This window comes from Actinokineospora auranticolor (assembly GCF_002934265.1).
GTDB lineage: Bacteria > Actinomycetota > Actinomycetes > Mycobacteriales > Pseudonocardiaceae > Actinokineospora > Actinokineospora auranticolor.
In genome coordinates this window covers 171,558-228,783 of record NZ_PTIX01000010.1, presented here as the reverse complement: position 1 = coordinate 228,783, position 57,226 = coordinate 171,558, and the positions used below count along the sequence as shown (strand labels likewise).

Sequence of the window (57,226 nt, the reverse complement as noted above, 5' to 3'; positions counted from 1 at the left end):
CGGCCACCGGCCGCCAACGCCGCTGGGACACCCCGGTGCCGACCGACCTGCTGGTCGCCCTGCCCGGCAAGGTGATCGTGGTCGCCGGGCCGCTGGAGCAGGCCGCCGTCGCCGCCGAGTGGATCTGCGCCAAGCTGCGCCTCGGCCCGGGCGCGGTCATGGCGGCGGGCCCGGACGTGGTCGGCCGCGGCCGGGTGCTGGGCCCGGAGCACGCCGCCGACCTGGCGGAGGACCTGCGCCGCAAGCCGGTCCCGTCCGTGGTGGCCATCGACGCGGCCGTGGAGGACCCGGAAGGCGGCCGGTGGGCGGGGTCGGTGGCCGCGGCCCTGGGCGCCAAGCACATCGTCGCCGCCGTCGACGCGACCCGGAAGACGGCCGACCTGCGCAGGCACCTGGCGGCCCTCGGCGGCGTCGACGCCCTGGCCGTGTACGGCACCGCCGCCAGCGTCGACCCGGACTCGGTCCGCGAACTCGGCCTGCCGATCCTCACGATCGACGGTTACCCGCCCGAGGGACCCAACCGCCGCCCCGGCTACTGAAAACCCCTCAGCTGCGGCAGGCGAGTGCCGAACACAGGGGAAAGCGTCCCTCCACCAGCGTGCCACTCCCGCCGGTGGGGCCATGACACGTCGCCCCTCGGGAGGCCCCGTTGTTCCGCTTCTCCACCCTGGCCGCCGCGCTGGTCATGAGTTCCCCCGCCCTCTACGGCGCCTTCGTCTCGGGCAGCCTGGACCCGGTGGACGCCGTCATCCGCTTCCTGATCGCCGTCCCGCTCGCGGCGATCCTGCTGGCCATCCCCAGGGCCATCTTCAACCGCTACAACGCCGGTCAGCCCGACCACGAACTCCAGTCCCTGCTCGTCCAGGCGGGTGCCGTCCGCACCGACCGCCCCCACGACTGACCCCGCGCGCACCCGACGGGCCCGCACTCCACAGTGGAGTGCGGGCCCGTTCGGCGTTAACCCGCTTGCGCGCCGTTGCGCCCGGGTGGTCGACTTCCGCCCGCGAGCGGGGAGGGGCGATGGCGGGGGAGCGGTTCCGGGATCCGATGACCAGCCTCTACTCGTTGGCGGGGGAGGCCATCGACGTCGTCTGCCCCCGTTGCGGGAAGCGGGCGGTGGATGTGCCCCGGCCCGTCGACGGCGAGTTCGTCTTCCGGTGGCCCCGGACGCTCACCTGCGTCCACTGCGCCTACGGCAAGACCTGGGAGCCCGGGGTCAGCCGCTGGGGCGGGCCGTGCGACCCCTTCTTCGACACGCCGCTGTGGCTGCGGTCGCCCTGGCGCGGTCACACCCTGTGGGCCCTCAACCGCACCCACCTCGACCTGCTCGAACACCACATCGCCGCGCGGCTGCGGGAGCACCCCGGGGGCGGGTTGAGCATGCTCGCGCGGCTCCCGGCCTGGATGACCGCCGCCAAGAACCGCGACGGGATGGTGCGGGTGCTCCGCGAGCTCCGGGCCACCCTCGACTGAACCGGGGGTGGTTGGTTCTCGGGGAAGCCGGGTACGTCCGGGGCAACGAAGTCGACCAAGGGAGAGGTTGATGGCCGGCCTGTTGAACCGGATCAAGACGTTCCTGCGGAGCCCGCGCGGTCGGGAGCTGTCGGCCAAGGCGCGGGCGCTGGCCAGAGACCCGCGCAACCGCGAGCGGGCTCGTCAGGCCGCGCGCAGGTTCCGGCGGCGGTGATTCCCCGCCGGGGCGGTGGCGGGGCAGGCCACCGCCCGAGGCGCGCGGAAAGGGGCGGAGCACCGAGTGCTCCGCCCCTTCCGACGTCCACGGACTACGCCGCCGCCTTCGCCGACTCGGGCATGGTGTGGGTGCCCGCCGCGCTGCCGCGGGAGCGGAGGCGGTGCAGGAACGCCAGCACGTGGGCCACCGGGGCGAACAGGTCGACCGGGATCTCCTGCCCCACCTCGCACCCCGCGTACAGGGCCCGGGCCAGGGGCACGTCCCGCACGATCGGCACGCGGTGCTCGGTGGCCTTCTCGCGGATCTTCGCCGCGATGACGCCCGCGCCCTTGGCCACCACGCGGGGGGCGCCGCGGGCGGGGTCGTAGCGCAGGGCCACGGCCACGTGGGTCGGGTTGGCCATCACGACGTCCGCGGTGGCGATGTCGGCCATCATCCGGTTGCGGCTCATGGCCATCTGCCTGGCCCGGATCTGGCCCTTGATCTGCGGGTCGCCCTCGACGTTCTTGTGCTCGTCCTTGACCTGCTGCTTGGTCATCCGCAGTTCCTTGCCGACCCGGCGCTTGGCGACGATGTAGTCGGCGACCGCCATGACCAGACCCGCGGCCGCGGCCAGGCGCAGCAGCTTGAGCACCGTGCTGCCCAGGGTGTCCACCAGGGACTGCAACGGGAGCGAGCCGGAACCCATGATGACCGGCACCAGGTCCTTCACCGCCGTGTACAGCACCGCGGCCAGGATGCCCGTCTTGAGCAGGGTCTTGACCAGCTCCCACAGCGACTGCGGGCCGAACATCCGCTTGATGCCCTTGAGCGGGTTCAGCTTGCTGAACTTCGGTTTGAGCAGCTTCATCGCGGGCCGCAGGCCGCCCTGGGCGCCCGCCGCCGCGAGGACCGCGAGCAGGGTGGCGCCCAGCAGCGGCGCGACCGCCAGCGCGCCACCCTGGAAGGCCTCGCCGAGCAGCCGCAGGGCGTCGGCCTGGTCCGGGGCCGCGATGAACTTCGCGATCTTGTGCAGCACTCCCGAGCTGCTGTCGAACAGGTCGGTCAGGGTCATCGGGATGACCCACGTCGCGACCAGCACCGAGGCCCAGGCACCCAGGTCCTGGGTGCGCGCGGTCTGGCCTTCCGACCGCGCCTCCTTGAGCCGCTTCGGTGTCGGCTTCTCCGTTGCGTCCTTGTTACCGCTCATCGCCCGATCACCTTGAGCACGGCGTTCGTGGCCTCCTCCGCGATGCTGTGCACTGCCTGGGGGAGCAGGGTGACGGCCATGCCGACCATCACCAGGGTCAACGCAACCTTGGCAGGGAAACCGATCTGGAACGGGTTCAGCGCGGGTGCGATCCGGTTGAGCAGGCCCAGGCCGATGTCCACGCAGAACAGCACCACGATCATCGGCCCGGCGATCAGCACCGCGGCCAGGAACAACCGGCCAAGACCGGTCACCAGGCCGTCGCCCAGCCGCTCGAAGGAGAAGGCACCGGTGAGGGGGACCGCCTCATACGAAAGGGTGAAGCCGCGGATGACGAGCTGGTGCGCGTCGGTGGCGAACATCAGCGCCGTGGCGGTCAGGCCGTAGAAGCGGCCCAGCACCGCGTTGTTGCCGGAGAACGACAGCGGGTCGAACGCGAACGCCAGGGAGAAGCCGCCGAACACGTCGAGTAGGTCGCCCGCGGCCTGGACCCCGGCGAAGATCACGGCGGTCAGGAAGCCCAGCCCGGCGCCGATCACGACCTGCTCCAGCGCCGCGTACATCAGGGTCCAGTCCCCGGTGGACGGGACCTTGGTCGACAGCTTCGGCACCACCGGCAGCACCATGGCCACCGCCAGCATCCCCTTCACCGCCACCGGGATGGCCCGGCCGTTGAACGGCGGGCAGACCAGCAGCCACGCCGCGGCCCTGGTCACCGCCAACAGCATGGCGACCAGGGTGCTGGAGGAGAGCAGCGTCCCCACGACGGCTGGTGCGGCGCGCTCAGCCGTGCAGCAGCGCCGGGATGCGCTCGTACAGGGTGCCGGTGAAGTTCACGATCTCCCGCAGCATCCAGCTGCCGCACAGCAGCAGCGCCAGGGCGCAGCCGATGGCCTTGGGCACGAACGACAGCGTCACCTCCTGGATCTGGGTGACCGACTGGAACAGCGAGATGGCGAAGCCGACCACGAGCGCGGTCAGCAGCATCGGCGCGGCCAGCTTGGCGGTCACCAGCATGGCCTGCATGCCCAGTTCGATGATCGTGGTGTCGTTCACGGCGGTTCCTCAATCCGGGAGGGTCTGGCCGGGACTACTGGTAGGTGCCGACGAGGGCCGTGATGAGCAGGCCCCAGCCGTTGGCGAGCACGAAGAGCAAGAGCTTGAACGGCAGCGCCACGGTCACCGGGGGCAGCATCATCATGCCCAGCGACATCAGCGAAGCCGAGACGACCATGTCGATGACCAGGAAGGGGATGAAGAGCACGAACCCGATCAGCATCGCCGCCCGCAGCTCGGAGAGCACGAACGCGGGGATCAGCGTGGTGTTGGGCACGTCCTGGGCGTTCGCGGGCTTGTCCGCGCCCGCCACCTTGGTGAACAGCGCGATCTCCTCGGGCCGCGTCTGCTTGAGCATGAACTCCCGCAGCGGCTTGATCCCGTCGTTGAAGGCCTGGGACTGGGTCTTCGAGCCGTCGAGGTAGGGCTGCACGCCCTGGGCGTTCACCTCGCTGACCACCGGACCCATGATGAACAGGCTCAGGAACAGCGCCAGGCCCGCCATCACCTGGTTCGGCGGCACGTTGGTCAATCCGAGGGCGTTGCGTGTGATGCTGAGCACCACGAAGATCTTGGTGAAGCACGTGCACAGCAGCAGCAGCGACGGCGCGACCGACAGCACGGTCAGCAGCAGCAGGATCGTCACCGACTCGCTCGGCTTGTCCGGCGTGCCGATCTCGATGGTGACCCCGCCCGGCTCCGTCGGGCCCGTGGGGCCGGTGGGCTGCGCGGCGGCCACGGCGCTCGCCTGCCGGTGCGCCGGGTCGTCCGCCGCGGTCGCGGACCCGGTCGCGCCGAGCAGCCCGACGAGGACCACCAGCAGCGCCAGCACACCGGCCCTGGTCGAGCGCCGCGGCCCGCGTTCCACCGGCGGCTTCGGCGCTTCGAGCACGACGGGCCGGGGCGCGGTGAGCAGCGCGCCCACCGACCGCTGCGCGGGCAGGAACACCGGTGACAGCGCCACCGCCGTTGCGCGCGCCCGGTCGTTCATCGCCGGACCGACCGCTCGCGCAGCGACTCGATGGCCTGCTTCCACGTCCGCGGCGACAGCGCCGACCCGGTGAGCGCCCCGCCCTCGGCGACGGAGGACCCGGTCCCGGCCTTGGGCGCGGCGTCCGGGCCGGTGGTCGTCGCGGTGCGGTGCACCGGCGCGGGCGAGTGGTCGAACACCTCGGCGTCGACGGTGTGCAGCAGGCTCACCCCGGCGTCGGTGACGCCCAGCACCAGGGCCGTCTCGTCCACCTTGACCACCGTGACGCTGGCGCCGCGGGAGAGCTGCGTGCGGGCCAGCACGTCCAGCCCGCCCGCGCGGCGCCCGCGCAGCGGCCTGCGCGCCAGCCGGGCGACCACCCAGAGCGCGATGAAGACCAGGATCAGCGCGAAGAAAACCCGCAGGAGGGCTTCCATCAGAGCGCGTCCGCCGGGGAGTTGCCCAGGATCTCGGTGATCCGGATGCCGAAGTTCTCGTCGATGACCACGATCTCGCCCCGAGCGATGAGCCTGCCGTTGACCAGCACGTCGGCCGGGCTGCCCGCGGCCCGGTCCAGCTCGATGACCGACCCCGGCCCGAGGGAGAGCAGCTCCCGCACCGTCATCCGGCTGCGGCCCAGCTCGACGGTGACCTCCATCTCCACGCCGTGCAGCAGCTCCATGGCGGCCGCGCCGCCGCGGGCGGGTTGGGCGGCCTGCCCCCGCGCCCCCGCGCCACCGGTGTCCACGGCCCGGGAACCGCCCAGCACGACGGCGGCCTGCGCGGCGCCGTCGGCGGACAGCGGCACGATCGTCAGCGCGCCGCCCGCGCCGAGCGTGGCCAGCGCGGCCTCGGTGGTGGTCTGCCTGCCGGGGCCCGCGACCGAGCCGAGCACCTTCGCCGCGGCCTCCAGCGCGGGCGCGATGGCCGCGCCCAGGTCCAGCTCGCCCAGCGGGCTGCCGCGCAGCGCGTCGACGAGCTCCTGGTTGACCAGGATGGCCAGGGTGCCGGTGGTCTGGCCGGTGAGGTCCGCGGCCACCGCGGCACCCGGGAAGCTCACGGCACCGGTGTCGCCCCCGGCGGCGCCCACGGTCAGCGCCTCGGTCACCGGGAGCACGGCGAGGGCGGCCTCGGCGGCGGCGCGCAGCGCGGGCGCGGTGTCGGTGGGGGTGCTCATGCCTGGAACTCCTCCTTGTTCGCGGCCACGACCTGGCAGGCCAGGCGGGCACCGGATTTGGTCGCCACGGCCTGGCCGAACACGCGGCCCGCGGTGGTGATGTCCAGCGGGCGGTCGACCGGGTGGCCCAACGACAGCAGGTCGCCGGGGCGCAGGTCGAACAGGTCGTCGGAGCGCAGCCGGGCGGGCGCGAAGCGCACCGCGATCTCCACCGGCACCTCGCGCAGGCCCTGGGTGAGCAGGTCGCGCGCGGCCTGCTGGGCGGCGCGCTCACCCGCGCTGACCTCGGAGCGCTGGTGGTAGTGCTGCAACGAGGGCAGCAGCGACTGCAGCGGCACGGTCAGGGTGAACTCGCTCTGCGCCTCGCCGACGGTGAGGTCGAAGGTGGCCGAGACCAGCACGTCGGTGGGGCCGCCGACCTGCATGAGCTGCGGGTTGTACTCCAGCGAGCCGAGGATCGGGTCGACCTTGACGAACTCCGCGAGCCCGATCTTCAACTCGGTCAGCACGTCGCCGAGGAGGTCGCGGACGAGCGGGGTCTCCAGGTCGGTCAGCGGGCGCTCCAGCTGCGAGCCGCCCGCGCCGCCGAGCATGTGGTCGATGAAGGTGAGCGACATCTTCTGGGACAGCTCCAGCAGCGAGGTGCCGGGCAGCGGGTCCAGCCGCAGCGGCGCGACGACCACGGGGGTGGTCTCGCGCGCGAGGTACTCGTCGGTGGAGAGCTGGTCCACGGTGGACACCGAGACGCGGCAGACCACGCGCATCTGGGAGGTCAGCAGGATGGCCAGGCGGTGCGAGAACGTGTCGTAGGCCAGTTGCAGGGTGCGCAGGTGCTCGCGCGGCAACTTGGCCGGGCGCAGGAAGTCATAGCTCGACAGGTGGCGCTGGTCGGTGACCAGCCCGCCCGCCTTCGAACCGCCCGCGCGGCGGCCCGGTGATGACGACGACGGTTTCTGCACGTCGTGGTCATCGACCGGACCACCGGGCACCTGAGCGAGGAGCCTGCCGATATCGACCGATCGGGTGACACCCGATTCCTCATCCCCGAGGTTGTTCGATTATGCGTCCACTCGGGACGTTTGGCGTCCTTCCCTGACTTGGTGCATCAATTCATCCGGGCCGGTCACTGCATGACGAACTCGGTGAAGTAGATGCCCATGACCTCCTCGTCGTAGGCCTTGCCGATCTTCTCCTGGAGTTCGGTCTTCTGCGCCTCGCGGGTCTCGTTGCTGGACAGCTCCGCCACGGTGCGGTTGCTGAACTGGGTGACCGCCAGGTCCAGCGCCTTGCTGCCGTCGAGCTTCTCGGTCACGTCGGCGGTGGCCTGCAGCGCCAGCTTCAGCTTCAGGTAGTGCCCGTCGGTCAGGTTCACGGTGATCGCGTCGAGCGCGACCACGGTGCCCGGCTTGGGGGCCGCGGGCTCGCTGGAGCTGAAGAGGAAGAAGTACGCCCCGCCGCCACCGGCGAGCAGCACCACGAGTGCCACGATCAGCAGGAGCTTCTTCTTCGACTTCTTGCCGCCCTCCTCTGGCTTGGCGTCGTCCTTCTTCTTCTCGTCCTTGCTCATGATTCCTCCCTCCGGTTCACTTCTGCGCGGCCAAGGTGGGCAGCAGGGCCCGGACCTCGGCTGGTTGATCGGACAGCACGACCACCTCGACACGGCGGTTGCGGGTCACGGACAGGGGGTCGCTCGGCGGGTACAGCGGCTTGGTGTCGGCGTACCCGGCCGCGGTCATCCGGCTCGCCGGGACGCCCTTGCCGAGCAGGTACCGCACCACCGCGGACGCCCGGGCGGTGGACAGCTCCCAGGAACTGGGGTAGTTCACCGTGGGCACCGGCAGCTGGTTGGTGTGCCCGCCCACCTCGAGGTGGTTGGACAGCTGGAGCAGCGAGGGCTCGATGGCGTCGAGCACCGTCTTGCCCTGGGCCAGCAGCACCGCGCTGTCCCCGCCGAAGACCACGGAGCTGGTGATGATGGTGACCACCAGGCCGCGCTCGTCGATGGTGAACTGCACGCTGTCCTGCAAACCGGCCTTCTGCAACAGCTCCAGCATCTGCTTCTGGATCTCGCGCAGCTTGGCCAGCTCCTCCTCGGCCTTCTTCAGGTTCTCGGAGGCCTTCTTCCGATCGGCGTCGGCGACCGCCTTCTGAGCCTCGGTCTGCGAGAGCGTCGTCATGTCCGCGCCCTCGCCGCCCGCGGCCGAGCGCAGGTTGACCTTGTCCTGGCTGCTGCCCGAGGTGTCGGGGGAGCCCGACGCGCCGCCGGAGATCAGCGTCTGGCTGCCGCCGAAGGCACCGGCCAGGCTCTCCTTGAGCTGCTCGAACTTCTTCGCGTCCACGGTGGACATGGCGAACATGACGATGAACAGCACCATCAGCAGCGTGATCATGTCCGAGTAGGTGAGCAACCAGCGCTCGTGGTTCTCGTGCTCCTCGTCGTGACCGCCCTTGTGCTTGCGCCGCCCGGACATCAGGCGGCCTTGCGCTCGGGCTCGGGCGGCACCAGGCTGCGCAGCTTGCGCGCGACCAAGCGCGGGTTGGACCCGGCCTGGATGGCCAGCACGCCCTCGACCGCGAGCTGCATCTGCTCGCACTCCAGCTCGCTGATCCGCTTGAGCCGGTTGGCCATGGGCAGCCAGATGACGTTCGCGGTGAGCACGCCGAACAGGGTCGCGACGAACGCGCCCGCGATCAGGTGGCCGAGCGAGCTGGGGTCGGACAGGTTCTCCAGCACGTGCACCAAGCCGAGCACGGTACCGATGATGCCGATGGTCGGCGCGAAACCGCCCATGTCGGTGAAGATCTTGGCGCCGACCTTGTCGTACTTGCGCTTGGTCTCGATCTCGCTCTCGAGGATCTCGCGGACCTCGTCGGAGTCGGTGCCGTCGATGGCCAGTTCCAGGCCCTTGCGCAGGAACGGGTCGTCGACCTTCTTGGCCTCGTCCTCCAGGGCCAGCAGGCCCTCGCGGCGGGCGCGGTCGGCCAGGCGGACGACCACGTCGATCATCTGGCCGCTCTCGATCTTCGGGCTGAGCGTGGCGCGCTTGATGAGGCCGACCAGACCGATGGTGTCCTTCAGGATGCCACCCGCCATCGCGGCACCGAGGGTGCCGAAGATGACCAGGATGATCGGCGGGAGGAGGAAGATCGACATGGGATCCCCGCCCTCCATGATCATGGAGACGAAGATGGCGACGAGCGCCAATCCCATGCCGGCAAGGCTGGCGGGATCCATCACCGCCCCCTTTCCGGCAGGTGCAGCAGCGTGGCCTCGGTGGCCTCGGACGCGGTGGAGGCCTCGGCGGCCTTGGCGGCGGCCACCTCCGGTCCGGGGCCGTGACCGGGCACCGCGCGCAGGCCGTGGTCGTGGTCGGCGCCCTGGGCCTGGCCCAGGATCAGCGCGCGGTGCTGGGACACCAGCGCGGCGAGTTCGTCGAGGGACTGGGCCACCACGTACTTGGCCCCGTTGACGAGCGTGATCACGGTGTCCGGGGTGGCTTCCGCGCGCTCGAGCAGGTCGGGGTTCAAGGCGAAGGGCTGGCCGTTGAGTCGGTTCAGCAGTATCACAGCGTCCGTCCTTGGGGGGTGCCTGTAGGAGCCCCTCCATGGGCGCCTGTGGCCTGATATTCGGCAGGCGGCCCACCTGGTTGAGGTGAACCGCCTGCCCTGGTCGTGGTTATCTATTGAGATTTGTCAAGTACCACTTCGGGTTTACTAGCGCTTGAGGTTCATCAGGTCCTGGAGCAGCTCGTCCGAGGTGCTGATGATCTTGGAGTTGGCCTGGAACCCGCGCTGGGCGATGATCAGGTTGGTGAGCTCCTGCGCGAGGTCCACGTTGGACATCTCCAGCGCGCCGGAGACCAGCACGCCCATGCCGTTGGAGCCGGGCGCGTTGACCTGGGCGGCACCGGAGTTGGCGGTGGCCCGGTACAGCGAGCCGCCGACCTTCTCCAGACCGGTGACGTTGGAGAACTTGGCGATCGCGATGCGGCCGATGTTCTGCTGCTGGCCGTTGGAGGCCAGGATGCCGACCAGGGTGCCGTCCGGGGACAGCGAGTAGCTGGCGTAGGTGGTCGAGTCGATGGTCAGCGGGCCGGTCGGCTGGGTCTGGTCGATGACACCGGCGGTGCCCATCCAGCCCTGCACCAGGCCGCCGTCGGCGGAGGTGAGGCGGCCCGCGGAGTCCGAGGCCATCGAGCCCGCGCGGGTGAACGCCTGCTGGCCCGCGTTGTCGATGATGAAGAAGCCGTCGCCCTGGATCAGCATGTCGCCGGTGCGGTTGGTCAGCTGGCTGTTGCCCTGGGTGAAGTTGACGCTCGTGCCCGCGGTCTTCACACCGAGGCCGACCTGCGCCGGGTTCTGCGCGGCGGTGTTCGCGCCCGCCGCGGCGGCGGTGCGGATGCTCTGGCTGAGCGCGTCCTCGAAGACGACGGCCGAGCTCTTGAAGCCACTGGTGTTGACGTTGGCGATGTTGTTGCCGGTGACGTCCATCATGGTCTGGTGGCTGCGGAGGCCGCTGATGCCCGAGAACAGGGAACGCAACATGTGAATACCGCCTTTGTGTCTTCTCTGGGGGGTTTGGGTGGTCGAGCCGGTCAGGTCAGCAGCCGCTACGCGGCTTCGCGCTGACCGGTGACCATCGAGAGGGGAACGTCGGAGGTGCCGATCCGCACGGTCGGGCTGGCACCGAAGGTCGCCGAGGTGACGGTGCCGGTCTGGGTCGCGCCGTCGATCGAGGTCTTGTAGGTGACGGACTTGCCGACCAGGGCGCTGGCCTGCGCGCTCAGCGTCGAGGTGAGCAGGCTGGTCTGCGCGTCGGCCAGGTTGGTCAGCTTCTCCACCTGGGTCAGCGTCGCGGTCTGCTGCATGAACGCGGTCGGGTCGGTGGGGCTGCTCGGGTCCTGGTAGCGCAGCTGGGCGACCAGGAGCTTGAGGAACGCCTGCGAGTCCAGGGACGTCAGCGGGTTCGTCGTGGTCGTCTTGGACTGGCCGGCGGCGCTGTTCGACGTGCTGCCGGAGATGGGGGTGGTCATGGGTCTCCTTGCCGCTCAGGCGTGCAGGTCCAGGACGCCCGACGAGGGCGTGCGGGTCGGTGCTGGGGCGGGGGTCTCGTGCGCCTCGGGCTGGTCGGTGCGACCGGTGGCGCGGGTCCACTGGTCCCACTGCGCCCGCTGGGCGCGCTGGTCGGCCTGCGCTCCGGCGCCCGTGCTGCCATCTCCCACGAGGCAGGACGAGAAACCGGCGGTCTCCAGCTCCTTGCGCAACTCGGGCAGCGCGGCGCGGATCGCCTCGCGCGCCGACTCGGTGGCCCCGCCCAGGTCCAGGCGGATGTCGCCGCCCTGGAGCTGGGCCACGACGGTGACCGGGCCGAGGTCGACCGGGTGCAGGTGCACGGTGAGCGTGTGCTCGCCGTTGAAGCCGCGCAGCGGCGACAGCTCGGTGGCGAGCCGGTGCGCGTTGTGCGTCGGTGCCGGTTGGTGCGCCGCGGGCTGCTGCGGCGCGGCGACCTCGGTGGTCGCGCGGACCGCGGGCACCGGCAGGTCGCCGGTGTGCACGGGGATCGCGGTCGGGGTGGCGTCGACGGCGGTCGGCTGCGCGGGCAGCGCGATCGCCGCGTCCACCGGGGCGTTCGCCTGGACGGCGGTGTCCGGGGTGGACCGCGTGGACTGGGTGACCAGTCCGGTCGGGACGGTCGGCGCGGTGTCCTGCTCGGCGTCCTTGCCGTGCTTGGACTCGTGCCGCTCGCCGCCCTTGTCCGCCGGGGCGGGGCGGGCCTGCGCCGCGGTCGTCGCGGTGCTCGCGGTCGAGGTGGCCGTGCTCGTCGCCGTCGACGGCTCGGTGTTCGACGAGGTCTTGGTGTTCACCGGGGTCGCGCTGCCGGGGGTGGCCTCGGCGACCTGGGTGGCGGCGGCCTGGGCGGCGACGGCGACCTGGGTGGTCGCGGTGGCCTGGGCCGCTGCGGTGGTCGTGGTGGTCGTAGTGGTCGGCGCGGGCACCGTGGCGGTGCCTGCGACATCCCCGTTGATGTCTGCGGTGCCCGCGCCCTGCGCCACCGGGGTGGCGGTGATGGCGCCGTTGCCAACAATCGGGGTGGTCGCGAACGGAGCCCCGGTCGGCGCCGGGGCGGTGCCCGGCGCGGCGGGGGCGGCGAACCGACCCTGGCCGTCGGCCGGGGTGGTCGCAGCGGATTCGGCCGGTTCGGCCGAGGCGGTGGTCACGAATCCCACGCCGGTGTTGTCGGCAGCGGAGGGCCGGACCTCCGGAATACGCGCGGAATCGATGGCCGTGGCCTCCGCCACACCGGCCGCACCGGCCGTCGGGGCGCTCAGCGGCCCGCTGACGGCCTGGGCGGTGGTGCCCGGCGTGGTTGCCCCGGCGGTTGCCTTCGGGGCCGCGACGGGCGAACCGGCGGCGGTCGGGAGGACGATGTCGGCGCCCGCGCCGAGCCCGGTGAGCGCGCTCACGCGCGTGCTGGGGGCTTCCGGGGCGCTCTCGGGCGCGGCGGTGGGCGTGGGCGCCACCGGGGTGGTCAGGGCGGGGAGCGCGATAGGGGCGTTCTGCGGCAGCACGACCGCCGCGTTCGCCAAAGCGAGCGCGGTGAGGTCCGGGGTGGTGTTCACGGCGAGGTCGACCGCGGTGTCCACACCGGAATCAGCGGTGTCCTGCTCGGACTGGCCCGCCACACCGACCGCGAGACCGGGAACGGCCTGACCGGCGGTCTGCGGTTGCGCGGGAACACCCGCCAACGACTGGAACAACGCCGCGAACGCGGGCGCGGCCTGGCCGCCCGCCTTCTCGGGGTTGGCGTCGGTGCCCGCCGCGGTGGCGGTCCCCGCGGCCGTGCGCGCCGCGGTGGGGGTGAAACCGGGGATCGTCATGCCGCCGCTCCAGCGGTGAGGTTCGCCATGATCTTGCGGACGTAGTTCTGGGTCTCGTTGTAGGGCGGGACGCCGTCGTACTTGCGCACCGCGCCCGGGCCCGCGTTGTAGGCCGCCAGGGCCAGCGGGACCGACCCGAACGAGTTCAGGTGGCTCTTGAGCAACCGGGCCGCGCCGTCGATGGCCTGGGTCGGGTTGAGCGCGTCGACGCCCAGGCCCGCCGCGGTCGACGGCATGAGCTGCATGAGCCCCTGCGCGCCCGCGCCGCTGACGGCGTTCGGGTTGTAGTTCGACTCGGCCTTGGCCACCGCCGACAGCAGGCCGCTGGGCAGCCCGTACTTGGCGGTCGCGGCGGCGAACAGGTTGTCGTACTTCGACGACCCGGTCGCGCCGGTCGCGGCGGTCACGTTGTAGGTGCCCGCGCCGTTCGTGCCGATCGGGGCCAGGCCGCTCAGTGTGCCGAGGCCGCTCAGCGCGGACGACGACGAGGACGAGTCCGGCAGGATCCGGCGGATCGCGGTCGGCGTCTCGTAGACCTTGCCGATCTTCACGTCCTCGCCAGCCTCGGGCGCGTGGATCATCTGGCCGTTGCCGAGGTAGATGCCGATGTGGTGCACCGGGGAGCCGAAGGCCACCAGGTCACCGGGCTTGGCCTGGTCGAGCGAGGCGACCGCGGTGCCCTGCTTGGCCTGGTCGCGGCTCACCCGGGGCAGGTCGACGCCCAGGTCGGAGTAGACCTGCTGGACCAGTCCGGAGCAGTCGAGCCCGGTCGCCGGGTTGGTGCCGCCCCACACGTACGGCACGCCGAGGTACTTCTTCGCCGCGGCCACCGCGTCCGAGCCGGTCGCCGACCCGGTCGCCGAGCCGCCCATCGCATCGGAGAGCGCCGAGGCGAAGTCGGTGCCCGAGGCGGTCGACGCCTGGGCGGCCGGGGCCTGCCGGACCGGGAGCATGGCGTCGATCTGCGCCATCCGGTTCATGATCGCGGTGATGCCGTTCATCGAGTCTCTCCCCGCCCGCCCGCCGCACGTTGTCCGGCCACCTCATCGGCCGCCCGCTGGGCGTCGGCCAGCTCTTTCACCCGCTGTGCCTCGATCGTGCGTTCCACGAGCTTCTCGACGCTGCGCCTGCGCTTGGCGGCCTCGCGCAGGTTCTCCACCTCGACGTCGGTCTCGGCCCGCGCGACGCGCTCCAGCGCCCGCGCCTCGCTCAGCGCGGTGGCCAGCGCGCGGCCCGCGGCGATGGCGGCCATGTAGCTGGCCGCGTCCCCGCCGCGCGGTACCGCCCAGCCCTCCATCGAGTCGTGCCGGGCCGCGGCCTCGGCGACCGTGTCGGCCAGTCGGGCGTTGGCCCGGGTGACCGCGCCGCGCGCGATGTCCTCCTGGGCCTTGCGGGCGCGCAGCACCGACGCCAACCTCGTGCGGATCGTCATTCCTGTCCTCCGGCGTGCAGCAGTTCGGCGAGCTGCCGCCACGCCTGGTCAGCGGAAACCTGGTCATCGATGCGCTGGCGGAGGAAGTCGTTGATCAACGGCTTCAGCTCCAGCGCGCGGTCGGCGTCGGGGTTGGTGCCCGGCACGTAGGCGCCGATCTCCACCAACTCGCGCACGTCCCGCTGCGCGGCCAGCAGCCTGCGCAGCGTGCTCGCGTCCGCCCGCTGGGCGGGCGTGGTGATCGCCCCGGTGACCCGGGACACCGACTCCAGCACCTCGATGCTGGGGAAGTGCCCGGCCGTGGCCAGCTTGCGGTCGAGCACGACGTGGCCGTCCAGGATGGACCGGGCGGCGTCGGCGATCGGCTCGTTGTGGTCGTCGCCCTCCACCAGCACCGTGTACAGCCCGGTGATGCCGCCGACCGGCGCGGGCCCGGCCCGCTCCAGCAGCGTGGGCAGCAGCGCGAACACCGAGGGCGGGAAGCCCCGGGTGGCGGGCGGTTCGCCCGCGGACAGGCCGACCTCGCGCTGCGCCATCGCGATGCGGGTCAGGCTGTCCATCATCAGCAGCACGTTCTTGCCCTGGTCGCGGTAGAACTCGGCGATCCGGGTGGCCACGAACCCGGCGCGCAGCCGGACCAGCGGCGGCTGGTCGGAGGTGGCCACGACGACCACCGAGCGGGCCAGGCCCTCGGGGCCGAGGTCGTTCTCCAGGAACTCGCGGACCTCGCGGCCGCGCTCACCGATCAGCGCGATCACGGTGATCTCCGCCTGGGTGCCCCGGGTGATCATCGACAGCAGGCTCGACTTGCCCACACCGGACCCGGCGAAGATGCCGATGCGCTGCCCGTGCCCGCAGGGCACCATCGTGTCCAGCGCGCGCACGCCCAGCTGCAGCGGCGCGTCGATGAGCGAGCGCTCCATCGCCGACGGCGGTGCCATGTCGACCGACACGCGCTCCAGGCCCGCCAGCGCGGGACCGCCGTCCATCGGGCGGCCCAGGCCGTCGAGCACCCGGCCGCGCAGCTGCTCGCCGACGGCGATGCGCAGCGGGCTGTCGGTGTTGACCACCGGGCTGCCCACGCCGACCCCGCCGAGCGGGCCCAGCGGCAGGCACACGACCCGCTCGCCGTCGAGCGCGACGACCTCGGCCAGCAGCGGCTCGGCGGCCGGTCCGATGCGGACCATGTCGCCGATCCGCGCGGCGATACCCGCCACGGTGACGGCCAGGCCGACCACGCCGACCACGGCGCCGGTGCGTCGCGGGCGCGCCACCGGCAACAACTCGGAGATCCGGTCGGAGAGCATGGCGTTCCCTTCGGACGTCGTCGGATACCCCTGAGCGGACCGCGTCGACACCACCCGGACGGGCGCGTCCTGGGCCACAGCGGTCACGAAGCGAGTTCCGCCCGCACCCGGGCCAGCGCGCCGGACAGCGTCGCGTCCACGGTGGTCACCGCCGTCTGCGCGATGGCGTCGCCGCGGGCCACGCCCGGGTCGGCGACCAGGGTCACCGACCGGCCGGGGACCGGGTCGGCGCCGGAGGTCAGCTCCACGTGGTCGGCCGGGTTGACCCGGACGACCACCGAGGTGGTGGTGGGCAGCTCGGCGATGGCGCGGGTCAGACCCGCCCGGGCGCTGTCGGCCACCGCGGTGGCCAGCTGCGCGCCCAGCATCGCCTCGGCCAGGTCGATCGCGGCCACCAGCACCTGCTCGGCGAGGTCCTCGGCGCGGCGCACCGAGGTGGCCTGCACCTGGCGGGCGGCGGTGTCCACCGCGGTCAGCGCGGCACCCGCCTGCTCGGTGCGCATCGCCAGCAGCCGGTCCAGCTCGGCCTGGGCGCGGGCCCGGGCGGCGGAGGTGGCGGTGCGCGCCTCGCGCATGCCCTGGGCCCAGCCGGTGGCGTAGCCCTCGGCGTGCGCGGTGGCCCGCGCGCTGGCCTGCTCGCCGCCGCCGAGGCGGAACGGCGTGACCGCGTCCAGGGACGAGTCCCCGCGCAGCACGGTGCCCACGTGGTCAGGCGACAAACTCATCGTCGTCCCCTCGCCGCAGCACGATCTGACCGGACTCCTCCAGCGAGCGGATCTCGCTGATGATCTTGGCCTGGGCCTCCTCGACGACCCGCAGCCGCACCGCACCGAGGACCTCGATCTCCTCGATGAGGTTCTCCGAGGCGCGCTCGGACAGGTTGCGCGTGATCTTGTCGCGGACGTCGTCGCGGACACCCTTGAGCGCGGTGGCCAGGTCGGCGCCGGAGACGTTGCGCAGCACCAGCTGCAGGGACTTGTCGTCGATGCCGACCAGGTCCTCGAACATGAACATCTGGCTGCGGATCTCGTCGGCCAGCTCCGGGGAGCGCTTGGCCAGGCCGTCCAGGATGGACCGCTCGGTGGCCCGGTCGGACCGGTTGATGATGTCCACCAGGGGGCCGACGCCGCCGATGGTCGACACGTCCGAGGGCTGCAGCAGCGAGGAGAGCTTGCGCTCCAGCAGGTTCTCCAGCTTGCGCACGATCTCGGGGGAGGTGCGGCCCATGGTGGCCACCCGCAGCGCGATCTCGCTCTGCCGGTCCGGCACCAGCCCGCCGAGGACGGCCGACGCCAGGTTCGCGGGCATGTGCGCCAGCACCAGCGCCACGGTCTGCGGGTGCTCCTCCTGGAGGAAGGAGAGCACCTGGCGGGGCTCGGCCCGCTGCAGGAACCGGAACGGCACGTCCAGCATGGTGGCGCCGATGCGGTCGACGATCTCGTCGGCGCGGTCGTGGCCCAGGGTCTCGATCAGCAGCTCGCGGGCGTAGTCCATGCCGCCGTGCGACACGTGCTTGCGGGCCTTGGCCATGGCGTGGAACTCGTCGAGCACCGCGGTCGTGTAGTTGGACTCCACCGCGCCCAGCCGGGCGACCTCGGCGGAGAGCGCCTCCACCTCGGCCTCGCGGAGCTTGGAGAGCACCTTCGCCGATCCGTCCTTGCCCATCTGCAGGAGCAGTACGGCCGCCTTGCGCAGCCCCTCGTGCCCGCCCATCAGTTCGGTCATGTCAGGTCACGCTCCCTTCGTGGCCAGCCAGCCGCGCAGCAACCGCGCGACCTCATCGGGCTGCTCGTCGACCAGTGCCTCGATCTCCTTGAGCTTCTGCTCCTGCGGGCCGTTGTCGCCGTTGATGCCCGCGCTCAGCGCGGCGCGGTCGGCGGCGGCCTCCAGCCGGGCCCGCTCGTCGGCGGTGTCGAGCGCCGCCTGGCGGGTCCGCTCCAGCTCCGCCTTGATCGCGTCCAGGCGCTCCAGCTCGGCGGTGCGGATGACGTTGCCGTTCTTGCGGCGGCGGCGGGTGGCGAGCCAGGTCACCACGAGCAGGACCAGGACGGCCAGCGCGGCCGCACCCTGCTTGATGAGCGTGAACTGCTCGGCCTTCTGGTCGCTGGCCTGCTGCGCGGCGACCTCCTGCGCGGTGGTGTTGGCCGCGCTCTGGTCGAAGGGCAGCGCGCTGACCGCGATGGTGTCGCCGCGGGTGGTGTCCAGGCCGACCGCCGAGGAGGCGAGCTGGCGGATCTGCTCCAGGTTGGCCGCGGCGGCGGTCGACTGGTCCAGCAGGACCGCGACGCCGAGCTTGCGGACCTGGCCGGGGGCGTTCTGCCGGGTCTCGATGACGCTGTTCACCGCGTTGTCCCGGACGGCCTTCTCCTGCTTGTAGGAGCCGTTGCCGTCGGTCGAGGACGAGGTGGTGGACGACGAGTCCGTGGTGGTGGTGTCGGTGGTCAGGCCGTTGGTCTGGCCGAGGACGCCGCCGTTGGCGCCCGCCGCGCCCGCGCCGGTGCCGGAGTAGGCCTCGTTGGTGGTGCTCTCCGACAGCGCCGGGGCGTCGGACTTGGTGTAGGTCTGGCTCTTGGTCTCCGAGGTGTCGAAGTCCAGGTCGGCGGTCACCTTGACGACCGCCTTGTTGGCGCCGACGACCTGGGTCAGCAGGGCCTGCAGCGAGGTGCTGACGCGCTGCTCGTAGGCGGCGGTCTCCTGCTGGCGGGCGCTGGTGGAGCCGGTCGAGCCCTGGCCGGGGGCGGCCAGCACGGTGCCGTCGGAACCGGCCACCGTCACGTTGGTGGGGTCCATGCCCTCCACCGCGGAGGCGACCAGGTGGATGATGGTCTGCACCTGGTCGTCGGAGAGCTTCTTGCCCGCGCCGGTCGACACCATCACCGACGCGGTCGGCTTGGCGGAGGCGTCGGAGAAGACGTCCTTGGTGGGGATGGCCAGGTGCACCGACGCGGCGGTGACGCCGTTGATGGACTTGATGGTCTTGGTCAGCTCGCCCTCCAGGGCGCGCTGGTAGGTGACCTGCTGCATGAAGTCCGAGGTGGTCACGCCCTGCTGGTCCAGCAGCGCGTAGCCGGTGTCCTCGGAGGCGGGCAGGCCCGCGGCCGCCATGTCCAGGCGCAGCTGGTAGAGCTGGTCGGTCGGCACCATGACGGTGGCGCCGCTGTCGGCGAGCTCGTAGCTGACGCCCTTGGTGGTCAGCTCGTCGGTGATGGCCGACGCGTCCTTCGTCGCCAGGTTCGAGAACAGCGGCGAGTAGCTGGTGGTGGAGACGAACGAGAAGTAGACCCAGACCCCGATGACCGCGACGAGAACTCCCGCCACCACAACGGCTTTCTGGCCGACCGAGAAGGCCTTGAAGCCGCTGCCAACACGACGTAGCAGCACCATGATCCGGTCTTGGTTCATCCCTGCAGCCTCATGATCTCGTTGAAGGCCTCAATGGCCTTGTTGCGGACCTGCACGGTGAGCTGGGTGGTGAGGTTGGCCTCGGTGGCCGCGGCGAGGTAGTTGTGCACGTCGATCTCGTTGCCGGTGGCCGCCTTGATGGCGAGCTGGCTGGCCCGGTCCTGCACCTTCTCGGTGTTCTCCAGGGCGCTGCCGATGATGGAGCCGAAGCTCAGGCCCGAGGCCGAGGTCGCGGCCGAGGTGTCGCCGATGGCGATCGGCTCGGCGACGGCGGGCGGGGCGATCGCGGATGTCACCGCGCTGATGGGGGAGGTCACGCGTTCTTCCCTAGCTGTAGGGCGGCCTGGTAGGCGTTCGTGGCGCGCTCGACGACGGCGATGTTGGCCTGGTACCCGCGCTGGGCCATGATCAGGTAGCCCATCTGGTCGCTGAGGTTGATGTCCGGGTACTTGACGTAGCCCTGGGCGTCGGCCAGCGGGTTGGTCGGCTCGTAGACGATCCGGCCGGTGGTGTCCCCGGACTTGATCTCGGAGACCACGGTGCCGTTGTGGGTCGGCAGTTCCTTGGCCACCACGAAGCGCTCCTGGAAGGCGTCGCTGCTGGTCGAGGTGGCGTTGTTGATGTTGGCCATGTTGTCGGAGACCGCGTCGAGCCACTTGCGGTGGACCGAGGCGCCGCTGGCGGCCGTGTCGATGATGTTGAACATGGCTTACCGCACGCCCTTCAGCACCGCGCTCACGAGGCCGAAGCGGTCGTCCATCGCGCGCAGCATGGTCTGGTAGCGCAGCCCGGTCTCGGTCGAGCCCAACGTCTCCTCGTCGAGGTTGACGTTGTTCCCGTCCTGGCGGGCGGCCAGGTTGGAGGTGGAGAGCGTGGCGTGCACGTTCGTCCCGTCACCCGCGGCGATCGCCTGGCTGAGCGCGGTCTCGAACTCCACGCGCTTGGCCTTGAAGTTGGGCGTCTCGATGTTGGCGATGTTGTTGGCCTGCACCCGCTGGCGCATGGCCAGACCGTCGAGCGAGGCCCGGATGGCCTGCGAGGCGAGATCGTCGAACACGACCGGAGCTCCTTATGCTTGCCGGTTGGGTCGCCGATCCGTGGCGGGTGAAGGTGAGCGTTCCGTGCTCAGACCGTTCATCGGCGGTTGACCACCGGGCATAAGGTTTTCGCAGGCCAGAAGGTGTGTCGGCGCCTACAAATATGGTTGTGTCACGGTTGTCGGGATGAAGATCGGCTGCAACCGATCGGCACCTTTAGGGGAGATTGGTCACGCTCTGTGTAATTTTGCCTTGCCGGACCAGGGAAAACGCGCCGTGCGCCCGGTGCGGGGTCGCGGGTGGACGCCCGTACACGCGTGTGGACCCCGGCCGCGGATCGCGACCGGGGTCCACACGGAACTGCCTGAGGTGTCAGCCGAGGAACGGAACTCCTACAGGGCGACGTCGACGTAGCTCGGGCGCGCCGGGTCCTTGGCGTCACCGCTCATCTTGCCCAGCACCAGGGTGTGCATCGCCGCGCTGGTCATCGCGGCGGCCACCTTGGACGCGACCTCCAACTGCCTGCGCAGCACCGCGTCGGCGCGCGGGCGCAGGTCGATCGGCAGCGGGCCCAAGCCCTGCGGCGGGTTCCAGGGATCGAACTTGGGCAGCTCGCGCAGCATGTGCTCGTCGTTGAGCAGGGCCTCGGCCGAGTCGACGTCCGCTTCCAGCCGGTCCAGTGCCGCGGCCCAGGCCACGTGCCACTGGTCGGCCGTGCTCACGACTTGCCGTTCGTGGCGGGCATCCCGTCCACGGCTTCGCGCCAGGCGTCGCGCAGGGGTTCGACCACCGCCAGGCAGGCGCGCACGGTGCCCGCGTCCTGACGGATGTTGGCCCGCATCAGCTCGCTGAGCAGGAACGCGTACAGACCGGCCAGCTCGGGGCCGCCCTCCCACTCCTCCGCGCGCAGGGAACCCTGCAGCTCCAAGAGGATGTCCTGGGCGTGCACCAGCATGGACGACGCGGTCTCCCGGTCGCCGCCGTCGAGGGCGTCGGCACCGCGGGAGAGGTCGAGGCAGAGCCGGTCGTAGAGCATCACGAGCAGGCGGCCGGGCGTCGCGGTGGACACCGAGTCGGCCAGGTAGCGCTGGCGCAGTGCGGGGCTCGACATTATCGGGTTCCTCCTTCTCAGCTCGACAGACCCGCGAGCTGGCCGGACAGCCAGTTCGCCTGGTCCTTCAACTTGCCCAGCGCGGTCTCCAGGTTGGTGTACTGCTTCTGCAGGGACACCTTCTTCGCCGCCAGCCGCGAGTCCCAGTTGGTGATCTCCGCGTTGAGCCTGCGGAGGTTGCTGTCGCCACCCTGGATGACCTGGGTGAGCCTGCCGGTCGTGCTGTTGGTGGCGCCGTCGGCGATCGCGGTGAACCGGCCGCCGAGCATGGTGGACACGGTCGCCTGCGTCCCCGCCGGGTCCTTGCCGACCGACGCGAGGAACGCGGTCTGGTCGAACTTCACCGCGCCGGTGCGGTCCAGGCTGATGCCCGCCGTGCTGAAGCCGCCGCCGTTGTTGTCCTTGCCCTGGCTGACCGCGCCGAGCAACTGCTCGCGCAGGCTGCGCACCAGGGCGTTGCCCGCCAGCGGACCGGACACCTTGGTGGTGGGGTTGTACGCGGTCGCGGCGTCGATCGTGGACAGCGCCGAGTTGACGGCGGCGACCAGGTTCTGCGTGGCGGTCGCGGCCTTGCTCGAGTCGGCGGTGGTGGAGACGGTGATGTTGGCCTCGGGCTTGAGGGCGGTCACGGTCACGCCCGGGATGAGGCCGGTGTAGACGTTGTCGGCGCTGGTCAGCTTGTAGCCACCCGCGTTCGGGTTGCCCACGTTGACCACGCCGTCGGCGCCCTGGGTCATCACGGTGGTCGGCTGGTCCAGGCCCGTGACGCTGAACGACTTGGCCGCGCCGGAGCCGGTGGCGGAGAACTGCAGCACCTGGCCGGTGGTGGTGGTCACCACGGTGGCGCGCACGCCCGCGTTCGCGCCGTTGATCGCGTCGGCGACGCCCTGCGGGGTGTTGGTCGTGACGTTGACGTTGACGGTCTTGTCCGCGAACACCAAGCCGAGCGAGCTGCCCGAGGCGGGCGTGCCGGACTGGGGGACCGCGGAGGTCACCACGTGCGTGGTGGCCATCGACGCGACCTCGAAGGTGGCGGTGCCGGACAGCGCGGTGGTGGAGGCGGCGACGGAGACCGCCGAGGAGGTGTAGCCGGCCTTGACCGCGGTCCACGTGGTCGAGGTGGCCAGGTCCTTGGCCGCGTTCTGCACGGCGAGCATCTTGGCGTTGATCGCCTGGTACGCGTTGGTCAGCGTCTGCTGCTGGCTGGCCTTGGTCTTGAGCCGGGTCTGCGGGGCGGCCTCGATCGACATGAGCTGCGAGATGATGGTGCTGGTGTCCAGTCCGGAGACCAGACCGTCAACGGCGCTTGTCATTTCGGAGTCTTCTCCTCGATCGGGGGCCTGGCAAGAGGGTCAGGGGGGACCTGAGAAAGGCCCGGGTACTGGTCCGGCTGACCAGTACCCGGGCCTTGATCACTCAGCCACGCAGGAGCTGCAGCACGGACTGCGGCGCCTGGTTCGCCTGGGCCAGCATCGCGGTGCCTGCCTGGGACAGGATCTGCGAGCGGGTGAACTTGACCATTTCCTGCGCCATGTCGGTGTCGGTGATGGCCGACTTCGACGCGGACAGGTTCTCGACCTGCACGTTGATGTTGTTGATGGTGTGCTCGAACCGGTTCTGGTACGCACCGAGCTGGGCGCGGGCCGTGGACAGGTTCTTGATGGCCGTGTCGACCGCGTCGATCGCGTTGCGGGCGTTGGTGGTGTTGCTCAGCGAAACACCGGTGCCCACGCCGAGGCCGGCGGAGTCGAAGCCGGTCGCGGTGGAGCCGGTGGTGCCCGCGACCGCGGTGCCCGCGGTCAGGCCGGAGGCCGAGGACGAGACGGTGATGGTCTCGTTCTGCGCGACCTTGGACGAGATCTTCAGGTCCGCGCCCGCCTTCGTGGCGACGAACGTGGCGCTGAAGTTGCTGTTGTTGTTGAGCTGGTTGACAACGTCGTCCAGGTTGGCCGGGCTGTTCAGCGTGACCGTGGCACCGTTGCCACCGATGGATGCGGTGACGGTCTCGGTGTCCAGGGCCGAGCTGAAGGTACCCGAGAGGGTGTTGCTGGCCTTGGTACCGGCGGCACCGAACACCGAGGCGTCGAGCGCGACGTTGATGCGGTCGTCGGTGGTGTTGTTGGCGCCGACCTGGAAGGAACCGGTGTAAGCGGTACCGCCAGCGGTGCCAACGGCCAGCAGCTTCTGGCCGCCGAAGGAGGTGGTCTTCGCGATCCGGTCCAGCTCGGACTGCAGCTGGCCGAACTCGGTCTGAGCCGCCGCCTGGGCGTTGGTGTCCTGCGAACCGCCGTTGGCGGCCTGCACGGACAGGTCACGCATGCGCTGCAGGATCTCGGCCGACTCGTTCAGGGCGCCATCGGCGGTCTGAACGACGTTGACGCCGTCCTGAGCGTTGCGCGTCGCGACCTTGAGGCCGCCGATCTGGGCCTGGAGGCCCTGAGCGATCGACAGGCCGGCGGCGTCATCGGCCGCCCGGTTGATCCGCAGGCCAGACGAGAGCTTCTCCAGCGAGCTCGACATCTGCTTGTCGTTGACCGACAGGTTGCGGTAAGCGTTCATCGCCGCGATGTTGGAGTTGATGCGCAGAGACATGATGGTTTCCTCCTTGAAGATTCTATTTCCCGCCCTTCCGTGGGCAGGCACCGAGTAGTTCGGCGACCCCGGGGGCTATCTGAGCTTCCCGGAGAAGATTTTGTTGGTGGATCTGGGAAAGATCCGGGCAAAGCGGGGCTGAGCAGGCACAACGCGCGCGCTTTCGCGTCGGCGCGGGCCGGGGTGACGCGGGTGGATCAGGCGGACATGTCCACCGGGACGCCGTAGGACGTGGTCTTGGCCAGGCGGGTCCGCAGCGAGCCCTGCGCGGCGACGGCCGCGTAGTAGGAGGCGCGGCGACGCGCGGCGCAGCCCTCGGGCTTGTCGGCGGCGGCCATGCGCTCCGGGTCGAGCTGGGCGTTGATGCCCTCGCGCAGCAGGGCGGTGGCCTCGGCGCGCAGCTGCGAGACGCGGGACTCGGTGACCCCGAGCCGCTCGGCGATCTCGGCCATCGGGCGGTTGTTGAAGTAGTACTCCTCGACGACCACGCGCAGCCGCTCCGGCAGCACCTCGACGGCGTCGCGCAGGTAGCCGACCCGCTCGCGCTCGATGATGAGGTCCTCGGGGGTGCCGCTCTCGTCCGGCACGACCATCTCGGTGGCCTCGGGGCCCTCGGAGACGACCGACTGCAGGCTCACCACGAAGGAGCGCTGCACGTCGTCGCGGATGGCGATGACGGAGCGGACGTCGGTGTCGAGCACCTCGGCCAGCTCGGTGTCGCTGGGCACCCGGCCGTGCTGGGCGACGAAGGCGTCGCGGGCGGACTCCAGCTTGCGGACCTTGCCGCGCACCGAGCGGCTGGCCCAGTCCTGGCCGCGCAACTCGTCGAGCAGCGCGCCGCGGACGCGGACCGCGGCGTAGGCCGGGAACGGGACGCCGCGGGCGGGGTCGTAGGCGCGGGCCGCGGCGACGAGCGCCTCGGAGCCCGCGGAGAACAGCTCGTCCCGGCGGACGTGGGCGGGGACCCGAGCGAGCATCTCGCGCACCACGTGACCGACCAGCGGCAGGTTCGCCGCGATCAGCGAGTCGGTGTCCATGGTGCGGGTGGTGCCGGTGCTCTCGGACATTTCTTCCTCCGCCGCTCGTCCATCTGAGACTGCTTGAGCAGGTGGGCTGCTCTGTTATGGACAAATGTGATGGCCCCTGGGTGTGTGCCAAGTGCCCTACGGGTGCGTCTCGGGTGCGACCGTCGCAAGTGGTTTTCGCGGTTTCCTCATGCTCACCCCGCGCGGGCCGATAGGCCAGGTGAGAACCCGTTGGCCCGCCTATCGGAGGCAGTGCGGATGAACCCCGTGGAGACGTCGGCGATCCTGTGGCGGCAGCGCGAGCTGCTGTCCCTGCTGCTGTTCAAGCTGGAAGTGGAGAGCCTGCTGCTCGCCGCCGGGCGCACCCGTTGGCTGGGATCGGCCACCTACGAGGTCGAACTGATGCTGGAGCGCATCCAGAACACCGAACTGCTGCGGGCCGCCGCCGTCGACGAGCTGGCCGAGAGCCTGGGCCTGCTGCCCGGGCCCAGCCTGGCCGCGCTCACCGACGCGCTGGACGACCCGTGGAAGTCCGTGTTCTCCGAGCACCGGACCGCCCTGGCCACCCTCTCCGCCGAGATCGAGGCGGCCGTCGAGGCCAACCGCGACCTGCTGACCTCCGGTCGGCGGGCGGTCGCCGACGCGCTGCGCGTGGTGCGCGGCGACGCCACCGGTGACACCCTCTACCGCGCCGACGGGAGCACCGCTCCCGCCGCAGTCGGCGCCCGACTCGTGGATGAGGCGCTGTAATGGGTTTCAACGGCATCAACACGGCGCTGACCGCGCTGCGCGTGCAGCGCCAGGGCCTCGAGCTGGCGGGTCAGAACATCGCCAACGCGGGCACCGAGGGCTACACCCGCCAGCGCCTGGAGACCACCGCCATCGGCGGGTCCGCGGTCCCGGCGTTCTGGTCCACCCAGCCGGTGGGTTCCAGCGGTGGCGGCGTGCAGACCACCTCGGTGAACCGGCTGCAGGACGCCTACGTCGAGGCGCGCACCCGCTACGAGCACGAGCGCCAGGCCACGACCTCCACCGCGCACGAGGTGCTGGTCGACGCCGAGAACGTCTACAACGAACCGGGCGCCAACGGCCTGCAGGCCCAGCTCACGAATCTGTGGGCGGGTTTCACTGACGTGGGTGACAACCCCAGCGACAGCGCGGCGCGCACGCAGCTGCTGACCCGCTTGCAGACGGTGGCCACCGGGCTGAACTCGGCGGCGTCCGAGCTGTCCGGCCAGTTCGGCAACCGGCGCACCGAGCTGGCCAGCACGGTCAACGACGTCAACTCGGCCGCTGCCCAGCTCGCCGACCTCAACGGCGCGGTGCTGCGGGCGAAGGCCGCGGGCGTGAGCTACAACGACCTGTCCGACAAGCGCGACGTGGTCGCCATGAAGCTCATCGAGCAGACCGGCGCGCAGGTGTCCGAGGCCGCCGACGGCACCTACACGGTGTCCCTCGGTGGGTCCAATTTGGTCAGTGGATCGACCGCGCGCGCACTGAAGGTGACCGGTACCACGGACATCGCCACCGCCACCACCAACCCGGTGACCGTCAAGTGGGTGGACACGGACACGGCCACCACCGGCGTGACCGGCAAGGCGGGCGCGCTCACCAACGCGCTCACCACCGTCCTCCCCGGACAGTTGACCGGTTTCAACAACGTCGCCGCCGCGCTCGCCAACCAGGTGAACACCGCCAACGCCGCGGGCTGGACCACGTCCGGCACCGCGGGCGGCGCGCTGCTGTCCGGCACCACCGCCGCGACCATCGCGGTGGTCACCAGCGACCCGGCCGCCATCGCCGCGTCGGCGAACAAGCTCCAGGCCTACAACGGCGACAACGCCGACTACATGGCCCGCCTCGGCAGCATCGGCACCGCGGACGGCATCTACCGCACCAACGTCGCCGACATCGGCATGAAGGTGCGCTCGGCCGAGCAGGCCGCGGCGACCCAGGACTCCATCACCACCCAGGTCGACGCCGCCCGCCAGGCCGCGTCCGGGGTCAACCTGGACGAGGAACTGACCTCGATGATCTCCTACCAGCGCTCCTACGAGGCCGCGGCCAAGGTGATGAGCGCCGTCGACTCCATGTTGGACACCCTGATCAACCGGATGGGGGCGTAAGCCGTGGCAGGCTTCCGGATCACCGAGCAGTCCACCCAGACCCGGGTGTTGGCGGGACTGCGCACCAGCTCCAACAACCTCGACCGGCTGCGCGAGCAGATCACCTCGGGCAAGCAGGTCGCCAAGCCGTCGGACTCGCCGACCGGCGTGGTCTCGGCCATGCAGGTGCGCGACGACCTCGCCGCGCGCGACCGGTACACCCGCAGCGCCACCGACGGCATCGCCCGGCTGGGCACCGCGGAGACCGCGCTCTCCTCGTCGTCGGACCTGCTCCAGCGCGCCCGCGACCTGACCCTGCAGGGCATGTCCGAGCCCGCGGTGAGCAACCCGATCGCCCGGGCGGGCATCGCCACCGAACTCAGCTCCATCCGGGAGAACCTGATCGCGGTCGCCAACACCACCTACCTCGACCGCCCGGTCTTCGGCGGCACGTCGGCGCAGCCGCGCGCGTTCGACGACCAAGGCGTCTACCAGGGCGACGACGGCCAGGTGATGCGCCGCGTCGGCGACAGCTCCCAGGTGCGCGTCGACGTCTCCGCGGACGTCTTCGGCACCACCTCGGGCAACGTCTTCGACGTGCTCAAGGACCTCTCCACCGCGCTCAGCGGCCCCGGCACCGTCAACCTGTCGAGTGACCTCAATCGGTTGGATTCGGCGATGTCGCGGGTCAACACCCAACTCGCGTCGGTGGGTACCCGATACAGTCAGCTCACGTCCGCGCAGGACGCGGCCGACACCCAGGTGGTGGCGCTGACCTCCCGGTTGTCCGGCATCGAGGACATCGACATGGCCAAGGCGGTGATCGATCTGCAGACGCAGACGGCCGGGTACAACGCGGCGCTGGCGGCGACCGCGCGCATCGTGCAGCCCTCGCTCCTGGACTTCCTGCGATGACGGCCACCCTGGCCCGAGGAGGCGCGGCGACCGACGTGACGACCGTGAACACCACCGCGACCGAGGACGACGTGGCCCTGCCCGTCATCGAGTTCCGGGTCCCGATCCCCGGCTTCCCGGACCACCGCGAGTTCGTGCTCGTCGCGGTGGCCGAGGACGGCCCGCTGTTCGCCCTGCGCTCGGTCGACGACCCGGACCTGAGGTTCCTGGTCGTGCCGCCCGCGCCGTTCTTCCCGGACTACGCGCCCCAGGTCGGCACGCAGGTGCTGGAGCAACTCGGCACCGAGGACCCGGCCGACCTGCTGGTGCTGCTGGTGGTCACCGCGTCCGGTTCGGTCGGCGACGCCACGGCCAACCTGCTGGCCCCGGTCATCGTCGACCGGAGCACTCGACGCGCGGCGCAGGTCATCCTGGAGGAGGATCAGCCTATTCGTGCCCGGCTGCTGCCCGCCTAGTCCGGCGGGGGAGGAGTGATCGCGTGCTGGTGCTGACCCGCCGGACCGGTGAGAGCGTGCGCATCGGGGACGAGGTCACCGTGACCGTGCTCGACATCCGCGGCGACGTGGTGCGGGTGGGCATCCAGGCCCCCCGCTCCGTCGCCGTGCACCGCGACGAGGTCTACCGCGAGCTGCGCAAGGAGAACGAGCAGGCCGCGCGCACCGCGGACGCTGGCGCCGCCCTGCTCTCCGACGCGCTGCGCCGCCGAGCCCCCGGTCCGCGACCGGGCCCGGGTCCGGCGGCGGGTCCGCGCAAGCCCCAGGAGTGAGACCGCCTACCCGGTCGGCGTTTCCGCCGACCGGGTGGTCGCGCGTGCGGCATGCTTCGCGGTGCGACCACACGGGGATCAGCGAGGGGCACGCATGGGCACGACCGAGTTCGTCATCCCGGCAGCGGTGGAATCACCCACCCGGGGCGGACCACCGCGCGGTCGGTTGAACCGCTGGCTGATGGAACACCGCGTGCAGCCGGTGGGCCGGGCCAGCGAGGAGGAGCACGGCGAACCGCAGGCGTGGTGGAAGGTCATGTGCCTCACCGGCGTCGACTACTTCTCCACCTTGTCCTACTTGCCCGCGATCGCCGCCGTGGCGGCGGGCGCGCTGTCCCCGGTGGCCACGCTGCTGATCGTGGCGCTGACCCTGTTCGGCATGCTGCCGATGTACCGGCGGGTGGCGCACGAGAGCCCGAACGGGCAGGGCTCGGTGGCCATGCTGGAGAAGCTGCTGCCGTTCTGGCGCGGCAAGGTGTTCGTGCTGGTGCTGCTGGGGTTCGTGGCCACGTCGTGGATCATCACGATCACCCTGTCCGCGGCCGACGCGACGGTCCACATGGTGGAGAACCCGTTCTTCCCGTCGTTCCTGCACGGCCGCGAAGTGATCGTCACCGTCGTGCTGCTGCTCGTGCTCGGCGGGGTGTTCCTGCTGGGCTTCAGCGAGGCGGTCAGCGTGGCCATCCCGCTGGTCGCGGTGTTCCTCGCGCTCAACGCGGTCATCGTGGTGGAGGGCATCGGCGAGCTGTTCACCCACGGCGCGCGGTTCGCGGACTGGTGGAGCGCGCTGTCCGGTTCGGGGGGTATCGGTGGGATCGCCGGACCGGCGATCCTGGCGTTCCCGTTGCTGGTGCTCGGTTTGTCCGGGTTCGAGACCGGTGTGAGCATGATGCCGCTGGTCGCCGCGAAGGGCGCGGACCGGGAAGAGCGGCTGGCGTCGCGCGTGCGCAACACCCGCAGGCTGCTCACCACCGCCGCGGTCATCATGTCGGTCTACCTGGTGTCGACCAGTCTCATCACGACGGTGCTGATCCCCAAGGCGGAGTTCGAGGACGGGGGAGCGGCCGTCGGCCGCGCGCTGGCCTACCTCGCGCACACCCGGCTGGGTGAGGTCTTCGGCACGGTCTACGACATCAGCAGCGTGCTGATCCTCTGGTTCGCGGGCGCGTCGGCGATGGCCGGTCTGATCAACATCGTGCCGCGCTACCTGCCCTCGTACGGCATGGCCCCCGACTGGGGCCGCGCGGTCCGGCCGGTGGTGCTGGTCTACACGGCGATCTGCGTCGTCATCACCATCGCCTTCGGCGCGGACGTCAACGCCCAGGCGGGCGCCTACGCGACCGGCATCCTGGCGATGATGGTGTCGGGTGCGTTCGCGGTCATGGTCTCCGCGATCCGGCGGCGGGCGCGCGCGTCGGCCACCGGGTTCACGGTGCTCACCCTGGTGCTGCTCTACGCGCTGGTGGCCAACGTGATCGAGAAACCGGACGGCATCGCCATCTCGGCCGTCTTCGTCGCCGGGATCATCGTCATCTCGCTGATCTCCCGCGTCACCCGGACCACGGAGCTGCGCGCCGAGCGCATCGAGTTCGACGACGCGGCCCGCGGCTTCATCACCGACTCCCTGGCGCACGACGGCAGGATCAACCTGATCGCCAACAAGCGCCAGGCGGGCGACGTCGACGAGTACGACGACAAGGAGGTCGAGCAGCGCGGCCTGAACCCGGTGCCGGGCACCGCGGACGTCATCTTCCTGGAGATCGACGTCATCGACCCCTCGGAGTTCTCCGACGTCCTGCGGGTCCGCGGCGTCGAGATCGGCGGCCACCGCGTGCTGCGCGCGGACAGCCCGGCGGTGCCCAACGCCATCGCCGCCGTCCTGCTCGCCCTGCGCGACGCCACCGGCGTCCGCCCCCGCTGCTACTTCGAGTGGTCGGAGGGCAACCCGATCACCCACCTGTTCCGCTACCTGATCCTCGGTCAGGGCGACACCGCCCCGGTGACCCGCGAGATCCTGCGCGCCGCCGAACCGGACCCCAAGCGCCGTCCTGGGGTGCATGTGGGTTGACCGGCCTCAGAGCGCCCTGGGCGGTGCCGAGAGTGGGGTTACCATCCCCGGTCACCGAGCCGCCCCGGTGGCCGGGGGTGGAACCAAAAGTCTTGGGGGAGTCGGGCCGCGAGTCCCGGAGCCGTGTGACGTCCGGCGCCGCGGGAGACCCGGAGCGGGATTCACTCTTCCGCCCACTTGAACATATAGCGCACCGGGGGACTTGCCGCAAGACCCCGCCCGTCCCGCACAATCGCTACTCGTGGTGGGTGTCCACCACGGGACCGCGATGTGGTGAGGGGCTTGTGGCAGATCAGGGGTACGACGCGGAACTGCGGTCCGAGCAGGAGTACGTGGCCGGGCTGTACGACCGGCTGGACGCCGAGCGGGCCCGGGTGACCGAGGCCTTCCGGTCCGCGTTGCGGGGGACCGGTGGCACGGTCATGGAACGCGACTTCGAGGTGCGGGCCTTCGCCAGGGAGGCGAAGCGGCTCGACGTGGCGGACAACGGGCTCTGCTTCGGGCGGTTGGACTCACTTTCGGGTGAAACGTCCTACATCGGTCGCATCGGGCTGTTCGACGAGGACGACGACTACGAACCGGCCCTGCTCGACTGGCGCGCGCCCGCCGCGCGGCCGTTCTACACCGCCACCGGCGCCAGCCCGGAGGGCATGCGGCGCAGGCGGCAGTTCCACACCCGCGGTCGTCGGGTCGTCGACTTCACCGACGACGTCTTCGGCAGGCCCGGCGCGGCGCAGCGGGGCGACTCCGCGCTGCTCGCCGCGGTCAACGCCCCGCGCGGCGAGGGCATGCGCGACATCGTCGCCACCATCCAGTCCGAGCAGGACGAGATCATCCGCCTGGAACACCCCGGTGTCCTGGTCATCGAGGGCGGCCCGGGGACCGGCAAGACCGTCGTCGCCCTGCACCGCGTCGCGTACCTGCTCTACACGCAGCGCGAGCGCATGGAGCGCCACGGCGTCCTGGTGGTCGGCCCGAACCCGGCCTTCCTCAACCACATCGGCCGCGTGCTGCCGTCCCTCGGCGAGTCCGATGTGGTCTTCACGACCACCGGCGGCCTCCTCCCCGGCTACCGGGTCACCGCCGAGGACACACCGGAAGCGGCGCGGCTCAAGGGCTCGCTGAAGATCCTCGACGCGCTCGGCGCCGTGATCGCGGGCCACCAGCGGCTGCCTGCGGAGCCGATCCCGGTCGAGCTGGGCCGGGTCACCACCCGGATCGACGCCGCGACCGCCGAGTGGGCGCGGGACGAGGCCCGCGCGAGCGGCCTGCCGCACAACGAGGCCCGCGAGACCTTCACCGAGATCATCACCTACGTCGTCACCGAGCGGGTGATCGGCCGGATCGGCAAGGGCTGGCTGTCCCGGGACGACAAGGAGACCTGGGAGCAGACGCGGGCGGCGCTGCTCAAGGAGCTGGCCGACGACGACCGGTTCACCGCCGCGCTCGACGCGCTGTGGCCCGTCCTGACCCCGGAGCGGGTGCTCGCCGCGCTCTACACCGACCCCGAGCGCCACGGCGCGGACCCGGCCCTGCGCCGGGCCGACCCCGAGGGCTGGACGGTCTCCGACGTGCCGCTGCTCGACGAACTGGTCGACGTGCTCGGCCAGGACAAGGCCGCGGCGAAGGTGGTGGAGAGCGCCGCCGAGCGGGACCGCCGGATCGAGGCCGCCTACGCCGCCAAGGTCCTGGAGAGCATGGTCGGCCGCGCCGACCACATGGACGACGAGGACCACCTCTTCGCCAGCGACCTGCTCTACGCCGAGGACCTGGCCGAGCGGTTCGTCGAGGTCGACACCCGCGACCTGGCCGAGCGCGCCGCGGCGGACCGGGACTGGACCTACCGGCACGTCGTCGTCGACGAGGCCCAGGAACTGTCCGAGATGGACTGGCGGGTGCTGATGCGGCGCTGCCCGGGCCGCTCGTTCACCGTGGTGGGTGACCTGGCCCAGCGCCGCACGGCGGCCGGGGCCCGGTCGTGGGCGGAGATGCTGGAGCCGTACGTGCCGGGCCGCTGGGTCTACCGCTCGCTGACGGTCAACTACCGCACCCCGGCGGAGATCATGGCCGTGGCGGCTTCCGTGCTGGCCGAGTTCGCGCCGACCACGCAGCCGCCGGACTCGGTGCGCGCCTGCGGCGTCCAGCCCTGGGCCCGGCGGGTCACCGACGAGGAGCTGCCCGCCGCGGTCGAGGAGTTCACCCTGGCCGAGGCCGGTCGCGAGGGGACCAGCGTGGTGATCGGGCCGCCGGGCGTGCCGGGCGCGGTGCCCGCGTCGGAGACCAAGGGCCTGGAGTACGACGCCGTGCTGGTCGTGGACCCGGAGCGGATCCTCGCCGACGGCCCGCGCGGCGCGGCCGAGCTGTACGTCGCCCTCACCCGCGCGACCCAGCGGCTCGGCGTGCTGCACCGCGGCGAGCTGCCCCCGGCGCTGAGCGGGTTGGTCGAGGGGTAAAAGCGAAGCGGGGTGGACCTGGTGGTCCACCCCGCTTCGTCTGACTATTCAGTTGGGACGGTCGAGCTCGGTCAGCTGGTCTGCAGCGCGACGTCGTCGATGAGGAAGCTCGTCTGGAGGCTGGCGTCCTCAACGCCGTTGAACTTGATCGTCACCGACTGGCCAGCGTACTGGCCGACGTTGACCGACACCTGCTCGTAGCCGCCGTTGGCGTTGGTGTTCGAGTAGGTGGCCACGGTGGTGCCGTTGACGGTCACGGTGAGCGTGTCGTAGTCGACCTGCTCGGTCTCGGCGGTGGTGACGTGCAGCCAGTAGGTCAGCGTCGAGTTCGAGCAACCCGCCGGGATGCTGACGGTCTGCTGCGCGCTGTCGGTGCGGGGGCTGCCCCAGCCGTTCAGCCACGCCTTGTAGTTGCCCGCGTGCGGGGCTTCCTGGGCGGAGGCGTCGATGACACCCGAGGTGGTGGTCCACGGCGCGGTGCCGCTCTCGAAGCCGCCGTTCTGGATGACGTCGGAGCCGGTGCAGGTGCCACCGCCGCCGCCGTTGACCGTCAGGGTGAAGGTCGCCGAGCGGGACACCGAGCCGACGCCCGAGATGGAGATCGGGTAGGTACCCGTGGCCACCGAGGAACCGACGGAGATGGTGGCGGTCGAGCCGCTACCGGTCTGGACCGAGGACGGGCTGAAGGACACGGTGACGCCGGAGGGGGCGCCGGTGGCCGACAGGGTCACGTTCTGGGCCGAACCCGAGGTGGTCTGGGTGGACACCTGGGTGGTGGTGCTGTTGCCCGCCTGGACGGTCGCCGAGCCCGGGTTCACCGAGACGGAGAAGTCGTTGCCGGGCTGCGGGGTGGAGTCGACGGCCTGCTTCCAGATCGTGTACGCCACACCGTCGGCACCGCGGTCGAGCGCGGTGGCGTTGATGTTGCTGGTGGTGTCGCACGCGGAGTGGTAGCAGGAGTCGTACGCGGCGTTCGCCGTGCCGCCCCACTTCTGCGCCTGCGCCGAGGTCTTGCGGGCGGAGGCACCGGTCGCGTAGCCCGAGGAGGCGATACCGGCCTGCTGGAAGGAGTAGTCGTCGGAGCGGCCCGCGCCCTCGACGTTCTCCTCCGGGGACAGGTTCAGGGTGTCCCAGTAGGCCTTGAGCGGCTGCGCGGCGGCGGTGGTGATGTTGTTGATGAAGTAGCCGCCGTTCTTCGAGCCGATCATGTCGAAGTTGTAGTACGCCTTGATCTGCGACCGCTGGGCGGCGGTCAGCTGACCCACGTAGAACTTCGACCCGTTGAGGCCCTGCTCCTCATCGGTCCACCAGGCGAACCGGACGTGCTTGGCCATCTTCGGGTTGCGCGCCGCGAGCTGCAGCGCGTTCTCCAGCAGCACCGCGGAACCGGAGCCGTTGTCGTTGATGCCGGGGCCCGCCGCGACGCTGTCGAGGTGCGAGCCGAACATGATCGTCTGGGCGGCGTCGCCACCGGGCCAGTCGGCGATCAGGTTGTTGGAGCGGTAGGTGCAGCCGGTGCAGACCTGCTCGGACAGGGTGTAGCCCGCGGCCTGCAGCTTGGCCTTCACGTACGCGACGGACGCGGTGTAGCCCGCGCTACCGGCGCGGCGGTTGCCGCCGTTCTGCGACGCGATCGAGTTGAGCTGGGTCAGGTGGCCCTGCACGGCGTTCACGTCGATGTTCGGGGCGCCCGGGTCGGGGTCGCCGCCGCCACCGGTCACGGTCAGGCTGTACGTCGCGGTGTGCGTCGCGCTGCCCGTGGCGGTCACGGTGACGGTGTAGGTGCCGTTGGCGACGTTCGCGCCGACGTTCACCGACGCGGTGGCCGAGCCACCGGTCTGGACCGAGGTCGGGTTGATCGACACGGTCACGCCGCTGGGCTGGCCCGAGGCGGACAGGGTGACGCTCTGCGCCTGGCCCGAGGTGGTCTGGGTGCCGATCGAGAACGAGCCGGAGCTGCCCTTGGCGATCGAGCCCGACGACGGGTTCAGCGAGACCGAGAAGTCGTTGCCCGGGGTGCCGGTGCAGGTGGGCTCACCGGTCTGCGCGGGCATCGAGATGGCGTCCCACGCGGCCTTGGTCTTGTTGTACAGGTTGCAGGTCGAGTCCAGGTTCTTCGCCGCGGTGAGGGTGGCGACCCGGTACTTGCGGTGGGTCATGCCGCTGGTCTTGAGCAGCATGCCGCCGTAGAAGATCTTGCCCGCGTTCTGGATGCCCACACCGGTGACGGTGGTGTTGTTGCAGGTGGGGCTGTTCGGCTTGCCGCCGCCGGGGGCGGAACCCTCGGCCAGCAGGTAGAACCAGTGGTTGATCGGACCCGCGGCCTTGTGCACCTCGGTGTTGGGGATCGAGGAGCTGTAGCAGTTCGGGTCGTTGTTGACCAACGACGGGTTGTACATGTTGCGGATCGGGCCGGACCCCTGGAGGTTGATCATCTCGCCGACGGTGTAGTCGGGGGTGTCCTTGGGGTTGTTGGCGTAGGCCTCGGTCAGGGCGCCGAAGATGTCACCGGTGCCCTCACCCAGCCCGGCCTCCGAGGAGGTGCCGCCGGGGGTGTTCTGGTCGAGGCCGTGGCCGTACTCGTGGCCGACCACGTCCATGCCCGCGATCCACTTGTTGGCCGAGTTGTGGCCGATGGTGATGGTCGAGCCGTCCCAGTACGCGTTGAGCTGGTCGAGGCCGACCTTGCCCGGCCACGAACCGCCGGAGCCGTTGTGGCCGTTGCGGCCCAGCCAGTCGCGCAGCATGTTCGACTCCTGCTGCGCGCCGTACATCAGGTCGCCGCAGCCGGTCTCCTTGCTGGAACCGCTGCCCGTGCCCCAGGTGTCGGTCGACTTGGTGAAGACACCGCCGCTGTAGTCCGAGCACTGGAGGCCGGGACGGGTGGTGTCGACCATCCGGTAGGAGCTGCCGGACTGGCTGGTCTGGATGGTGACGTTGCCGTTCCACTCGCTGTTGAGCGTGCCGTGGGCGGCGTCCTCGACCTTGTCCAGGACCGCGCCGGTGGTGGCGTCGACCCAGACGGTCAGGTGGCTGGGGCCACCGTCCTTGGTGTTGCCGATCAGCAGGTGCTCCCACGCGAGCGCGGGCTTGTCGGCGGTGACCTTGACGACCAGGCGGGCGGACTCGACCTTCGTGGTCTTGCCCTGCAGGCCCTTGGCGGTCGCCTCGGCGGCGGCCTTGGTGACCCGCGCGCTGGTGGACGGGACGGCCACCTTCGCGCCGGTCGCGGCGATGACCGAGCGGACCTTGCCCTCGCCGTCGGCGAGCACGGTGGCGTCGCCGCCCACGACCGGGAGGCCGCGGTAGCTGCGCTGGTAGCTCACCGAGTAGAGGTTGTTGAGGTACGGGGTGACCAGGTCACGCGCGTAGCTCTCGTCCGGGCCCTTGGCCAGGGCGTCCAGGCCGCTGGTGGCGGCGAGGTCGGCCGCGGAGACAGCCAGCGCCTGCGGGCTCTGGCCCGGCTGTTGCTGCTGGCTGGCGGATACCGGGCTGACGGTCAACGCGACCGCAGCGCCGGCGAAGACGGCCAGGGATACCCCGGCCGCCATCGTTCTGCGCTTCATCGAATGCTCCTTGTGGGCAGGGTGGTGCCCGGTGTGGTCGTGCCGCCTCGTGGGATGGGACACGAACGTCACCGAGCGCAGCGAAGCATTCAGATATCGCCATGTGACAGTCAATGGAGTGGTGAGTGGGAACGCGGGATTGTCAACATCCGGCAAATCGGTCCGGACGTCTGCCCGGCGGCTATTTCACCGTCCAGGCTGGTTAATGGCGCATTCACCCTTGTTCGATTTTCGGACGCGCTTTCGCTATGGGGTCGTCGTATGCCCCCGAGGCGCGTTCGGTGAACGCGCGCACCGCGCCGACCCGCGCCCACCGGCCGCTGAGCCGCCCGCGCAGCCCGGCCAGTTCCGCGGTGATGGTCGTGCGCCCGGCCGCCTCGGCCTCGGCCAGCACCGGCTCGGCGGTGGCCACCGCCGCGTCCGGCTCGCCCGCGCACGCGTGCGCGTCGGCCAACCGCACCGCGAGCAGCAGGTACGCGGGCCGCATCCGCTCCGGCACCAGCTCGACCGACTGGCTCGCGGCGCGCACCGCGCGGCGGGCCAACCCGCGGTCGCCGGTGCGCGCGGACAGGTCCCGCAGCGCCGCGCCCTTGGCCGACGCCACGCGCAGCCCGCCCAGGTCACCGGTCAGCCAGGGCACCTCGAGGTGGTCGCGGTCGCCGAGCCGGACCAGCCCGGACTCGGCGGCGTCCAGGTGCCGCAGGCAGGCGCCGTCGTCCCCGGTCAGCGCGTACCCGCGAGCCAGCGCCAGGTCGGCCAGGGTGTGCGTCCACGCCCGGTCCGGGTCGGCCGCGGCCATCGCCCGGCCGCAGGCCAGCGCGGTGCCCGCGTCGCCGTCGAGGCGGGCCAGGGTGGACACCTCGGCCAGCAACCGCACCCGGGCGCCGACGTCCCCGGTCAGGTCGGCGCGGGCCAGGCCGTGGCCGAACCAGGCCATGCTCAGCGCGGTCTGCCCGCGGTGCATGCGCAGCCTGCCCGCGATGGCGGCGAAGTGCGCGGCCAGCCGCTGGTGCGCCGGGTTGGGCTCGTCGGCGTCGCCGAGCCTGGTCAGCGCGTGCAGCAGCCACTCGACGGCGTCCAGGATGCCCGCCGAGCCGCTCTCCAGGCTCAGCCTGGCGTACTCGGCCAGCAGCGCGGCCAACACGTGCGTGAGGTCGGGCTCCAGCCCGCGCGGCGGGGTCCGGTGCGGGGCGAGCAGGGCCAGCAGGTCGCGGGTGGTCTCCAGGTCCGGCACCGCGCACCCGGCCGAGCCGTGCAGCGGGCAGGCGACGCCGTCGGGCGGCAGCGCGGTGGGCCAGGCGCGCACGGCGAGCGGGGCGGCCAGCGGGGCCGCGCCGGGTAAGACCGACAGCAGCGTGCGCTGCGGCGGGTCCGGTTCGCGGGTCGGTTCGCAGGCCAGGGCGACGAGCTCGCCGTCGGCGCCGAGGATCGCGTCCAGCACGTCCACCAGGCCCGCGGGCGGCACCCGCACCCCGCTCTCCAGCTTGGAGATCAGGCTGTGGTGGTACCCGACGCGCAGGCCGAGCTGGGCCTGGGTGAGCCCGCAGCGCCTGCGCCACTGCCGCATCCGCCTGCCGAACTCCGGCCACTGGCCCCGGTCACGGGACTCCTCGCCTGCCACGGCCCCTCCAGGTCGGTCCAGGACTCACCGACACGCGCTCGGGGCACCGCTGCCCAGAGACGCAAGGCCGGGCAGATTAACACCGCGGACCGGCGCTGCGGGTGACCTGGAGCACACTGGAGAAAATGGGAATTAAACACTGCGGACGGGTGGCCCACCCGGAATCGGTCGAGCTCCGTCTATTCGCTGTATCGGCCATCCGCGTTGCTCTTTCCGGGCTGTTTCCCGACCAGCTTGGCCGGGGGTGCCGGAAAATGTGAATTGGGGCCTTAGGTGACTATTGTGCTAATTGTCGGTATTTACCGAGGGTGACGATCGCCTAGGACTTGGGCGGGTCGTAGCGGTAACCCATGCCGCGCGCGGCCTTGATGGGGGAGTCCTCCGCCGACCAGTTGAGCTTGCGGCGCAGCCGCAGCACGGCGAACTTGACCCGGTCCGCGCCGATGCCGGTCGGGTCGTCCCACACCAGCTTCAGCAGCTGCCGCGGCGAGAGCACCGCGCCCCGGTGCTGCACGAAGGTCGCCAGCAGCCGGTACTCGGTGGCGTTGACCTCGGCCTCCACCCCGCCCACGTACACCCGCCGGGACCGGTGGTCCATGCGCACCAGGCCGTCGTCGTAGACCTCGCTCTGCGCGCTGCCGCCCGACTGCTCGGTGCGCCGCAGGATCGCCTCGATCCTGGCCAGCAGCTCCACCGTGGAGAACGGCTTGGTCAGGTAGTCGTCCGCGCCGCCCTTCAGGCCGCGGACCTTGTCCTGCTCCATGCCGTGCGCGGTCAGCAGCAGCACCGGCACGTCGGAGACGTCCCGGATGCGCTCCAGCACCGCCCAGCCGTCGATCACCGGCAGGCCGATGTCGAGCAGCACCAGGGTGGGCTTGTAGTCGTGCAGCGCGCGCAGACCCTGCTTCCCGTCGGGGGCCACGGTCACCTCGTGGCCCGCCTTCTCCAGGATCACCCGCAGCGCGAGGGCGATGTCGGGTTCGTCCTCGACGACCAGCACCGAGCTCATGTGTGTCCTCCCCGACTCATGCCTGCGCACCGCGCAGCGGCAGCGTGATGCGCACCGTGGTCCCCTCGTCCTCCGTGCTCTCGATGGTCATCGAGCCCAGATGCACCGCGACGATCTCCTTGCAGATCGACAGCCCCAGTCCGCTGCCCGGGATCCCGGCCTCACCCGCGTTGGACGCGCGGGTGAAGGCCTCGAACAGGCCGGGCAGCTCCTCGGCGGGCACGCCGATGCCGGTGTCCGCGACGGCGATCGTCCACGCCGCGGCGTCGGAGTGCGCGGAGACCCGGACCGAACCACCCGCCGGGGTGAACTTGAGCGCGTTGTTGATCACGTTGTCCAGCACCTGGGTCAGCCGGGCCGGGTCGCCGGTGATGACCGGGCCGGGCAGCACCGCGCAGGTGATGGTGATCCGCTCCCGGGCGGCCAGCGCGGTGTGGTTCTCGGTGGCCTTGGTGACCAGGTCGGCGATGTCCACCTCGGCGAACGACATGGACAGCTGGTTGGTCTCCAGGCGCGACAGCAGCAGCAGGTCGTCGACCAGCCGCAGCAACCGGGCGGCGTTGCGGTTGATCACCTCCAGGTGCGCGGACTGGTGCTTGGTCAGCGGTTCGGAGCTGTCCGCGAGCATCTCGCCGAAGGCCAGCACGGCGGTCAGCGGGGTGCGCAGCTCGTGCGAGACCGTGGCCACGAACCGGCCCTTGAGCGCCGCGGCCTCCTCCAGCGCCCGGTTGGTCTCCTCCAGCTCGCTGCGGGCCAGCGACTCGCGGGTGATGTCGCGGAAGTACCAGAGCGTGCCCGCGGCGTGGTCCGCGCGCAGCGGCACGATGTCCACCGTGGCCGTGCGCCCGCCCGCCAGCGCCAGCCGCACCGCGCGGTGGGTGAGCCCGGAGACGACCATCCGCTCCAGCATGTCCCAGGCCGCCGTCGGGTCGGCGCACTCGGCGGCCACCAGCTCCACCAGGTCGGTCACCGTCGCGCCGGTCATGTCGCGGTCCGGGTGGAACAGCCGGACGAACGCCGCGTTGTCCATCAGCACCTGGTGGCCGTCGTCGACGACCACGCCACCCGCCAGGTGCAGCACCAGTTCGCGCAGCCGGGCCCGCTCCAGCGCCACCGCGGCCTCCGCGGCCCGCCGCTCGGTGACGTTGTGCGCGTGCGCGACCACGGCGTTGATGCCCGCGATGTCCATCAGGTTGATCATCGACACGGCCAGCACCAGCCACCGCCCGTCGGCGTGCCTGACCCGGGCGTCGAGCTCGATCTGGTTGCCGGGCAACGCCATCAGCGCGCCGAAGGCCCGCTGCAGCGGCGCCAGGTCGTGCGGGTGGATCAGCTCGCGGAAGCGGCTGACCACCACGGTGCCCAGCGGGTAGCCCAGCACGTCGCGCACCGCCTCCGGCGCGGCGACCATGGTGCCGTCGGAGCTGACCGTGACCACCAGGGCGCGGTCGGCCACCGGGTGGTTGCCCAGCCGGGGCTGCGGGACCGCGGCGTCGCGGTCGCCGAAGGCGCGCACCAGCGCGATGACCGAGCGCAGCACCGCCGCGTCGTCCGCGCCCAGCCCGCCTCTCGCGGCTTCGTCCAACAGGGACGCGACCTGCTCCGGGTCGTCTTTGGACAGCAGGCGCGCGGCCTCGTCGAGCAGGCCCGCGAGCGCGGGCCGAGCTCGCTGACCTGCCTGGTCCGTCATCAGTTCACTCCACTGGCGGTACGGGGCGTCCCCGGCGCCACACTACGAGCGCACCCGCCGACCGCGCGCGGATCCGGTCCACTCGGGACGTTTTTCACCCCAACGAGTGGCCGGTGGTAGCGAATGCGGTGCGGAACGGTTGTCGCTGCCGGGGTCCGGGTGGACGCGTTCGCCACACTGGATCACGACGAGGAGGACACATGCCCGACCCGAACGCGGTTCCCCGCTGGGACTGCGCGGCAGCGGTGCGCGCGGTGAGCTGGGCCGACCGGTCCGGACAAGCCGTGCCCGTCGCGGTGGCGCTGTTGCGGGGGCTGCCCGGTGTGGTCGAGGCGGTCGTCGGCGCGCCCGTCGACGGCGCGGCGGTGGTCATCCCGCTGCGGACCGGTGACGCGCTGTCGGTGTGCTGCGACGGCGAGCCGGACCCGCGGCTGGCGCCGCTGGTCGACACCGTCGCCGCCACCCTGGACGCGAGCCGCGCCGACGGCGGCGCGGTCGACTTCCGGGACGCGGTGCTGTCCCAGTCGCCCAGCTTCATCGCGCTGTTCGCCCCGGACGGCGGGCTGCGCTGGGGCAACATGACGCACTGGCCGGACGGCACGGTGGTGCGCTACGACGAGACGAACACGTCGGCCATCTCGGGCATGGTCCACCCGGACGACCAGCGCACGCTGCTGTCGCTGATGTCCTCGCTGCACGAGCGCGAGCCCGGCGGCCACGACCGGCACACCGCCCGCGTGCGGCTGCCGGAGGACCGGTGGATGGTCATGGACATCGACATCTTCGACCGCTACGACGACCCGCTGATCGGCGGCCTGATCGCCTACGGCCGCGACGTGACCGACCTGCACGAGACCGAGAGCACCCTGCGGCTGATCGCCACCCAGCTCAAGATCCTGGTGGACTCGCTGGAGGTCGGCGTGCTGCTGCAGGACGCCGACCGGGTCCTGCTGATCGCCAACACCGCCGCCACCGCGCTGCTGGACCTGCGCAAGCCGCCCGCCGAGCTGGCCGGGCTGAGCTGGGAGGACATCCACCGGCTGCGCGGCCTGCCGCCCGCGTACTACACCGAGCTCGACGACCTGGCCCGCCGCTGCATGGCCGACGGCGTGCCGGTGCGGGGCGCGATGGTGGGGCTGGGGCCGCACAAGGTCGTGGAGCTGGACTTCGTGCCGGTGCGGGTGGGGAAGCTGCGGCTGGGCGCGCTGTGGGTGATGCGCGACGTCACCGAGCAGGTGGAGCTGCAGGCCGCGCTGGTGCGCCGCAACGAGGAGCTGTCCCGGCTGGCGGCGCTGAAGACGGAGTTCATCGCGACGGTGTCGCACGAGCTGCGCACGCCGCTGACCACGCTGACGTCGCTGACCCCGATGCTGGCCGACGGCGCGGGGGACCGGGTCCTCGGCCAGGCCGTGCAGCGCAACGTCAACCGGCTCGCGACGCTGGTGGAGACGCTGCTGTTCCTGGCCGGGCTGGAGTCGCACAGCCGGAGCCTGGTGATCACCCACACCCGGATGGAGACCCTGGTGCTGGAGCAGATCGCCATCCTGGCCAGCCACGCGGCGGCGCGGTCGGTGGTGGTCGCGCACCGGCCGCCGCCCACCGTCACGGTGCTCACGGGGGACCGGGACCTGCTGGCCAGGATGATCCACCACGTGGTGGCCGCGGCGATCGGCAGCTCGCCGCCGTCGACCACGGTGCGGGTCACCTCCCACGTCGACGCGGAGCGGTGGTCGCTGGACGTGACCGACGAGAACCCGCTGCCGGTGGCCGCGAGCCGGATGTTCACCACGATGCCGGACGGCGGCAGCGGCGCGGAGGGCGACCCGCTGATCGGCTCCGGCCTCGGCCTGACCCTGGCCAGGGCGATCGCCGAGCGGCACGGCGGGGGGATCACGTTCACCCGCTCGGCCGCGGGCGGCACGACGATCCGGATCGAGCTGCCCCTGGTGGGCCTGGCGGCGGAGGCGACCCCAATCTAGCCCGCCGGTCCGCATTCTCAAAGGGAGGGGTCAGCGGACCCACAGGGTTTCCACAGGCTCCGGGCCGACCCTGGTTCGGGTAGGCAGCGGACCTGGAGGAGGCGGTGGTCATGGCGGACACCCGTATCTGGCACGTGGCGGGCACCCTCGGCCACCGCCACGTCAACGCCGACGCGGCGGCCTCCCGGCGGACCCCCGACGGCGAGATGACCTTCGCGCTGGCCGACGGCATCGGCGACGACCCCACTGCCGCCCGCGCGGCCCGGGTCGCCGCCGCCACGGCCGTGTTGGCGGGGGGCACCCCGCGCGAGGCCGTCCTGGCCGCGCGCGACGCCGTCCGCACCCTGGCCGCGGGCGACTGCGTCCTCGTCGTGGCCCAGTCGACCCCGGACGGCTTCCGGATCGCGTGGGCGGGCGACACCCGCGCCTACACCTGGGACGGCCGCACCCTCACCCAGCTGACCGCGGACCACACCGTCGGCCAGTACTTCCGCGACCGGGGCGTGCAGGTCGCGCCGCGGCTGGACGCGGTGGTGACCTCCAGCGTCCGCACGGCGGGGGAGAGCGGCGCCGTCGGCCAGGTCGACCACTACCGCCCGGCCACCCTCCTGCTGACCACCGACGGCATCCACAAGCGCCTCGACGCCGCGCGGATCGCGGAGATCCTGGGCACGGCGACCAACCCGGCCGCGGCCCTGGTCCGCGCCGCGGAGAACGGCAGCGACAACGCGACCGCGATCGTGGTGGAGCTGTCGACACCCACGGTCGAGCTGATCGCGGCCTGACCGGGGGTTCGCCTGCCCCGGTTCACCGCGGTCCGCGAACCAGGCAGCTCCGCCTTGACATCGCCGCCGCACGACCCCGCCCACCCCGGTGGGCATGCCTCCGGCCCCCGGTGTCAATTCTACCGAGCAGGACCGACAGTCCCGGCGAAAGACGATCAAGCCTGTGGACAACCAGGGCGGCGGTTCCGCACTGCGAGAACGGATCCACGATCGAGTGGCGATCCGGCCGAGTTGTGCACAGCCGCCATGATCGGCTCAGCGGAATCGTCGGTACCCGCCACTAGGCCGGATACCGGGGGCCGGAGGCATGCTCCCCGATTCGGCCGGCACCGATTCGGCCGGCCCCGCCTCAGCCCGCCCACTCCTTCGCCAGCAGCTCGAACGACCGCACCCGGTCCTCGTGCCCATGGGTGATCGTCGTGACCATGAGCTCGTCCGCCCCCGTCACCCGCCGCAGGGTGTCGAGTCGCTCCGCGACATCTCCTGGCGTCCCGACGAACTGCGTCTCCACGCGGTCCACGACCAAGGACCGCTGCTCGTCGGTCCACTCGAACGCCGCCGCCTCCGCCACCGACGGGAACGGGATCGCTCCCGCACCGCTGCGGATGCTCAACACCCAGCGCGCGTAGGGGGACGCCAACTCCTGGGCCGTGGCCGCGTCCTCCGCCACCACGACGTCCGCCGACACCATCACGTACGGCTCCGCCAAGTCCGCCGACGGCTTGAACGCCGCGCGGTACCCCTCCACCGCCTCCAGCACCGACGTCGGGCTCACGTGGTAGTTCGCGGTGAACGGCAGCCCCAGTTCTCCGGCCGCCCGCGCACTGGCCCCCGCGCTCGACCCCAGTACCCACACCCGGGCGCCCGACCCCTCGGCGGCGGGTGCCCGGTAGTGCCGCCCGTCCGGGTCGGAGTACCCGTCCCCGAGGTAGTCCAGGATCTGCCGCACCTGGTCGACGTACTCCCCGGCCCCCTCGTGCACCCCCACCAGCCGCTGCTGGGTGTCGAGGCGGGCGATCACGTCCGGTTCGCTCAGCGCCGACTTCGGCTTGCCCGGGATCAGCAGCCCGTCCACGACGCGACCCGGTTCGACGGGGCCCGAGGCGCGGTCGAACCGGGCGGCGATGTCCGCGGCGCGGACCAGACCGGAGCGGCCCAGGCCCAGGTCGACCCGGTCCGGGTGGGCCAGGGCGATCGTGCCGAACTGCTCGGCGACCGACAGCGGCGAGTAGTAGCCCAGCAGCACGGCGCCCGACCCCACCCGGATCCGGTCGGTCGCCCCGGCGATCAGCGCGGCCAGCACCGCGGGCGACGCGGCCGCCACGCCCGGCGCGAAGTGGTGCTCGGCGACCCAGTACCGGTGGTACCCGAACCGCTCCGCGGCCCGCGCGAGGTCGAGGGTGGCGCGGATCGCGTCCCGGTTGGTCCGACCGGACACCACCGGTGCCAAGTCCAAAATAGACAGTGGGGTCGGCATGGGAGCCCCCTCCTCGACTGCGCCCGACGGGGTACTCGGCCGACGCTACCCGGGCGACGAGGGTTGTCCGGGATGTGGGAAGGGCGGAATAAGCGGACCGGGCGCGCGGTTCGCCCCCGGTCACGAAATGCGTGCGGCGCAGGGGATGCGGGCGCGGCGTGTACCCGATCGGCGCAGTATCGGCGGTCCGGGCGCGCGCGATTTCCAGACGGGGTGGTGATGGAGGGGGCGATGCTGGTGTCCGGTTCCGCGCAGCGCTGGTTGGTCACGGGGGCCTGCGGCCAACTCGGGGCGCACGTCACGGACCGACTCGCCAGGACCGGCGCGCGCGTCCTCGGCGTCGCCCGCCGCCCCTGCCGTGCGGCGCACGGCGCGACGGTCACCCTCGACCTGCGCCGACACCACGACCTGGCCGCGCTCCTGCGCCGCTACCGGCCGACCCACATCGCCCACCTGGCCGCGGTTTCCGCGCCGGGCGCGGTGGCCCGCGACCCCGGGCTGGGCTGGGCGCTCAACGCCGAGACCGCCGAGCGGCTGGCCGAGTACGCCCACCGCGAGCGCGCCTGGTTGCTCTACCCGTCAAGCGATTTCGTCTGGGACGGAACCGCGCGCAGGCGTTACCGGGAGTCCGATCGGCCGAACGGGGACACCGCGTACGCGTGGACCAAGGTCGGTGGTGAGCGGGCCGTCTTGCAGCGCGACGCCGGTGTGGTCGCTCGTTTCTCGTTGTTGCACGGTGATCCGTTGTGCCCGAGGGAAACCACCTGGACCCGCCTGGCCGCCGCCCTCAAGCGCGGCGATGAGATACCCGTCTGCGTCGACGAGTTCCGCACACCGCTGACGCTCACCGACGCCGCCGACACCGTCATCGGCCTGGGGCGACGACGAGCCCGCGGTGTCGTGCACGTCGCGGGGCCGGAAGTGCTGACCGCCAAGGACGTCGTGGCGCGGATGGCCGAACGCCTCGGCGTGGAGCCGAACCTGCGCACCGTCGGGCGCCACGAACTCCCCGGCGGCCACGACCGCCCGCGCAACATGGCGATGGCCACCGAGGTCCTCGCCCGCCGCTGGCCCGACCTGCTCCCCGGACCGCTGCGCGCCCGCGCACCCTTCGGCGTGGTGATCCCGGTCTACCGCGGCGCCGACGTGCTCGCCAGGAGCATCCGATCCCTTGCCGCGCAAACGTTTGATGGCGACCTGCACGTCGTGCTCACGGTCAACGACGGCGACGGCGCCACCCTCCGCGCCGCGCACGACCTGGCCCCCGAGCTGCGCGCCGCCGGTGCCCGCTGCGTCGCCATCGCCGCGCCCGCGGGCCGGGTCCCCGCCATCGAGGCCGCAGAAGCCTTGCTGCCCAACGGTCCCCGGCTCTACCTCGACCAGGACGCCGTGCTCTCCCCGGGTTCGCTGAGCGGGCTGGAGGCCGCGCTCGCCCCGGGGACCGGCGTCCACTTCGCGGTACCGGCGGTCCGCATCGCGGAAACCCGCAGCGTGGCGACCCGCGCCTACTACCGCGCCTGGCGGGCCCTGCCGTACGTGCGCCAGTCCCCGGTCACCATGGGCGCCTACGCGGTCTCCGCGGCGGGCCGGGCCAGGTGGGGGCGCTTCGCGGCGGTCCGCTCGGACGACAAGTGGGTGCGCTGGCACTTCGCCCCACCCGAGCGCGTGGTGCTCGCCGACGACTCCTACGAGGTGATCGTGCCGCAGGGCGTGCGGGAACTGGTCCGCGCGCGGCGGCGCTACCAGCGCGGCAACGACGAACTCGACGGCATGGCCATGGCGCACGGCGACGGCGACCGCAGGCTCCGCGGCGCGGCGGGCGCGCTGGTGCGCAGCCCGGCCGCCGCCGCGGTGTTCCTGACCGTGCACGCCGCCGCCGCGGTGTCCGGGAGGTGGGGCAGGTGAACCTGTACGCGGGCAGCGGCGCGCCGCTGGACGTCGTGGTGCCCGCGCGCGACGAGGGCGCGCTGGTGGGGGCGTGCGTGCGCGGGGTCCTCGCGGGCGCGGAGGAGGTCGACGTCCGGGTGCTCGTGGTCGCCAACGGCTGCTCGGACGACACCGCGGAGCGGGCGCGGGCCGCGGGTGCCGAGGTCTTCGAGACACCGGTCCCGGGCAAGGCGGCGGCGCTGAACGCGGGTCTGCGGCGGTGCCGCGAGGAGTCCGCGGTGGTGTTCCTCGACGCGGACACCGTGCTCACCCCCGGCACCACCCGGGCGCTGTCGATGGCCCTGGACACCCCGCTGCCGCGCCTGGTCTCGCCCCGGCCGCTGCTGGTCCGCCCGACCGGGCTGCTGGCCCGCGGCTACTCGGAGGTGTGGTCGCGGCTGCCCGGTGTGACCGACGACGTGGTCGGCGCGGGCTGCTACGCGGTCAGCGCGGCGGGCCGGGCGCGCTGGTCGGTTTTCCCGCCCCTGGTCGCCGACGACGCCTACGTGCGCATGCTGTTCCAGCGCCACGAGCGCGAGGTGCTGAGCGAGGGCGCCTTCCTGCTCGTGCTCCCCGAGGGGCGGGAACTGGTGCGCGTGGTGCGGCGCTGGCGCGACGGCAACGCGGCCCTGCCCGACTCGCCGTCGGTGAGCACCGGCGGCAACCTGCGCGCGGTCGTCCGCAGCCCCCGGCTGTGGCCGTACCTCCCGGCCTTCGCGGGCGTGCTGGCCATGTCCCGGCTGCGCAAACCGGACCTCGCCTGGGCCAGGGCGGAGAAGGTCCGCGAGGTCGGCAGACCGGCGCCCGGCTACACCCTGGTGGTCGACCCCGAGGTGGAGGCCGCCGCGGACGCCCGCGCCCAACTCGCCGCGCTGGCCGCCCGCTTCCCCGACGCCCGGCTCTACGGCGCCGCCCTGGGCGGGCCGATCCGGCGCGGCACCCCGATCGGTGTCGCGCTGGTCGACACGCTGCTGTGGCGCAACGCGGGCAAGCCCGCCACGGTGGCCCAGCTCTTCACGCGCGCGAGCGGCCCGGGCGTCACCCCGATGATCACCCCGCTGGCCCGGTTCCGGTTCACCGGCCGCCGCGGCTGCTGAGCGCGACTACTCATCGCGACGGAGACCGGTGCTGGACTTACCCGGTGGTGATGGTGTTTCCTTCCGCCAGGGCGGGCGGGAGCCCACAACCCGCCGCCGACCTGCTTGACCCCGGGTGCCCACCCGTTGCCCCACGGCGCACGGGTGGGTGACGGTTCCCTGCGGGTCAACCGCTGTACGTCCCGTGGCAAGACCGGGTCCCGGGGTGGGGGCGGATACTCGCGCACATGACGGCGACGACACCCCAGGTCCGGCACCCCCTGGACCAACTGTCCGGCGAGGAGATCGCCCGCACCCGGCAGGTGCTGGTCGAGGCGGGCCGGGTGGGCGAGACCACCCGCTTCCCCAGCGTGCTGCTGCTGGACCCGCCCAAGGCGGAGGTCCGCGCGTGGTCGGACGGGCAGCCGTTCAGCCGCCGCGTGGTCGCGGTGGTGCTCGACATCGCGACCGGCGCGGCCGCCGAGGCGTTCGTCGACCTGGTCGCGGGCGAGCTGACCGAGTGGCGCGAGCTGGGTGCCGAGCAGGGCCAGCCCGCCGTGCTGTTCGAGGAGTACGACCGCAGCGCCGACCTGGTCCGCGCCGACCCGCGCTGGCAGGCCGCGCTGCGCAGGCGCGGCGTCGAGGACCTGTCGCTGGCCTTCGTCGGCCCGCTGTCGCCCGGGCACTTCGACTACCCGGACGAGAAGGGCCGCCGCGTTCTCCGCGCGTTGACCTTCCTGCGCGACCACGTCGACGACAGCCCGTGGGCGCACCCGGTCGAGGGCCTGCTGGCCAAGGTCGACCTGATCACCGGTGAGGTCATCTCGGTCGACGACGTCGGCGACGTCCCGGTGCCCGCCGAGCACGGCAACTTCGACGCCGCGCACGTCGGCACCGCGCGCACCACGCTCAAGCCCATCGAGATCACCCAGCCCGAGGGCGTCAGCTTCACCGTCGACGGCGGCGAGGTCTCCTGGGAGGGCTGGCGCTTCCGGGTCGGCTTCAACGCCCGCGAGGGCCTGACCCTGCACCGCGTCGAGTTCGCCGAGAACGGCGGCGAGTACCGCCCCATCGCGAACCGGGCATCGATGGCGGAAATGGTCGTCCCCTACGGCGACCCGGCCCCGTGGCGCTACTGGATTTCGTACTTCGACGCAGGCGAATACCTGCTCGGCAAGAACGCGAACACCCTGAAGCTGGGCTGCGACTGCCTCGGCGTAATCCACTACTTCGACGCCGTGGTCGCCGACGACAACTGCAACCCGGTGACGATCCCGCAGGCCATCTGCATGCACGAAGAGGACTACGGCATCCTCTGGAAGCACACCAACATCCTCACCGGTGCCGTCGAGGTCCGCCGTTCCCGGCGCCTGGTGGTCTCCTTCTTCTCCACCATCGGCAACTACGACTACGGCTTCTTCTGGTACTTCTACCTGGACGGCACGATCCAGTTGGAGGCCAAGGCCACCGGTGTCGTGTTCTGCGGCTCCGCCGAGCCCGGCACCACCTCGCCGTACGCCGCGGAGATCGCCCCCGGCCTGATGGCCCCGGTGCACCAGCACCTGTTCTGCGCCCGGCTGGACATGGAGGTCGGCGGCGAGCGCAATACCGTCGACGAGGTCGACGTGGTCGGCATCCCGACCGGCCCGCAGAACCCGCACGGCAACGCCTTCACCACCACGACCACGCCGCTGGCCAGCGAGTCGCAGGCCCAGCGGGTGGCCGACGCGACCAAGGGCCGCAGCTGGATCATCCGCAGCGCCGACAGCACCAACCGGCTCGGCAAGCCGCGCGCCTACCAGCTGATGCCGCACGTCGGCCCGACGCTGCTGGCCCAGCCCGACGCCACGGTGTCCGCGCGCGCCGCGTTCGCCACCAAGCACCTGTGGGTCACCAAGCACACCGACGAGCAGCGCTACCCGGCGGGCGACTTCCCGAACCAGCACCCCGGCGGCGCGGGCCTGCCCGAGTGGACCAAGGCCGACCGCGACCTGGTGGACGAGGACGTCGTGCTCTGGCACGTCTTCGGCCCCACGCACGTGCCGCGGCCGGAGGACTGGCCGGTCATGCCGGTGGACTACAGCGGCTTCACGCTGCGCCCGCACGGCTTCTGCGACCGCAACCCGGCCCTGGACCTGCCCGACGGCGCCAAGGGCTGCGCGCACTGCCCGCCCGGCCAGTGCGGCTGCGGCCACTGACCCCACCCACGCGGCCCGTGACGGCCGTGTGACAACCGAGAACACGACAGCGGTGCCCGTTCGGACAGGTGGTCCGAGCGGGCACCGCTGTTATATTATGACCCCGGAGTTCTTCCCGGTGAAGCTTTCTGCTAAAGCAGGTTCACCGGGGGGCATATCACCGGTAGAGTGCACAGACGTCCGCCCCGCGAACCGCGGCGCGCGCACCAAATGGTTACCGAACTCGCGAAATAGCGACGGGAACGTTACCCATACTAGACATTCGGCGGGTCCGAGTTCGCGTGCAATCGCACGACCGCCGCCGGACTGTCCACAACTCCCGCCGTTTTTCGGTATTTCTACGGACACCGTGGCCCACCCCACAGGGCAGGCTGTTCGCCACACCGCCACCCCCCGTTATCCCCAAGGATGGTGTTTCCCTGTGAGTGTTCTGTCCATTGAGGACGTCTCCGTCGAGCGGTCGGGCCTGCCGATCGTGCGCGGCGCGACGGTCTCGGTCGCTGCGGGCGAGGTGACCGTCCTGCTCGGCGCCAACGGCGCGGGCAAGACGACGCTGCTCGAAGGCGTCTCGGGGGCCATCCCGATCGCGTCGGGGGCGATCCGCCTCGGGGGGACGCGGATCGAGAAGCTGCGGGCGTGGCGGCGGGCCCGCGCCGGGCTCGCGCACGTCGAGCAGGACCGCACCGTGTTCCGCGACCTGTCCACTGAGGACAACCTGCGCGCGGCCTGCCGCGAGGGCGACACCATCGACGAGGTGCTGGACCTGTTCCCGGAGCTGCGCAAGCAGATCTCCGCCCCGGCCGGCCTGCTCTCCGGCGGCGAGCAGCAGATGCTGGTGGTCGGCCGGGCGCTGCTCGGGCGGCCCAAGGTCCTGCTGGTCGACGAGATGTCGCTGGGGCTGGCGCCGATCGTGGTCGAGCGGTTGGCCCGCGCCGTGCGCCACCTCGCCGACACCGGCGTCGGCGTGCTGCTGGTCGAGCAGTTCGCCACCCTCGCGCTGCGCATCGCCAACCGCGCCTACGTCATGGCCCGCGGCGAGATGGTCTACGCGGGGGCGCCCAGGGCGCTGCTCGGCGACGAGGCCCTGCTGCGCGCGCTGTACCTCGGCGACACCCACCGCTGACCCCCACAACTTCCCATCCCGCGACTGGAGTCCTGAGACAAGTGGACAGGCAAGTGGACACTGCGCGTAAGAGCCGACCGCACTCCCGGTCGCGTGGCGGCGTGAGCGGCGTCCTGGCCGCCGCCGGACCCCTGGGCAAGCCGTTGCCGCTGGGCATCGTGGTCGGCGCGATCGCCGTCGCCGTGCTCTCCGCGGTCTCGGACAGCTCCACGCTGTTCAACCTGACCAGCGCCGCGGTCGCGGTCGTGTTCATGCAGAGCTACGGCCTGATCACCGGTCGGGCCGGGGTCATCTCCCTGTGCCAGCTCTCCTTCGCCGCGATCGGCGCCTGGGTGGTCGGCTGGGCCAACACCGCGGACGTCCCCGGCGGCCTCTACGTGTGGCTGCTGCTGGGCGGTCTGGCCGCGGTCGTGGCGGGTCTGCTCATCGGCCTGCCCGCGCTGCGCCTGCGCGGGGTCAACCTGGCGGTCGCCACGTTCGCCTTCGCCATCGCGCTCGACGTCGTGTTCGGCGGCCTGAACTACCCGGGCCAGGACTCCGGCGACTACGTGCAGCGGCCCGACCTGTTCGACACCGACCAGGCGTACTTCGTCTTCTGCGCCATCGTCGCGGGCCTCATCTTCGTCGGCCTCTACTTCCTCGACCGCAGCCGCCTCGGCGGCGCGCTGGTGGAGATCCGGCACTCGGAGCGGGCCGCCGCCGCGCACGGCATCAGCGTCACCCGGGGCAAGCTCGCCGCGTTCGCGCTCAGCGCGTTCGTCGCCGGTATCGGCGGCGGTCTGATGGCCGGGCAGCTGTCGGTGGTCAGCGCGGCCAACTTCTCCGCCATCGCCTCGGTGTCGATGTTCGCCATCGCCCTGTTCGTCGGCACCAACAACGCCGAGGGCGCCATCGCGGGCGGCCTGCTCGGCGCGTTCATGCCGGTGATCATCGACAGCATCGGCATCCCGCAGGACCTCGCCGCGCTGCTGTTCGGCGTCGGCGCCGTGCAGGTGCTGCGCCTGGGCATGAGCCAGACCGACCTGGTGCGCACCCAGTACCGGCGCAAGCAGGCCGCCAAGGTACCGCCGATCGCGGCGCCGCCGGTGTCGGTGTTCCCCCGGCCCAAGCCGGTCCGGCAGCCGCGCAAGGGCCCGCCCGCGCTCGAGGTCCGCAACCTGCGCGTGCAGTTCGGCAACCTGGTCGCCGTCGACGACGTCAACCTGGTCCTGCCCCGCGGCCAGATCGTCGGCCTGGTCGGCCCGAACGGCGCGGGCAAGTCCACGCTGATCAACACCGTCACCGGCTTCACCAGCCGCTACACCGGCAAGGTCCTGCTCGACGGCAAGGGCATCGACCACCTGCCCGCCCACCAGCGCGCCCGCGCGGGCGTGCGCCGCTCGTTCCAGCAGCTGCGCGTGCCGACCTCCATCTCGGTCGGCATGTTCCTTCAGGTCGCCGCGGGCAAGACGCTCACCGACCGGGAGACCGACGAGCAGCTGCGGCTCTTCGGCCTCCCACCCGCCGCCACGCCCATGGAAGCCGTGGACGTGGCCACCCGACGTTTGCTGGAAGTGGCGGGCCTCGCGGCCGGCCGCCCGCCGGTCCTGCTCCTGGACGAACCGGCGGCGGGCCACTCCAGTGACGAAACCCGTTTGCTCGTCGAACGCATCACGGAGATCCCGGAACGCTTCGACACCTCGCTCCTGCTCGTCGAACACGACATCGAGCTGGTCCGAGCGACCTGTGACCAGGTCGTGGTGCTCGACTTCGGTCGAGTCATCGCCTCGGGCCCGCCCGCGCGGGTGCTGTCCGACCCGGCCGTCATCGCGGCCTACCTCGGCGACGCGACGCACTGATCAACGCATATGCACGACTCCTCGACGCAAATCCCCGCCATTCCCTGGAGTAGTAATGAAGAGAGCGTTCGTCAAGATCGGTGGTGTTGTCGGCGCGGCGGTTATCACCTCCTCGCTGATCGCGGGATGTAGTACCAGCAGCGACACCATCAAGATCGGTGCGATCGCCGGCCTCACCGGCAACTTCATCACCGAAGAGGTCGTCAAGACCGCCCAGCGCGTGTTCGACGACGCGAACGAGCAGGGCGGCATCAACGGCAAGAAGATCGAGTTCATCGTCAAGGACGACGCCGGTGACCCCAAGCGCACCGCGCAGGTCGCCCGGGAGCTGGCCGACGCCAAGGTGGTCGCGATGACCGCCTCCGGCAGCTTCACCGACTGCGACGTCAACGACGCCTACTACCGCCAGCAGAAGATCAGCTCGATCATGGCGGTCGGTGCCAGCCCGAAGTGCTACCAGAGCCCGAACATCGCCCCGGTCAACGTCGGCCCGTTCACCCTCATCACCGCGGAGCTGATGTTCGCCTCCGAGACGCTGAAGAACGAGCGGATCTGCAACTTCACCGTCATGCTCCCCGGCTCCGAGGAGGCGGTGAACAACGCGCTCGGCCAGTGGTCCAAGATCACCGGCAAGCAGCTGGTGGTCAACGACACCGCGGTGCAGCAGAGCGGCGACCTGACACCGTACCTGCTGCGGGCGAAGCAGGAGCGCTGCGACGCGATCCTGTTCAACCCGGGCGAGCAGATGGTGGTGCCGTTCCTCAAGGCGGCGCAGACCCAGGGCATGTCCGATGTGGACTTCCTGCTGCTGGCCCCGGCGTACACCGAGAGCGTCGCCAAGGCCATCGGCGACCTCGGCCTGAAGGTCTACGCGGGTTCGGAGTTCGAGCCGTTCACCGCGGAGAGCGACGCCAACCGGCCGTGGAAGGACGCGGTGACCCGGGCCAAGGCCTCGCCGACCGCCTTCTCCCAGGGCGGCTACCTGGCGGCGAGGTTCATGGTCGACGTGCTCAAGACGATCAAGGGCGACGTCACCCGCGAGTCGGTGAACGAGGCGCTGAAGAACATGGCGCCGATCTCCGACCCGATGGTGGGTACCCCGTTCGTGTTCGGTCAGGGCGACCGGCACGCGCCGAACCAGGCCTCGAAGATGGTCGAGCTCAAGGACAGCGCGTGGTCCCCCATCGGGGACTTCATCACCGTCCCGACCTCCTCCTGATCCACCCAGCTACCTAGATAACTCCTGATCCGGAGGCAGTCGTGCTCCAACTGTCCGCGGCCATCGCCGGACTGGTCACCGGCGGGGCCTACGCCCTGATGGGCCTGTCCACGCTGCTGACCTACCGCCTCGTCGCGGTGGTCAACTTCGCGCAGGCCGCCGTCGGCGCGTTCGGCGCGTTCGTCATGGTGATCCTGTACGAGGGCGGCTTACCGCTGGTGCTGGCGATCCCCTTGGGCATGGCGGTCGGCGCGCTGCTGCACTGCGGCCTGGGAGCGATCATGGTCCGGTGGTTCTCCGAGGCCGGTGAGGGTGTCAAGGCCGCGGTCACGATCGCGATCTACACCGGACTCGTCGTGGTGGGGCTGCGCCTGTTCGGGGCGCAGCACCCCCACCGCTTCCCCAGCCCGTTCGACGCCGCCGCGTTCACCCTGGGCGGCGTGGTGATCACCTGGACCACCATCGTCACGATCATCCTGGCGGTGCTCTTCGCCGCCGCGCCCGCGGTGCTGCTGCGCAACACCCGGGTGGGCCTGCTGCTGCGGGCCCAGGCCGAGCGCCCGACCACCGCCGAGCTGATCGGCGTCCGGGTGCCCCGGCTGTCGATGATCGTCTGGGCGATCGCGGGCGCGGCCAGCGCGCTTGCCATCATGATCATCGCGCCGCAGCTGGCCAGCGACTTCGGCTCGCAGGCCGCGCTGATCACCCCCGCGCTCGCCGCGGTGCTGATCGGCGGGTTCCGCAGCTTCCCGCTCACCCTTGTGGGTGGTCTCGCGCTCGGTGTCCTGCAGGGCCTGGCCAGCAGCATCGACGCGCTCAAGCAATACCGCGGCGTACTGCCGTTCGTGGTCATCCTGGTCGTGCTCGTGTGGACCCGGCGGGGTGACCGCTGGGACGAGCCGTCCTAGATCGACTGTCCAAAGGGGGCCGTTCGGGGTCGGATGTACCCGGACGCGACGCAAGGGGGAGAAGATGTGCCACGCCGAGGGCTCCCGCCCACCGGCACCGCTGACCGGCCTGTCCGCCGCTGGATCCCGTTCCAGCGCCGGGCAGGCCGCGGCGCGTCCCACACTTTCCTTCACGGTGAAGGAGCCGGTGTGACGCATCGACCCCGGGTCACCGCGGCTGCGGTGCTGCGCGAGTTCGGCGCGCCCCTGGAGCTGGAGGAGCTGCCGCTGCCCGCGGACCTGCCCCCCGGCGCCGCGCTGGTCCGCGTGCTGCGCGCCACCCTGTGCGGCACCGACGCGCACATCTGGCGGGGCCTGCTGCCGTTCGCGAGCCCGCCCCTGGTGCTGTGCCACGAGATCGTCGGCGAGGTCGTCGCGCTGGGCCCGTACGCGGGGCAGGACGCCCTGGGGCGGCCCGTGGAGATCGGCACCCGACTGGTCTGGTCCGAGTCCGTCTGTGGCCATTGCCACGCCTGCACCGTGCTCCGCGAGCCTGTTCTGTGCGCGAACCGGGGATATGGTTTCACCCAACGGGCTGACAAGTGGCCATTCGTCATCGGCGGCCTGTCGCAGTACACCTACCTCCCGCCGGGCGCGCACCGTTTGGTCGTGCCCGACGACATACCCGACACGTGGGCGGCGGCCGCGGGCTGCGCGGTGAAGACCGCGTTGCGCGCGTTCGCCAACGCGGGCGGCGTGCGCCCCGAGTCCACCGTGGTGATCCAGGGCGCGGGCCCGCTGGGTCTGGTCGGCACCGCGCTGGCCAGGTCCTCGGGCGCGGGCCGGGTGATCACCATCGGCGGTCCGGCCAACCGGCTGGCCATCGCCGCGCGCTTCGGGGCCGACGTGACCATCTCCGTTGAGGAGGTCACCGACCCCGACGAGCGGGTGGCGCGGGTGGAGGAGCTGACGGAGGCCCGCGGCGCAGACCTGGTTTTCGACTTCGCCGGATCCCCGTCGGTGAACCGCGAGGGCGTGCTCATGTGCGGCCCGCGCGGCAAGCACATCGTGGTCGGCTTCGCCGGCCCGAAGGCGCTGCCGGTGCCCCTGGACGTGGTCATGAGCCGCGAGATCCAGGTCATCGGTTCGCTCAACGGCGATGTGTCCGACCTGGACAGATCGCTGAGGTTCCTGAGCGCGTTCAGGGGCCGCTTCGACTGGGACGCCATGTTCGGTGAGCCAGTCGGCCTGGCAGGTGCGAGCCAGGCCATCCAGGACATGGCGTCCATGGCGGCGGTCAAGGCCGTCGTCGACCCAGCTCTCGATCTTGAGGAGATCTCCGGATGACCACCAACCACGTCGACCCGAGCCCACTGGCCGCGGTCGCGTCCGGCTTCATGGCCGCCAAGCAGTTCTTCGCCGCCAGCGAGCTGGGCGTCTTCGCCGCGCTGGCCGACGGCTCGAAGACCTCCGCCGAGGTGGCCGAGACCGCGGGCCTGCCGGAGCGCACGGCGCGCATCCTGTCCGACGCGATGGTGGGCCTCGGCCTGCTGACCTACGCCGACGGCAAGTACACCAACACGGCCGCGACCGCCAAGTACCTCGCCGGTGGCGAGGGCCTGGACCTGCGCCCGTGGCTGGCGTTCTGGGACAACCTGA

At 71.5% G+C, this 57,226-nt stretch carries 55 protein-coding genes (2 of these 55 only partly in view); 22 read left to right on the top strand and 33 right to left on the bottom strand.

The window, feature by feature from the left end; genetic code table 11:
• From CLV40_RS19975 to CLV40_RS38125, 4 genes are all read left to right on the top strand, one after another.
• Positions 1-539, top strand: the end of a protein-coding gene (locus tag CLV40_RS19975; RefSeq protein WP_146108114.1) for a hypothetical protein. Its footprint begins 1,147 nt before the window's first position; only the last 539 of its 1,686 coding nucleotides appear in the window; its start codon lies beyond the left edge, outside the window; its stop codon occupies positions 537-539.
• 110 nt (positions 540-649) lie between these two features.
• Positions 650-901 carry a hypothetical protein gene (locus CLV40_RS19970; protein WP_104480465.1) on the top strand — a complete coding sequence of 84 codons (252 nt, stop codon included), beginning with the start codon at positions 650-652 and terminating at the stop codon, positions 899-901.
• A gap of 119 nt (positions 902-1,020) precedes the next feature.
• Entirely contained in the window at positions 1,021-1,473 is a 453-nt protein-coding gene (locus CLV40_RS19965) for a hypothetical protein (protein ID WP_104480464.1), read from the top strand.
• Positions 1,474-1,543: 70 nt separating this feature from the next.
• Positions 1,544-1,687: a hypothetical protein gene (locus tag CLV40_RS38125; protein WP_181043603.1), complete on the top strand. Its 144-nt coding sequence runs from the start codon at positions 1,544-1,546 to the stop codon at positions 1,685-1,687.
• A 94-nt stretch (positions 1,688-1,781) separates the two neighbouring features.
• On the opposite strand, the gene CLV40_RS19960 is transcribed toward CLV40_RS38125, so the two are convergent.
• The 28 genes from CLV40_RS19960 to CLV40_RS19825 all read right to left on the bottom strand — a co-directional run bounded on the left by CLV40_RS19960 (position 1,782) and on the right by CLV40_RS19825 (position 24,908).
• Positions 1,782-2,879: an EscU/YscU/HrcU family type III secretion system export apparatus switch protein gene (locus tag CLV40_RS19960; protein WP_104480463.1), complete on the bottom strand. Its 1,098-nt coding sequence runs from the start codon at positions 2,877-2,879 to the stop codon at positions 1,782-1,784.
• A complete protein-coding gene (locus CLV40_RS19955; protein WP_245931406.1) occupies positions 2,876-3,643 on the bottom strand; it encodes a flagellar biosynthetic protein FliR in 768 nt (255 codons plus the stop codon). Before CLV40_RS19955 ends, CLV40_RS19960 begins: the two co-directional genes overlap by 4 nt.
• Before the next feature lie 19 nt (positions 3,644-3,662).
• Complete coding sequence (fliQ, locus tag CLV40_RS19950) at positions 3,663-3,935, bottom strand: flagellar biosynthesis protein FliQ (protein WP_104480462.1); 273 nt, start codon at positions 3,933-3,935, stop codon at positions 3,663-3,665.
• Positions 3,936-3,969: 34 nt separating this feature from the next.
• Positions 3,970-4,926, bottom strand: a complete 957-nt coding sequence (gene fliP / locus CLV40_RS19945) for a flagellar type III secretion system pore protein FliP (protein ID WP_104480461.1) — start codon at positions 4,924-4,926, stop codon at positions 3,970-3,972.
• Positions 4,923-5,342, bottom strand: a complete 420-nt coding sequence (fliO, locus tag CLV40_RS19940) for a flagellar biosynthetic protein FliO (RefSeq protein ID WP_104480460.1) — start codon at positions 5,340-5,342, stop codon at positions 4,923-4,925. Before fliO ends, fliP begins: the two co-directional genes overlap by 4 nt.
• Positions 5,342-6,082: a flagellar motor switch protein FliN gene (fliN, locus tag CLV40_RS19935; RefSeq protein ID WP_104480459.1), complete on the bottom strand. Its 741-nt coding sequence runs from the start codon at positions 6,080-6,082 to the stop codon at positions 5,342-5,344. The genes fliO and fliN overlap by 1 nt, the downstream gene beginning before the upstream one ends.
• Positions 6,079-7,071 carry a flagellar motor switch protein FliM gene (locus tag CLV40_RS19930; protein ID WP_104480458.1) on the bottom strand — a complete coding sequence of 331 codons (993 nt, stop codon included), beginning with the start codon at positions 7,069-7,071 and terminating at the stop codon, positions 6,079-6,081. Before CLV40_RS19930 ends, fliN begins: the two co-directional genes overlap by 4 nt.
• Positions 7,072-7,205: 134 nt before the next feature.
• Positions 7,206-7,649 carry a flagellar basal body-associated FliL family protein gene (locus CLV40_RS19925; protein WP_104480457.1) on the bottom strand — a complete coding sequence of 148 codons (444 nt, stop codon included), beginning with the start codon at positions 7,647-7,649 and terminating at the stop codon, positions 7,206-7,208.
• A 16-nt stretch (positions 7,650-7,665) separates the two neighbouring features.
• Complete coding sequence (locus tag CLV40_RS19920) at positions 7,666-8,553, bottom strand: flagellar motor protein MotB (protein WP_104480456.1); 888 nt, start codon at positions 8,551-8,553, stop codon at positions 7,666-7,668.
• Positions 8,553-9,317 carry a flagellar motor protein gene (locus CLV40_RS19915; protein WP_104480455.1) on the bottom strand — a complete coding sequence of 255 codons (765 nt, stop codon included), beginning with the start codon at positions 9,315-9,317 and terminating at the stop codon, positions 8,553-8,555. The genes CLV40_RS19920 and CLV40_RS19915 overlap by 1 nt, the downstream gene beginning before the upstream one ends.
• On the bottom strand, positions 9,317-9,649 hold the full coding sequence (locus tag CLV40_RS19910) for a flagellar FlbD family protein (protein WP_104480454.1): 333 nt from the start codon (positions 9,647-9,649) through the stop codon (positions 9,317-9,319). The genes CLV40_RS19915 and CLV40_RS19910 overlap by 1 nt, the downstream gene beginning before the upstream one ends.
• Before the next feature lie 147 nt (positions 9,650-9,796).
• Positions 9,797-10,627 (bottom strand): flagellar hook-basal body complex protein, encoded by an 831-nt coding sequence (locus CLV40_RS19905; protein ID WP_104480453.1) that lies wholly within the window; start codon positions 10,625-10,627, stop codon positions 9,797-9,799.
• 65 nt (positions 10,628-10,692) lie between these two features.
• Positions 10,693-11,115, bottom strand: coding sequence for a flagellar hook assembly protein FlgD (locus tag CLV40_RS19900; RefSeq protein ID WP_104480452.1), 423 nt, complete (start codon positions 11,113-11,115; stop codon positions 10,693-10,695).
• Positions 11,116-11,130: 15 nt separating this feature from the next.
• Entirely contained in the window at positions 11,131-12,960 is a 1,830-nt protein-coding gene (locus tag CLV40_RS40340) for a flagellar hook-length control protein FliK (protein ID WP_104480451.1), read from the bottom strand.
• Positions 12,957-13,961 carry a transglycosylase SLT domain-containing protein gene (locus tag CLV40_RS19890; RefSeq protein ID WP_104480450.1) on the bottom strand — a complete coding sequence of 335 codons (1,005 nt, stop codon included), beginning with the start codon at positions 13,959-13,961 and terminating at the stop codon, positions 12,957-12,959. Before CLV40_RS19890 ends, CLV40_RS40340 begins: the two co-directional genes overlap by 4 nt.
• A complete protein-coding gene (locus CLV40_RS19885) occupies positions 13,958-14,392 on the bottom strand; it encodes a flagellar FliJ family protein (RefSeq protein ID WP_104480449.1) in 435 nt (144 codons plus the stop codon). The genes CLV40_RS19890 and CLV40_RS19885 overlap by 4 nt, the downstream gene beginning before the upstream one ends.
• The gene (locus CLV40_RS19880; protein WP_245931404.1) at positions 14,389-15,786 is read right to left on the bottom strand and encodes a FliI/YscN family ATPase; all 1,398 of its coding nucleotides are present in this window, start codon (positions 15,784-15,786) and stop codon (positions 14,389-14,391) included. The genes CLV40_RS19885 and CLV40_RS19880 overlap by 4 nt, the downstream gene beginning before the upstream one ends.
• Positions 15,783-16,424 (bottom strand): FliH/SctL family protein, encoded by a 642-nt coding sequence (locus CLV40_RS19875; protein WP_146108113.1) that lies wholly within the window; start codon positions 16,422-16,424, stop codon positions 15,783-15,785. The genes CLV40_RS19880 and CLV40_RS19875 overlap by 4 nt, the downstream gene beginning before the upstream one ends.
• The gene (fliG, locus tag CLV40_RS19870; protein WP_104480446.1) at positions 16,408-17,424 is read right to left on the bottom strand and encodes a flagellar motor switch protein FliG; all 1,017 of its coding nucleotides are present in this window, start codon (positions 17,422-17,424) and stop codon (positions 16,408-16,410) included. Before fliG ends, CLV40_RS19875 begins: the two co-directional genes overlap by 17 nt.
• A 6-nt stretch (positions 17,425-17,430) precedes the next feature.
• A complete protein-coding gene (gene fliF, locus CLV40_RS19865; RefSeq protein WP_104480445.1) occupies positions 17,431-19,101 on the bottom strand; it encodes a flagellar basal-body MS-ring/collar protein FliF in 1,671 nt (556 codons plus the stop codon).
• On the bottom strand, positions 19,098-19,418 hold the full coding sequence (fliE, locus tag CLV40_RS19860; protein WP_104480444.1) for a flagellar hook-basal body complex protein FliE: 321 nt from the start codon (positions 19,416-19,418) through the stop codon (positions 19,098-19,100). Before fliE ends, fliF begins: the two co-directional genes overlap by 4 nt.
• Positions 19,415-19,807, bottom strand: a complete 393-nt coding sequence (locus CLV40_RS19855; RefSeq protein ID WP_104480443.1) for a flagellar basal body rod protein FlgC — start codon at positions 19,805-19,807, stop codon at positions 19,415-19,417. Before CLV40_RS19855 ends, fliE begins: the two co-directional genes overlap by 4 nt.
• 3 nt (positions 19,808-19,810) lie before the next feature.
• The gene (gene flgB, locus CLV40_RS19850; protein ID WP_104480442.1) at positions 19,811-20,158 is read right to left on the bottom strand and encodes a flagellar basal body rod protein FlgB; all 348 of its coding nucleotides are present in this window, start codon (positions 20,156-20,158) and stop codon (positions 19,811-19,813) included.
• A gap of 372 nt (positions 20,159-20,530) precedes the next feature.
• Positions 20,531-20,860, bottom strand: a complete 330-nt coding sequence (locus tag CLV40_RS19845; protein WP_104480441.1) for a hypothetical protein — start codon at positions 20,858-20,860, stop codon at positions 20,531-20,533.
• Complete coding sequence (gene fliS / locus CLV40_RS19840) at positions 20,857-21,249, bottom strand: flagellar export chaperone FliS (RefSeq protein ID WP_104480440.1); 393 nt, start codon at positions 21,247-21,249, stop codon at positions 20,857-20,859. The genes CLV40_RS19845 and fliS overlap by 4 nt, the downstream gene beginning before the upstream one ends.
• Positions 21,250-21,266: 17 nt before the next feature.
• Positions 21,267-22,562, bottom strand: coding sequence for a flagellar filament capping protein FliD (gene fliD, locus CLV40_RS19835; protein ID WP_104480439.1), 1,296 nt, complete (start codon positions 22,560-22,562; stop codon positions 21,267-21,269).
• 103 nt (positions 22,563-22,665) lie between these two features.
• A complete protein-coding gene (locus CLV40_RS19830; RefSeq protein WP_281261671.1) occupies positions 22,666-23,892 on the bottom strand; it encodes a flagellin N-terminal helical domain-containing protein in 1,227 nt (408 codons plus the stop codon).
• Positions 23,893-24,038: 146 nt separating this feature from the next.
• Positions 24,039-24,908: a sigma-70 family RNA polymerase sigma factor gene (locus CLV40_RS19825; RefSeq protein WP_104480437.1), complete on the bottom strand. Its 870-nt coding sequence runs from the start codon at positions 24,906-24,908 to the stop codon at positions 24,039-24,041.
• A 216-nt stretch (positions 24,909-25,124) separates the two neighbouring features.
• On the opposite strand from CLV40_RS19825, the gene flgN reads away from it, so the two are divergent.
• The 7 genes from flgN to helR all read left to right on the top strand — a co-directional run bounded on the left by flgN (position 25,125) and on the right by helR (position 33,173).
• Complete coding sequence (gene flgN, locus CLV40_RS19820) at positions 25,125-25,616, top strand: flagellar export chaperone FlgN (RefSeq protein WP_104480533.1); 492 nt, start codon at positions 25,125-25,127, stop codon at positions 25,614-25,616.
• Positions 25,616-26,992, top strand: coding sequence for a flagellar hook-associated protein FlgK (gene flgK, locus CLV40_RS19815; protein ID WP_104480436.1), 1,377 nt, complete (start codon positions 25,616-25,618; stop codon positions 26,990-26,992). Before flgN ends, flgK begins: the two co-directional genes overlap by 1 nt.
• A 3-nt stretch (positions 26,993-26,995) precedes the next feature.
• Positions 26,996-27,886 carry a flagellin N-terminal helical domain-containing protein gene (locus CLV40_RS19810; protein WP_104480435.1) on the top strand — a complete coding sequence of 297 codons (891 nt, stop codon included), beginning with the start codon at positions 26,996-26,998 and terminating at the stop codon, positions 27,884-27,886.
• A complete protein-coding gene (gene fliW, locus CLV40_RS19805) occupies positions 27,883-28,341 on the top strand; it encodes a flagellar assembly protein FliW (protein ID WP_104480434.1) in 459 nt (152 codons plus the stop codon). Before CLV40_RS19810 ends, fliW begins: the two co-directional genes overlap by 4 nt.
• A gap of 23 nt (positions 28,342-28,364) precedes the next feature.
• Positions 28,365-28,652 (top strand): carbon storage regulator CsrA, encoded by a 288-nt coding sequence (csrA, locus tag CLV40_RS40805; RefSeq protein WP_104480433.1) that lies wholly within the window; start codon positions 28,365-28,367, stop codon positions 28,650-28,652.
• Positions 28,653-28,746: 94 nt separating this feature from the next.
• A complete protein-coding gene (locus CLV40_RS19795) occupies positions 28,747-30,720 on the top strand; it encodes an APC family permease (RefSeq protein ID WP_104480432.1) in 1,974 nt (657 codons plus the stop codon).
• A gap of 284 nt (positions 30,721-31,004) precedes the next feature.
• Positions 31,005-33,173 (top strand): RNA polymerase recycling motor ATPase HelR, encoded by a 2,169-nt coding sequence (gene helR, locus CLV40_RS19790; RefSeq protein ID WP_181043602.1) that lies wholly within the window; start codon positions 31,005-31,007, stop codon positions 33,171-33,173.
• Between the two features lie 71 nt (positions 33,174-33,244).
• Here helR and CLV40_RS19785 read toward each other — a convergent pair whose 3' ends face one another.
• The 4 genes from CLV40_RS19785 to CLV40_RS19770 form a co-directional block, all read right to left on the bottom strand.
• Positions 33,245-36,739, bottom strand: coding sequence for a M28 family peptidase (locus CLV40_RS19785; RefSeq protein ID WP_245931403.1), 3,495 nt, complete (start codon positions 36,737-36,739; stop codon positions 33,245-33,247).
• Between the two features lie 214 nt (positions 36,740-36,953).
• Positions 36,954-38,360, bottom strand: a complete 1,407-nt coding sequence (locus CLV40_RS19780; protein WP_219824032.1) for a helix-turn-helix domain-containing protein — start codon at positions 38,358-38,360, stop codon at positions 36,954-36,956.
• A 319-nt stretch (positions 38,361-38,679) separates the two neighbouring features.
• On the bottom strand, positions 38,680-39,369 hold the full coding sequence (locus CLV40_RS19775; protein WP_104480430.1) for a response regulator transcription factor: 690 nt from the start codon (positions 39,367-39,369) through the stop codon (positions 38,680-38,682).
• A 16-nt stretch (positions 39,370-39,385) separates the two neighbouring features.
• Complete coding sequence (locus CLV40_RS19770) at positions 39,386-41,059, bottom strand: PAS domain-containing sensor histidine kinase (RefSeq protein WP_104480429.1); 1,674 nt, start codon at positions 41,057-41,059, stop codon at positions 39,386-39,388.
• Between the two features lie 200 nt (positions 41,060-41,259).
• On the opposite strand from CLV40_RS19770, the gene CLV40_RS19765 reads away from it, so the two are divergent.
• Both CLV40_RS19765 and CLV40_RS19760 read left to right on the top strand, forming a co-directional pair.
• Positions 41,260-43,038, top strand: coding sequence for a PAS domain-containing sensor histidine kinase (locus CLV40_RS19765; protein WP_104480428.1), 1,779 nt, complete (start codon positions 41,260-41,262; stop codon positions 43,036-43,038).
• Positions 43,039-43,148: 110 nt separating this feature from the next.
• On the top strand, positions 43,149-43,823 hold the full coding sequence (locus tag CLV40_RS19760) for a PP2C family protein-serine/threonine phosphatase (protein WP_104480530.1): 675 nt from the start codon (positions 43,149-43,151) through the stop codon (positions 43,821-43,823).
• 349 nt (positions 43,824-44,172) lie between these two features.
• Here CLV40_RS19760 and CLV40_RS19755 read toward each other — a convergent pair whose 3' ends face one another.
• The gene (locus tag CLV40_RS19755) at positions 44,173-45,300 is read right to left on the bottom strand and encodes an LLM class flavin-dependent oxidoreductase (protein WP_104480427.1); all 1,128 of its coding nucleotides are present in this window, start codon (positions 45,298-45,300) and stop codon (positions 44,173-44,175) included.
• A 231-nt stretch (positions 45,301-45,531) separates the two neighbouring features.
• Between CLV40_RS19755 and CLV40_RS19750 the strand changes: the two genes are divergently transcribed.
• The 9 genes from CLV40_RS19750 to CLV40_RS19710 form a co-directional block, all read left to right on the top strand.
• Entirely contained in the window at positions 45,532-47,205 is a 1,674-nt protein-coding gene (locus CLV40_RS19750; RefSeq protein ID WP_181043601.1) for a sugar nucleotide-binding protein, read from the top strand.
• Positions 47,202-48,323, top strand: a complete 1,122-nt coding sequence (locus CLV40_RS19745) for a glycosyltransferase (RefSeq protein ID WP_146108112.1) — start codon at positions 47,202-47,204, stop codon at positions 48,321-48,323. Before CLV40_RS19750 ends, CLV40_RS19745 begins: the two co-directional genes overlap by 4 nt.
• A gap of 227 nt (positions 48,324-48,550) precedes the next feature.
• The gene (locus CLV40_RS19740; protein WP_104480424.1) at positions 48,551-50,500 is read left to right on the top strand and encodes a primary-amine oxidase; all 1,950 of its coding nucleotides are present in this window, start codon (positions 48,551-48,553) and stop codon (positions 50,498-50,500) included.
• A 421-nt stretch (positions 50,501-50,921) separates the two neighbouring features.
• Complete coding sequence (locus tag CLV40_RS19735; RefSeq protein WP_104480423.1) at positions 50,922-51,623, top strand: ABC transporter ATP-binding protein; 702 nt, start codon at positions 50,922-50,924, stop codon at positions 51,621-51,623.
• A gap of 101 nt (positions 51,624-51,724) precedes the next feature.
• On the top strand, positions 51,725-53,461 hold the full coding sequence (locus CLV40_RS19730; protein ID WP_245931402.1) for a branched-chain amino acid ABC transporter ATP-binding protein/permease: 1,737 nt from the start codon (positions 51,725-51,727) through the stop codon (positions 53,459-53,461).
• Between the two features lie 55 nt (positions 53,462-53,516).
• A complete protein-coding gene (locus CLV40_RS19725; protein WP_104480422.1) occupies positions 53,517-54,680 on the top strand; it encodes an ABC transporter substrate-binding protein in 1,164 nt (387 codons plus the stop codon).
• A 41-nt stretch (positions 54,681-54,721) separates the two neighbouring features.
• Positions 54,722-55,588: a branched-chain amino acid ABC transporter permease gene (locus tag CLV40_RS19720; RefSeq protein ID WP_104480421.1), complete on the top strand. Its 867-nt coding sequence runs from the start codon at positions 54,722-54,724 to the stop codon at positions 55,586-55,588.
• Positions 55,589-55,777: 189 nt separating this feature from the next.
• Positions 55,778-56,914, top strand: a complete 1,137-nt coding sequence (locus CLV40_RS19715) for a zinc-binding dehydrogenase (protein WP_245931401.1) — start codon at positions 55,778-55,780, stop codon at positions 56,912-56,914.
• Positions 56,911-57,226, top strand: partial view of a methyltransferase gene (locus CLV40_RS19710; RefSeq protein ID WP_104480419.1) — the 5' portion only. It continues 662 nt past the right edge of the window; the window shows 316 of its 978 coding nt (coding positions 1-316); the start codon lies at positions 56,911-56,913; its stop codon lies beyond the right edge, outside the window. The genes CLV40_RS19715 and CLV40_RS19710 overlap by 4 nt, the downstream gene beginning before the upstream one ends.

Coding starts and splice junctions, on each gene's coding strand:
- CLV40_RS19900 (WP_104480452.1), bottom strand. CDS start 11,115: ATGACCACCCCCATCTCCGGCAGCACGTCGAACAGCGCCGCCGGCCAG.
- CLV40_RS19925 (WP_104480457.1), bottom strand. CDS start 7,649: ATGAGCAAGGACGAGAAGAAGAAGGACGACGCCAAGCCAGAGGAGGGC.
- fliO (WP_104480460.1), bottom strand. CDS start 5,342: ATGGAAGCCCTCCTGCGGGTTTTCTTCGCGCTGATCCTGGTCTTCATC.
- CLV40_RS19875 (WP_146108113.1), bottom strand. CDS start 16,424: ATGAGTTTGTCGCCTGACCACGTGGGCACCGTGCTGCGCGGGGACTCG.
- CLV40_RS19965 (WP_104480464.1), top strand. CDS start 1,021: ATGGCGGGGGAGCGGTTCCGGGATCCGATGACCAGCCTCTACTCGTTG.
- CLV40_RS38125 (WP_181043603.1), top strand. CDS start 1,544: ATGGCCGGCCTGTTGAACCGGATCAAGACGTTCCTGCGGAGCCCGCGC.
- CLV40_RS19855 (WP_104480443.1), bottom strand. CDS start 19,807: ATGTTCAACATCATCGACACGGCCGCCAGCGGCGCCTCGGTCCACCGC.
- fliS (WP_104480440.1), bottom strand. CDS start 21,249: ATGTCGAGCCCCGCACTGCGCCAGCGCTACCTGGCCGACTCGGTGTCC.
- flgK (WP_104480436.1), top strand. CDS start 25,616: ATGGGTTTCAACGGCATCAACACGGCGCTGACCGCGCTGCGCGTGCAG.
- CLV40_RS19770 (WP_104480429.1), bottom strand. CDS start 41,059: ATGACGGACCAGGCAGGTCAGCGAGCTCGGCCCGCGCTCGCGGGCCTG.
- CLV40_RS19775 (WP_104480430.1), bottom strand. CDS start 39,369: ATGAGCTCGGTGCTGGTCGTCGAGGACGAACCCGACATCGCCCTCGCG.
- CLV40_RS19920 (WP_104480456.1), bottom strand. CDS start 8,553: ATGTCCGGGCGGCGCAAGCACAAGGGCGGTCACGACGAGGAGCACGAG.
- CLV40_RS19755 (WP_104480427.1), bottom strand. CDS start 45,300: ATGCCGACCCCACTGTCTATTTTGGACTTGGCACCGGTGGTGTCCGGT.
- fliF (WP_104480445.1), bottom strand. CDS start 19,101: ATGAACCAAGACCGGATCATGGTGCTGCTACGTCGTGTTGGCAGCGGC.
- CLV40_RS19915 (WP_104480455.1), bottom strand. CDS start 9,317: ATGGATCCCGCCAGCCTTGCCGGCATGGGATTGGCGCTCGTCGCCATC.
- flgN (WP_104480533.1), top strand. CDS start 25,125: ATGAACCCCGTGGAGACGTCGGCGATCCTGTGGCGGCAGCGCGAGCTG.
- CLV40_RS19885 (WP_104480449.1), bottom strand. CDS start 14,392: ATGACGATCCGCACGAGGTTGGCGTCGGTGCTGCGCGCCCGCAAGGCC.
- CLV40_RS19795 (WP_104480432.1), top strand. CDS start 28,747: ATGGGCACGACCGAGTTCGTCATCCCGGCAGCGGTGGAATCACCCACC.
- CLV40_RS19740 (WP_104480424.1), top strand. CDS start 48,551: ATGACGGCGACGACACCCCAGGTCCGGCACCCCCTGGACCAACTGTCC.
- CLV40_RS19960 (WP_104480463.1), bottom strand. CDS start 2,879: ATGAGCGGTAACAAGGACGCAACGGAGAAGCCGACACCGAAGCGGCTC.
- CLV40_RS19785 (WP_245931403.1), bottom strand. CDS start 36,739: ATGAAGCGCAGAACGATGGCGGCCGGGGTATCCCTGGCCGTCTTCGCC.
- CLV40_RS19750 (WP_181043601.1), top strand. CDS start 45,532: ATGCTGGTGTCCGGTTCCGCGCAGCGCTGGTTGGTCACGGGGGCCTGC.
- fliN (WP_104480459.1), bottom strand. CDS start 6,082: ATGAGCACCCCCACCGACACCGCGCCCGCGCTGCGCGCCGCCGCCGAG.
- CLV40_RS19765 (WP_104480428.1), top strand. CDS start 41,260: ATGCCCGACCCGAACGCGGTTCCCCGCTGGGACTGCGCGGCAGCGGTG.
- CLV40_RS19760 (WP_104480530.1), top strand. CDS start 43,149: ATGGCGGACACCCGTATCTGGCACGTGGCGGGCACCCTCGGCCACCGC.
- fliP (WP_104480461.1), bottom strand. CDS start 4,926: ATGAACGACCGGGCGCGCGCAACGGCGGTGGCGCTGTCACCGGTGTTC.
- CLV40_RS40340 (WP_104480451.1), bottom strand. CDS start 12,960: ATGACGATCCCCGGTTTCACCCCCACCGCGGCGCGCACGGCCGCGGGG.
- fliW (WP_104480434.1), top strand. CDS start 27,883: ATGACGGCCACCCTGGCCCGAGGAGGCGCGGCGACCGACGTGACGACC.
- CLV40_RS19825 (WP_104480437.1), bottom strand. CDS start 24,908: ATGTCCGAGAGCACCGGCACCACCCGCACCATGGACACCGACTCGCTG.
- CLV40_RS19890 (WP_104480450.1), bottom strand. CDS start 13,961: ATGAACGGCATCACCGCGATCATGAACCGGATGGCGCAGATCGACGCC.
- CLV40_RS19905 (WP_104480453.1), bottom strand. CDS start 10,627: ATGTTGCGTTCCCTGTTCTCGGGCATCAGCGGCCTCCGCAGCCACCAG.
- fliG (WP_104480446.1), bottom strand. CDS start 17,424: ATGACCGAACTGATGGGCGGGCACGAGGGGCTGCGCAAGGCGGCCGTA.
- fliD (WP_104480439.1), bottom strand. CDS start 22,562: ATGACAAGCGCCGTTGACGGTCTGGTCTCCGGACTGGACACCAGCACC.
- CLV40_RS19725 (WP_104480422.1), top strand. CDS start 53,517: ATGAAGAGAGCGTTCGTCAAGATCGGTGGTGTTGTCGGCGCGGCGGTT.